The following is a 57,671-nucleotide window of genomic DNA, read 5'->3' as shown; positions in this document are numbered from 1 at the left end:
TACGCATATGTTTACGCCTCTTATGATTGAGGGGATTCCCGACACAGAGCGGAAAATGTTCGAACAACCGAAGGATGCAAATGAAATCAAAGCTTACGTAAGAAGTCAGCTGCTGCCTGTTAGTCAAGTTCAGGAAGCGGAGACGCTGCAACAAGCGGCGCGGGCAGTTCTTACCGGCAAAAACGCTCTACTTATTGAAGGAATGCCAGGAGCTCTTCTTGTTGGCTCAGCCAAGGGGAAAAGCCGCAGCCTTGAAGAGCCGGTATCGGAGGCACTTCTCCGCGGGCCAAGAATCGGTTTTACCGAGCGGTTAAGCGATAATACTGGACTATTGCGGCAATTCGGAGGCAACAATGCCCTGTTTATGACCAAGTATCAGGTGGGCGCCAGGGTGAAGAGGGATCTGGTTATTGCGTATATTGAGGACATTGCCAATGCCGACCTTGTTGCCGAGGTGGAAAAACGAGTCCAGAAGCTGGACATGGATATCATGCTGGAATCGGGTTATGTGGAACAACTGATTGAGGATGATGAACTGAGTCCCTTCCAACAGGTACAGAATACAGAGAGGCCCGACCGTGTAGTCAGTGGGTTGTTAGAGGGACGTGTAGCTATTTTACTGGATGGAACGCCATTTGCATTAATCGTACCGTCCACCTTCAGCATGCTGCTCCAATCTCCCGAAGATTATTACGAGCGCTGGATTCCGGGGACATTTCTGCGTATGCTTCGTTTCTTGGCGGCTACGATTGCCCTGCTGGGCCCCGCTTTATATATCTCCTTTATCTCGTTCCATCCGGGTCTTATTCCGACCAAGCTGGCTTTAACGATTATTCAAACCAGACAAGGTGTGCCTTTCCCCTCTATTATTGAGGCGTTGATTATGGAAACCTCGATTGAAATTTTGCGGGAAGCAGGCATTCGCCTGCCCAAGCCCATTGGACCAGCGATGGGCATCGTAGGCGGTCTGATTATTGGGGATGCCGCAGTACAGGCCGGAATTGTCAGTCCGTTTCTGGTTATTGTAGTGGCAGTTACTGCGATTTCTTCGTTCTCCATCCCTACATATAGTGCCGGAATAACACTGCGTATATTGCGCTTTGTAGGAATGTTCTGTGCGGCGATCTATGGATTGTTTGGAGTAGTCATGTTTTTCTTGTTGCTCTGCAGCCATCTGGTTCGGTTAAAGAGCTTTGGCGTACCTTATGTCACTCCGGCTGTGCCTTACAGCCTATCGGATTGGAAAGATTTCTTTATTCGGGCACCTTTAAGAATGATGAAGAAGCGTCCAAGTATGATGCATCCCAAAGACCCTGATCGCAAAAAGTAGGCATATCGGATATTCAGGAGGTGAAACATGAGTGGCAAAACAAGACCAACTGACGACAGTTCAAGTCGCAGCCTTTATCATCAATTACATGTTGGGTGCAGGAATCCTTACACTGCCTCGAACTACGGTGACCGCGGTCAAAACGCCTGATGTGTGGATTTCAATTATATTGTCAGGTCTGCTGGTGATGGTACTGGGTATAATCTTGGTAACCCTGTGCCGAAGATTTCCGGGGAAGACCGTTTTTCAATTCACCGAGGATATCACAGGAAAGTGGATTGCTTATGTTTTGGGAATGACGATCATACTGTATTTCCTTATTATCTCTGCCTTTGAGATCAGGGTGATGGCTGAAGTCACCGGATTGTATTTATTGGAGGGAACCCCTGTATGGGCTATTGTCATGGTGTTTATGTGGATCGGCTTCTATCTGGTCTCAGGTGGCATCATCTCCATGGCCCGCTTGTATGAGATCATTTTACCTATTACGCTTATTCTTTTTGTGCTGGCTATTTTCCTGAGCAGTGGTCTGTTTGAGATCAATAACTTGAGACCTGTGCTGGGAGAAGGTATTATGCCTGTTTTTAGAGGACTTAAACCTACGATACTAGCGTATACGGGTTATGAAATCATGTTTGTAGTTATGGCATTTATGAAAAATCCGGAGAAGGGTAAGAAAGCCATGGTCTGGGGAATTGTTATCCCTATGGTAATCTACCTCATCACATTGGTTATGGTCATTGGTAGTTTATCTATTGAAGGCATGAGAACTAGGACGTGGCCAACCCTTGATTTGATGCGTAGCTTTGAAATTGAGGGTCTGGTCTTTGAACGGTTCGAATCCCTGCTACTGGTTATTTGGATTATGCAAATTTTCTCTACCTCAACGATCACGCATTATGCCGCTTCCCTTGGTTGCTCGCAATTGTTCAAGAAAAAACTGCTACCCTTCTTGATCATTTTGCTTCCGATCATGTATATCATTGCTATGCTTCCACAGAATGTGGACGAGACGTTCAAGCTCGGAGACGCTCTTGGAAATGTCTCTATTTACCTGTTTGGTGTCATCCCACTATTACTTCTGTTGACGAGTATGATCCGAAAAAAAGGAGGGAAGCACAATTGAGCAGGTTCGGCAGGAAATCAACCATGTTGTTAACGTTGTTGCTGCTCTTGTTTACCTCAGGGTGCTGGAGCAGCAAAGAGATCGAGGATTTAAGTGTCTATGTGGGTCTGGGACTGGATGTGGCTGAGGAATCAAAATTTGAAAAAAGTATTAATAAACAAGGAGGTCATTATCCCAAAAACAACGTATTTACAGCTACCGTACAAATTGTCCCAAGGGTTGGGGGGAAACAGGAAAAGCAAAACAGTTCTACTAGTTCTTCCAGTGGTTCTTCCAGCGGGCAATCCTTTTTGAATGAACAGTTGACCGGAGATTCCCTAATTCAGATTTTTCGTCAGTTTGCTCTAAGAAGAGACCGTCCGCTCATTGGTCATCATTTAAAGGTTGTTATCGTTTCCCAGGAGTTGTCGAAGAAATATAGCCTGGAACAGCTACTTGATTTTATTTTGCGTGACAATGATATCCGGCCCAGTTCCCTTGTGCTGGTTAGCAAAGGAAGAGCTTTGGAAGCTCTTAGTTCCAATGAGCCGGGTGAAATTCCAGCCGTTTATTTAAAAGGCTTGGTGGATAACGCGTACCGTACCAATAAAATTATTCCTGGTGTAACTCTCGCGAAACTTGACGGCAAAATGCAGTCAGGATCAAGCTTTTTGCTGCAAAATGTCCTTACTGCTGATGGAGAGCATAAATTCTCAGGCGCAGGCATCTATAAAGGGAAAACGAAAAGATGGATCGGCACCTTAAATCAGACGGACCTGGAAGGATTGTCATGGATAACTGGGGAGGCTCAGGGTGGAGCCTTAAAAACGTATGCACCGAAAGATGGACATACGATAGTTTATGAAATTGGTTCAACCAAGAGCAAAATTACACCACAAGTTCACGGGGATGACATTTCTTTTCACGTAAAGGTAGAATCAGAAGGCCAGCTTATGGAAGATTGGAGTGTACCTGAAATTCCCGCCACGGAAAAGTACATTCAGGAATTGGAGGTTCAGTTCGCTGATACAGCCAAAGAACAAATGCATCAGGTCTTGAACAAAATGCAGAACACCTATCGGGTTGAGGTGGGCGGATTTGGAGAGCAGTTGCGGATGAAATATCCGAAGGTATGGAAAAAGGTCAAAAAAAATTGGGATGAGACATTTTGTCAGATTCCTGTGACCTATGATGTGAAAATGAAAATTAAAGATTATGGATCATCTACGGATTAAAGATGAGGAATAGAATGCCTGATTTTACAACGTGATGTGAATATTTAATTGTTGACACAACTATGATAGATCGCTATATTTATAAAAAATCATTTTCTTATCCAGAGAGGTGGAGGGACTGGCCCTTAGAAGCCTCAGCAACAGATCTGAAAGATACTGTGCTAATTCCAGCGGGTGAACAGCCTGATAGATAGGAGCGTTTGTTTTTATTTGTCAGTTACGGCGCACTCTTCGGAAAGAGTGGGTCTTTTTGTTGTTCTGGATGAAGAAGTTAGGGAGCAGGCATGAATAACAACAAAGATACAGGGCATTTTCAGCGCAAAATGCAGGCACGTCATGTAATCATGCTCTCACTTGGTGGAGTTATTGGTACAGGTTTATTTCTTAGCTCGGGTTATACCATCCAGCAGGCAGGACCGATCGGCACCATTTTGTCCTACTTGATCGGCGCGATTGTTGTCTATCTGGTCATGCTCTGTCTTGGTGAACTGTCGGTTCATATGCCGGAGACAGGGGCGTTTCATAGCTATGCGGCAAAATACATCGGACCAGCAACAGGGTACACGGTGGCCTGGTTGTATTGGCTAACCTGGACGGTTGCCCTCGGTTCCGAATTTACAGCGGCCGGGCTGCTGATGCAGCGCTGGTTCCCTTCCGTGAATGTATGGATCTGGAGTGGGCTGTTTGCGCTCATGATTTTCCTGTTCAATGCGCTGACGGTCAAACTTTTTGCCGAATCGGAGTTCTGGTTCTCTTTGGTTAAAGTCCTTACGATTGTGGTCTTTATTATTCTCGGTGCGGCAGCGATGTTCGGCATGATTCCCATGGCAGACTCGGCACCTGCACCGTATCTATCCAATATTACGGCGTCAGGCTGGTTCCCCCACGGAGCTACAGCGATATTGATGACGATGCTTGCTGTAAACTTTGCATTCTCGGGTACCGAGTTGATCGGAATTGCTGCCGGGGAGACGGAGAATCCGGAAAAGACGATTCCGAAAGCGATCCATACCACATTATGGCGCTTAATTATCTTTTTTATAGGAACCATTGTTATTCTATCTGCGCTATTGCCCATGTCGGATGCCAGTGTTCTCGAAAGTCCATTTGTAGCGGTGATGGAGCGAATTGGTGTCCCCTATGCGGCAGATATGATGAACTTTGTTATTCTGACGGCGATTCTCTCTGCTGCCAACTCGGGCCTGTATGCTTCTTCCCGGATGCTCTGGTCTCTGGCAGATAAAAAAACGATCTCTCCATGGTTTGCCAAATTGACGAAACGCGGTGTTCCGCTGAATGCCCTCATGATCAGCATGGTTGGTGGCGCTTTGGCTTTGCTGTCGAGCATCATTGCACCAGGTACCGTGTATATTACGCTGGTCTCCATCTCGGGTCTTGCCGTTGTTGCCGTGTGGATGAGCATCAGTGCTTCGCAGTATATGTTCCGCAGACAGTACCTTCGGGAAGGACATGCGGTTCAGGATCTGGTCTACCGAACGCCGCTGTACCCGGCAGTACCGATTATTTCATTTCTATTATGTCTGGCTTCATGCATAGGCATTGCTTTTGATCCGACACAGCGCATCGCGTTGTACTGCGGCATTCCTTTTATTGCATTATGTTACGCAATATATTATCTGACAGAACGTGTGAACAAGAAAAGAGGACTAGAACATGACACAACCAAAACGCAATAATCCCCTGGAACAGATCTTGAGGGAACATCCGGTTATGATTCTCGATGGGGCACTGGCAACCGAGCTGGAACAGCATGGGTGTGATCTGGATGATCCATTATGGTCAGCACGTGTTCTGCTGGAGAATCCGGAAGTTATCGTTCAGGTGCATGCAGATTATTTTCGGGCGGGAGCCGATTGTGCCATTACATCCAGTTATCAGGCAACGATGGACGGCTTCAGCAAGAAAGGCATTGATGCACAGGAGGCGCTGAGCCTGATTCGGAAGACGGTTGAGCTCGCTGCACGGGCGCGAGATGATGTCTGGACAGAAGTTCAAGATGGAGCGGCCAAGAATGTAACCGACAGTGAGTCAAACGGTGAAAAACAAATGGCAGTTGCCATGGGAAAAAGGGTATCGGTTCGTCCAAGGCCGATTGTTGCTGCATCCGTCGGACCTTACGGTGCTTATCTGGCTGATGGCTCAGAGTATGTCGGTCACTATGATGTTTCGGATGAGACACTGATCGCTTTCCATCGTCCGCGGATGACAGCACTGCTGGAAGCAGGAGCGGATATTTTGGCTTTTGAGACGATCCCCTCCCTACAGGAAGCTCAGGTGCTGGTTGCTTTATTAAAAGAGTTTCCTGATGCTTATGCATGGCTGTCTTTCTCGTTACAGGATGGCACCGCGATCAGTGAGGGTACGTCTCTGGAAGAGTGTGCACGACGATTCGGCTCCGAGCCGCAGATTGCGGCCATTGGATTGAACTGTGCTCCGATGGAAGTGGTGACGGAGGCGGTAGGTGTGCTGAGCCGTGCCAGCGACAAACCTGTCATTGTCTATCCGAACTCGGGGGAGATCTATGACGCAGAGACCAAAACGTGGAGTGGTCAGGGGTTATGTGGCAGCATGAGTGATGCTTCGGAAGAATGGGTCGCTGCGGGCGCTAAGCTGATTGGCGGCTGCTGCCGAACCACACCCCATCAGATTAGTGAATTGGCGAAGAAGTGGCGCAGTTAAAGCTGACTTTCTGAAATGGGACCTATAGTATGCAAAAGAAGAGCCCCTCTATCCGATAACGGGTGTGAGAGGGCTCTTTTTGCATTGCTTTTCAAATGTTCATGTATTATTCAACGACCAAAATACGTGGGGATGCATCTCGAATCACTCTTGAGGATACCCAGGAGCCAAGAGTTGCTGCCAGAATACTCAAGCAGGCAACTAATATGATTCCTCCCCAATTCAGGATAAGGGGGATCTGTACAATCCCGTATCCGGAAAGGACTTTTTCAAGCAGTCGTGGTAGTACATACACACCGACAACGACTCCAAGTACTGCGCCGATTACGGATAGAGCTGCAACGCCCAGGGCAACAGATAATCGAATTCTGCCGGAAGTCATGCCTATGGACTTGTAGATTCCGTAGGTTTTGCTTTCTTTGCGAATACTGATCCGGCAGGTACTGAAAATGATGATGAACGTAACGAGAATAAACAACAGACCGATGAGAGCCATGGGGTAAACGAGAATGCTTGCAGCCTCAGCATATACGGAATCAAGCAGGGTTTTCTGCGTGACGACCGAAGCAGAATCTTTAAATTGTTCGTTTAACTGCTGCGCAATGGTTTCTGCCTGTGCGGGATCATTGACATTGATAAAGGCTACATCAACATCCCCATAATTTGGGTTAACACTTCGCACAGCATCAACGGTAATACGTCCAGATACAGACATGTTGGAGATAGCCTGGTAGACTCCTGTGATCATGAACGTACGCTGTTCACCCTCGATATAAAGATCGATCAGGTCGCCCAAATCCTTGTTCAACCTGCGTGCAACACTTACACCAATCGAAATTTCATTTTCACGTTCAGGATTGGTACCTCTCAATGTTTCGAACCCAAGCTCTTTGTAATTCCCATCAAATACACTCAGGTAGAGACTGGTGGATTGGTCGGCCATTTTCGCTGATGACCCGGGACTGACGACCCCTGTGATGTTCCCTTGCCAGCCCACATTTTTAATCCTCAGGTCCTCTTCCAGCACCTGCTTTAACTCATCCTTGGGGAAGGTGGTTTTGTTCACAACGACGGCGGCAATGTTGGCATTATCGTAGCCCCATTTGGCAGCTGTCTGATAAATTCCGGTAATGCTGGTCAGTACAACATATCCAAGGACAAGCACAGAGGCAGCCATCGTGGTTAACAGCAGCATCAGAACAGAGCTCTTGGTATTCTTGATCAGATTCCGTATGCCAATGACGGCGGCTGCTGGCAGCCGGGCAAATCCAACCCGGTTTGCAAGCGGTGAGTTCATTCGGCGTGCCAAGCGGGTATTTTCCGTTTCCGACATACCATAGCGGATGGCTTGAACAGGTTCGATGCTGCGCGCCTTTTTGGCATATAACACAACGAATAAAATTACCAGTACAAACAGCAGTATGCCGACAAACATGGCTGCTCCGATGCCTTCCATCGGTATATCTCCATTGCCTGTTCGCAGAGAAGACACCGAGATGTTGATAATGAATTTGGATACAAACACGCTCAGCGCAAGTCCTGGAATAACGGCAATGATGGACAGCAAAGCATATTGAATTACATAGGTACCGATGGTTCTCCCGGAGGTCAATCCCAGTGATTTCAAGATCCCTATTGTTTTGTAGTTGGCCAGAATAGCATCCGAAATAGTAAATCCAATGGTGATGAGAGCGATAGCCATCATGACAGCACCCAGGAAAATCATAATGAATCCAATAATCTGATTGATGATCAGATAGAAGGAAGAGATACTCTCAAACTCCATCTTCGTTTCCAAAAACGGGACGTTGGTCTCACTGGTATAACGATCCCAATAGCTGGAGTTCATTCGATAATCATCAAAATGGATACCCATCATATCATTATCTTTTCCTGCGAGTGTCCGGAAGTCATTCTGGTAGTCTGTACTGTTCATCCAGACCCTTGCGGCATTGGTGAATGGTGCACCGTAAGGTACATCGACTACAATCGCGGATACCCGAAGATCAAGGGCGGTGGACCCTGTTTTGAAATTGACGGTATCTCCTACGGCTATATCATAGGCATTCGCCATTGAAGTAGGAATCCATACGCTCCCTAGTTCGGGAGCCGAACTCTGCGCACCACTCGAAAAGATCAGTTCATCGACGGCCCAAGGCGGCTGAGGGGTATTCATCATGTACAGATAAAGGTTGGGAATGTCCATGCCTTTGAAGGCTATGCCGGACAAGGTACGATATGTGAGCAAAGGTGAAACCTCAACTCCGTCCTGTTCAGCCCACCAGTCATAGACGGCTTTAGGGTCATTCAGTCCTCTATCAAAAGTCAATATTTGATGGGACCCGTTGGTCCGGGTATGCATTTCGTTGAACAGATTGCCTGTGTTGGCCAGAATAATAACCGCAGTGGATACCAGTAGTGTAGACAGCAAAATGAGCAGGGTGATAAACAGATTCTGTATTTTATTTTTGCTCAGGTAGGAGAGGCTCAGTTTCAACATAGCAGCCATAAATTACTCCTTTCCCGACACAAACGCGAAAACCATCGATTCCCGATCCTGAATCTGGTGTTCGTCATATTTGTCAAACTCGAGGATGCCTCCAACTTTGCCATCCCGGATAAAGATCAGACGATCCGCCCGGCAGGCTGCCTTGATATCATGCGTAACCATCACAACAGACTGTCCCTTTCGGTTGATATCGGTCAGGATATCCAGCACCGCTTTCCCGTGCTCATAATTGAGGCTTCCCGTGGGTTCATCTGCAAAGATGATCTCCGGTGAATTGATCAACGCACGTGCAATAGCTGCTCGTTGCTGCTGGCCACCCGAGGTTTGGGAGGGGAGACGGCTATTCTGTCCGTCGATATCCATTGCCTTCATAAGGTGGGTGGCACGTGCCTTGACCTCACTTTTTTTGCTTCCGGCAATGTAACCTGGCAAAGCGATGTTATCCTGGATGGAAAGATCGGGCACCAGATTGATACTTTGGTAGATGTAGCCGATTCTGCGGGTACGGAATTCGGACATTTCCCGCTCACTATAGGCGTCAATACGCTGATCCTGAAAATAAACCTCGCCTGCTGTCACTTGGTCCAGTCCGCTCAACAGATAGAGCAGAGTTGATTTGCCTGATCCGGAATTACCCATGATGACGGTGAAATCCCCTTCATAAATATCAAGATCAACATTGCGTATGGCATGATATTGTTCGCTTCCCGTATGATATGTCTTGCATAAGTTTTGAGCGTGGATAATGGATGTTTTGGTCACGCAGATCACTCCCCATGGCAGTTTACAATTCATTCTAATAGGGGGATGTTGAGAAAGACTTATCAAATTATGAATAAAATATTACAGCCCTTTTGGAAAATGGATGGGAAGTATACTTTACTGCTCAGCAGATTGGAAGCGTGAACTGAAACAGGGTGCCCTGACCCTCTTTGCTTGAAAAGGAAATATCTCCTCCGTGGGCTTCAATGATACTTTTACAGATGGACAAACCGAGACCGGTTCCCTCATGTATATTCCTTGCGGAAGGTGAGGAATGCCCCCTGAAATATCGTTCAAACACAAAAGGCATATCTGGGGCTCGGATTCCCTGCCCTGAATCGGAGATACTGACCCGCAATTTCCCCGAATTGAGTTCCGCGTTAATTCGAATAGAATCTCCTGGTACGGTATGTTTGAGTGCATTGGATACCAGATTGGACAGAACCTGTTCAATTCGTATGGGGTCCATTCGGATAAGAACATTGGGAATGTACTCCGGCTTTCCATAAATCAGACCGTTCATTCGTACGCTATGTCCAATGGGGTTCAACATCGTTTCAAATGCAGAACGGCTGTAGATCTCATGCAGCTCCACTGAGATCTGACCCAGTTCTTGCAGGGCATGGACAAGCAGATCTTCGACCAGATGGGCTGTCTTATCTGTATGGGTACGCATAATCTCCATATATTCCATCAGCGTCTCCTCATCAGAGCACAACCCCTCAAGAATGGCTTCTATGTATGCTTTTACCGTTGTAATCGGGGTTTTGAGTTCATGGGATATATTCGTAATCAGTTCTTTTTGTGCTTTTTCTTGTCTAATACGCTGCTCACTCAAATGCATGATTTCCATGCGCATCAAATCGAACATGGCGTAAAGTTCGCCCATCTCATCCATCCGGTTGTATTGAATCTGGTCATTATACTGCCCTTTGAGAATGGATTCCGCATGTTGTTTCAACTGATGGATGGGGGAAAGCATCCGTTTTCTGATCTTGCGTTTCATGAATATGAGGAGAAGCCCAAGAACGATAGAAATGATAAGCAGGGTTCCCAAGACGAAAAAAGTGAACGTGGAGGACTTCTGGACGATGACAAGTGATTGGGGAATCGTAAAAATGGCATTGCCAATCTGGTTGCCCTTCGGGCCATCCATCACAGGAAAGGCGATGTTCAGAGACTGGCTCCCGTCAATGGCTTCCAAAGCGTGATTCAGATCATAATGCAAGGCAGATCGCAGATTGATCTGCCTTCCTTCGGAGGAAGACGTGGAGGAAAGCACCACCATTCCGTCCAATCCGACATAGTCGAAGTCAAGGCCGCTTTTCTCAGCGATGAAGTGCAGTTGATCTCGAAGATCTGGCTCATTTAATCGTTCATGGTTTTGCTCCAGTTGAAGCAGAATGGGGTTAACCCTGAGACGAACCTGATTGATGGCCAGGTTTGTTTCACCTGATTGTCTTCCATAGAGCAAATCAAGAAAGAAGACAAGGCTGCATCCGATCAGAATAATCAGGAGAATCAATGAAGCTGTGAGCCAACGTTTGGTCCAGGTGGATAGTGTCATGCAGTGGTCTCCATTCTCGCTTATTCATAATTGAATTTGTATCCGACACCCCACACAGTTTTCAGAACAGTAGGATGGGAAGGGTCTGCCTCAATTTTCTCTCGCAATCTGCGTATATACACGGTAACGGTATTCTCATCGCCGTAGGCTGCATATCCCCAGATCGCATCAAGCAGCTGGGATTTGGAAAAAACTTGATTTTTGTGGCTTGCCAGATGAAACAGCAGCTCAAATTCCTTGGCGGAGAGAGAAACCTCATTCGCATCGAGGGTGACCTTATAGGCTTTCTTGTCAATTTGGAGGTTACCCAGACGCAGTATATGGGTGTGATCTTGTTCTGTGCCCATACGATCATATCGTCGGAAATGGGCATTGATGCGGGCCAGCAGCTCGCCCAGGGAGAAAGGTTTCGTCATATAGTCATCCGCCCCGAATCCAAGCCCGAGCACCTTATCCGTATCACTTCCCCTTGCACTCAGAATGAGAATGGGGATGTTATTCCGTCTCCGAATTTCGCGGCATACATCAATGCCATCCATATCCGGAAGCATAATGTCCAGAATGATATAATCCGGCTGCAGCATGTCCATCATCTGCAACCCGTCCTGACCATTATCGGCTGCTGCAGCTTCATACTGATTCTTCGTCAAATAGTCTCGCAGAATTCGGGAAATATCTTGTTCGTCTTCAATGATTAAGATTTTGCGTGGATTAGCGTGCATTATGTATCGCTCCAATACCATTAATGAAGTCCATTTGGCCTTATATGAATTTGTAAGAAAGTCGTTCTATATTAATTGTACAGATAAATGATGATAGAGTCATGGGGGAATTTGGAAAAAGAATTAGTCTGAGACTGAGGAAGGGATGCACGTAAAAACGCCGCATTACCAAAGAGCGTAAGTGCTACTCTTTGCAAGGCGGCGTTCGCTGGGGCGGACAGAAATACGTGTGCTGCTCTGTTTTTTTGTTTAATAGTTGCCTGTAAGGTGAGGGGCTTGCATGGAATTCTCACACATGCTCCAGATCAATAGATTGATGGGATTGGGATTTGAGATATTCAACGGGAGATACGCCGAAGTGTGCCCGAAACACCCGATGAAAATAAGAGTAGCTTGCAAAGCCGCATGTTTCGGAAATATGCTCAAGCGTCATATCGCTGTATTTCATACGCTCCAGTGCAGCGTTTAGACGTATTTCAATCGCATACTGAATCATCGTTTTGCCATAATGCTCCTTGAACAGACGAACCGCACGGGATAGACTAAGTCCCGCGTAACGTGCCGCTTCTTCGAGCTTAAAGGTCACTGTGGCATGCTCTTCAATGAACCGTTTCAGCTTCAGTGTGGAGGAAACCGACCGATCCGTCTGGATATTCTCCTTGATGGCCCGATCGATATACAGGCATAAACCGCGCAGCAATGCGTCACTCAGTTCTATATTTTCCTCCAGCGGTCCACGGCGTTTCTCCAGTAGCATATTACGCCACAGACTAATCAATTTGTCATCCAGGCCGATGCGACTTACAGTGGAACGCTGCTGCCGTTTCCACCAGTTCTCAATCCAAGTCCCTTCACAGAACACATAATAGTCTCCGCTCGACAACCTGCCCTCCTTGTGAGGTTCTTCGACCACGAGATGATAATCGTCTCCAGGCTTTAGCAGCAGCAGATCCCCGCCAGTCATTTTGAATTCTTCATCCTGTACATATACCTTGCAAGAGCCCTCGGTTTGCAGACGGAACAGATAAGTCTGCAACTCGCCCTTCATATTATGGTTAAACGCCTTGTAGTGATACGAGTAGTCGCAGATCAGTACTGAGGTTTCCAAAAGATGTATCCTCCATATTTAAAAAAATGATCAGATAGTTCATGTTCTGACGATATTGTATATGTTCATTCTAGCCTGTTTTGCGTTAGGATGATACCAGATAGAGCAATGAAAGCAAATTTGAGAGCAGAGGTGCATCTATTATGAAAAAACTTAATATTGGTTTGCAATTGTTTACGCTCCGTGATGAAACTGCAGCAGATTTCCGTGGAACGTTGCGCAAAGTAGCAGAGCTTGGTTATGAAGGTGTCGAATTTGCCGGATATGGTGACATTCCTGCCGAAGAAATGAAAGCGCTATTGGATGAGCTTGGGCTGAAAGGTTTCAGCAGCCACGTTTCATTGCATGCCATGCGTGAGGATTTGCAAAAACAAATTGATTACCTCAAAACAATTGGGGCTCAATATATGATCTGCCCTTACCTGATGCCTGAAGATCGCCCTGAGAATGCAGAAGGCTGGACCAAACTGTTCAACGAATTGCAACAATATGGTGCTGAAGCGACCAAACAAGGTCTGATCTTCGGTTATCATAACCATGATTTCGAATTCCACGGTCAGGTTGGCGACGATAATGCCTTTGATGCGATGTTTGCTCAAACGACACCTGAAGCGGTTCAAGTGGAAATGGACGTATGTTGGGTACAATTTGCTGGACAAAATCCGATTGAATATATTAATAAATATGCAGGCCGTCTGCCATTGCTTCACTTGAAAGACTTCAGCAAAGATGATCAAGGCCAGATGAAGACACTAGAACTGGGACAAGGTTCGGTTAATCTGCCAGCAGTCATTGAAGCTTCTACGAGTGCAGGTGTAGAGTGGTTGATCGTGGAACAGGACGTATGTCAGAATCCACCGCTTGAAAGCGTAGCCAACAGCTATAACTGGTTGAAAGAGAACTACCTGAACCAATTCTAATCTGAGCATTTTGCATCATTCCCATGAGCGATATGAGTCGAATGATGCAAAATGCAAATCTATTTATCAAAGGAGATATTTGTACATGAGTAAAATTAAAGTTGCTGTATTCGGCTGTGGAGCCATTGCCGAGCGCAGACATATTCCAGAGTATGCTGCTAATGAGAACGTGGAACTGGTGGCTTTTGCCGATCCGATTGTGGAGCGTGCGGAGAAGATGGCTGAAACTTACGGTGGTAAGGCTTATTCCAGCTATGAAGAATTACTTGCGAGCGAAGAAGTGGATGCAGTCAGCGTTTGTACGCCAAACTACCTGCATGCTTCGATGTCCATTGCTGCTGCTAATGCAGGCAAGCATGTGTTGGTTGAAAAGCCAATGGCCGTATCTACCGAAGAAGGCGAGCAAATGATCGAAGCTGCCAAGAAAAACGGTGTATATCTGATGGTTGGACACAACCAGCGTTTGATGCCTCCACACGTGAAAGCGAAAGAAATTCTCGACTCTGGCAAACTTGGCAAAGTTCTGAATTTCCGTACGTCCTTTGGCCATCCGGGTCCGGAAGGCTGGAGTGTAGACGGAGCAGAGAGCTGGTTCTTCCGCAAAGAAGAAGCAATTATGGGCGCCATGGGAGACCTGGGCGTGCACAAGTCGGACTTTATCCGTTATTTGCTGGATGATGAAGTGTCCGAAGTGGCTGGTTTCATCAGCACACTGCACAAGGAAAACACGAAGGTGGACGATAACGCGACTTGCCTGCTGCGCATGAAGAGCGGTGCGATCGGTACACTGGTAGCGAGCTGGACACAATACAGAGCAGGAGATAACAGTACGGTTCTGTGGTGTGAGAATGGTGTGATGAAGATCGGAACGGTAGAAGGCGACGAAGTGATCGTCGAGTTGACTAACGGTACGGTTGAAACCTACAAGGTTGGCGCCATGGCTACTAACGAGAAACAAGTACCGAGCGGTGTTATTGATGCTTTTGTAGAGTCGATTATGACCCAAACTCCACCAAGCATTTCCGGTGAAGAAGGTCTGCGTTCTTTGCAGGTGATTTTGGCAGCATTCGAATCCGAGAAGACAGGTCAAATCGTGAAGCTGTAATCCGCATAATGAATTATTAAATCTATAATCTTGGACGTGTTATTCTACATGATAAAGGGACTGACCACTTCGCTGAATCGCGGAATAGTCAGTCCCTTAGCACTTTAGGTAAGAAAGAAAGCGTAGATGTCCAGATTAGACACTGGGCTTCACATCACTGCCGAGGTCCAGCCATGCCACTTCCTCAGGAGATAGGATGATACGTGAGCCTTCGTCACAGGAGAGAAGCTCCGCCTGATTCTGGGCACCGATCAATGCACAGGTTGGGAACGGCTGATTCAATACATAAGCGAGCGCAATCTGGATCGGTGACGTCTTCTTCGACTCGGCCAGCTGTTCAGCCCGGTGCAATCGTTCCCAGTTGCCATCACTGTAGAATACACGAACCAGATCTTCATTGTCCCGCACTTCAGGTGTGAACCGTCCGGTAAAGAAGCCACGAGCTTGGGATGACCAGGACAGCAATGGCAGTTGTGTCTGCGCATGCCAAGCGAGTGTCTCGGCATCTGCGGATACACAGCCGGCCCAGAACGGTTCGTTCGCTTTGGCGAGACTGAGATTCGGACTGCTGAATGTGAAACCTTTCAGACCGTTAGCAGCTGCATATGCATTCGCTTCCTCCAGCCTCTGCCAAGTCCAGTTCGAAGCGCCAATCGCGCCGATTTTACCGGATTCGATATGTTCGTTCAGGGCTTCAAGAATAACACCAACAGGTATATTCGGATCATCCCGATGCAGGGCATACAGCTCTACATGTTCCGTTTGAAGCCGCTCCAGACTGGTAAGGAGGTCGCTGCGGATAGCATCAGCATGAACACGTGGGCCGTTTTGGTCATGATGCGCACCTTTGGTCAAAATAACGATCTCGTTACGGTTACCCCGTTCCTGCATATAACGTCCAAGCACTTCTTCACTCTGCCCACCACAATAAATATGCGCGGAATCAACGGTATTACCGCCAATAGCCAGGAATGCATCCATGTTCGCAGCTGCTTTCTCATAGGAATCATGGTAAAAATAATCGGTTCCTTTAATCAATCGGGAGATAGGTTTTCCTGCACCAGTAATATCAATGTATTCCATAATTCAGTTCATCCTCTCTTCTTATAGTGTAATACGTGTACGTTCTTCCGCCGAACGAAGACAAGCTTCGAGTACCTTCATATTGGCCACTGCATCGGAAGATGCGAACCGAAGGTCTTGACCCTGGAGCACAGCACGGGCCATATCGTCCCCTTGAAGAGAATAATGATTCACCTGTGGGACTTCAATCTCCTTCCGTTCGCCGCCAGCGGTTACGTAAAAGTTTGAACTGCGATCCAGATTGCTGATATATGCGGAAGGTACCTCGATAATGCCATCCGATCCAAGGATCTCGAGTGTGTTGCGGAAGGCTGCCCACATGCTGCTATCAAACGTTACGCCGACATGGTTATCGAATTCAAGCAGGCCGGAAGCCATCATATCCACCTGATCATGTTCAGGAGAGAACATGCCAATGACAGTTACTGCAGAAGGCTCTTGACCAAGCAGCAGCCGTGCTGCACTGATGGAATAACAACCGATGTCATAGAGGGCACCGCCGCCCCATTCACGACGGAAGCGGACATTGCCTGACGAACCCGAATTGTTGAACGAAAAGGTACTATGAATGCCGCGGATTTCACCAATTTCTCCGCTGGCAATAATATCCCGAATCTGGTTATAACGTGGATGATGTCGATACATAAAAGCTTCAGCGAGGTGTACGCCAGCCTCTTCACAGGCTTGCACCATTTCCCGAGCCTCCTGCTCAGTCAGTGCCAGTGGCTTTTCGCACAGAATATGTTTTCCAGCTTCCGCAGCGCGGAGCGTCCATTCGCGGTGCAGGTGGTTCGGAAGTGGAATGTAGACAGCATCAATGGAATCGTCTGCCAACAAAGCCTCATAGCTGCCGTAAGCTTGTGCAATCCCGAGCTGGTCAGCGGTTTGTTTTGCTTTTTCTTCATCCCGGCTGGCAATGGCGGTCACTTCATTCAATTCCGATTGCTGCAAGCCAGGGATAACGGAGCCTACAGCAATGCTAGCGCTACCAAGAATGCCCCAGCGCAATTTACGTTCTGTATTCATTGTTGTCTCCTCCTGTTTATAAATGTATATTGTGATTATAAGTAATAGATCAATGAATTAAAATGATAATATATTGAATTGAGTTAACACAATATTGTCTAGAAAGGAGGAATCTCTATGATGAGACAAACCGTATTGCTCACCTTGCAGGATATTCCTTATTTTTGTTACCCGGAGTCCGTTGGCCACTATATCGATCACCCTGAGCATATCGTATTACGAGAGACTGGCGCACTAAACAATTTCAATATCCACTACGTTGCTGCGGGCAAGGGATATGTGGAAGTAGATGGGGTGGTGCATGAGCTTCGCGCAGGTCAGGCGGTATTATATTTCCCCCAGCAGCGTCAGCATTACTATAGCAGTGAAGATGATCCATGGGATGTACGCTGGGTTCATTTTTACGGTGAACGATTGCATGATTATATGATCGAACGGGGGCTTCATCGCAATCTGTTGTGGACACTCCGCCAGCGGAATTCTTGGGAAGAAGCCCATATGGCGCTGTTGATGGAAGCCGAGCAGAACAGTATGCTTCGTCCAGCCCAGTTATCCACGCTGACCTATGCGGTATTGGCCGAGTTCGTCCAGCATGCCATTCCGCTGAAAAGTACACGCACAAGCAAGGCGGAGAGTCGTATTCTGGGACTGCTCCCACAGATGCAGCAGGAGGCCTGCCAGCCGTTTCTGCTCCAGGATTGGGCAGATATGGCGGGTGTCAGTTCATATTATTTCTGCAAGATGTTCAAAAGTGCAGTGGAAATGACGCCGATGGAATTTATAACACGTTCACGGTTGCAGATGGCGAAGCAATGGCTGCTGGAACGGCCAACAGCCAACATTGGACAGATTGCGGAGGAGGCAGGGTATCCCAATGCCAGTTATTTTAATCGCCAGTTTTTGGCCCATGAGGGCATGACACCTACGGATTATCGCGGGCTTTACCACGGCTAGAGGCTGCATGGCGGCAGTTCTTTTCCCTTGTCGGTATTCTTGAAGTTTGACAGAGGGTTCGATCAAGTCTATTATAGATAAATTAAATCCGTATATAATGAGGTGCCCTCATGAAATATTCGAAAGCGACAAATTACGCTCTGCATACGATGCTTTTTCTGGTTGCGACTGAACCGGAACAACTGGTTAGTGTACATCAACTAGCGGAGATGCAGAAAGTTTCTCCAACCTACTTGTCCAAAATATTAACCAAGCTGGTCAAAGCAGGCATGATCGAATCGACCTCTGGAGCCAATGGCGGTTACCGGCTTAGCCGCAAAAATCCCGATCCTTCCTTTCTGGAGATTATCCATGCCATTGAAGGTCAGGCTTCCCTGTTCGAATGCTCGCAGGACCACAACGAAGGTTGCCTGATTCAGCAGGTGATGGTTCGTGCCGAGGAAGAGATGGAGAGCTATTTGAACGATAAAAAAATGTCCGAGCTGGCTGCCCAGATGAAAGCTGCGCATTCTGTATAATCCGTATAGACCTTACAAGTCCAATGGATAATCTTTTCTTTCCCTCCACAGAGGGTGGGAAGCTTTCAGATGACGTGGTACATATCCGATTACATCTTAGATTTCTGGAGGGACACACATGAGCCAATCAACCATCACAGGACTGGAACAACTGCTTGCACTGGAAAACATCCGAAACACCAAAGCGCGCTATTGCCGTTATATTGATACGAAGCAGTGGGATACATTGGGCGACGTGTTCGCACCGGACGCCGTAGCTGATTTCAGTACAGAAGGCAATCCAATTCCGGTATTAACAGGCCGTGACACCATCGTTCAAGTATTCCGGGATTTGGTGGATGCTGCCGTAACAGTGCATCATGTACATAGCGCCGAAGTTGAATTTGTATCCGAGAATGAAGCCAAAGTCATCTCCCCAATGGAAGATTGGGTGACGTTCCCTGAAGGCAATGAGAATAAATCGTTTCACGGATTTGGACATTACCATGAGACGTATGTCAGAATCGACGGTCAATGGCTCATCCAGCATACCAGCCTGAAGCGTCTTCGTCTGGATCTGTTTGAATAGGGTTTGTATTCATATAAGAGTATTAAAACGATAATAACCAAAGCCCCAAGAGCGCTATAGCTGCGTCCTTGGGGCTTTGTTTTGTTCAAACTTTTACGTTCACTCGGGCTTGCATTCGAGGATCTGATTATAGTGAAAGTATCTGACGCTTCTCTTTTGAAAATTGTTGTGTGACAACAAGCATGCCTAACGACAGCAGCACGAGCAGCAGACATACCCAATAGGAATTTCGGTACCCCCACGCTCCAGCTGTCCATCCCCCGACCAGACTGCCAAATAATCTTCCCAACGTGGAGGCATTGGAATAGAGTGTTGACGCATAGCCGGGCATGGACGGAAGCAGATCCTGCATGTAACTGATGCCGATGGCCGAGATAACGGCGACGAAGAACGCGAGCAATAGTTGTCCGGCCAGCAAGTGCCACAGTTCCGTGGAGAACAGAACAATTACATAATAAGCGGCACCCATCAGGGAGCCCCATAACATGAGTAAGCGGTTGGGATACTTTGAGGCGAGCAGACCCAAGCCTAGCATAATGGGGATTTCAAGCCCTGCGCATAAACTGGAGATCCAGCCAACTTCGCGGGTTCCCTCGCCCAGATGGTGAATAATGAACAGTGATGCATTCAAATTATTCATCCAATGTGCCATATACAGGAGTGTAGTAATGAGAAAAGGCATATAAATTCTTGCATCCTGATGCAATTTCATGTGTATGCCGCCAGTAGATGCACGGAGGGTAGAAGGCTCGGGAGCCTTTTTTAACAGAAAGAAAAATAATAACGCATTGATCAGAAAAATAAAACAAGTTGAACTGAAAATGCCGGTGTACCCAATATACGCAATCAGTAAAGTTCCGAGTAAAGGTCCCGTAATAAACCCCAGTGAAAACGCGGAGCGCAAGGTTGAATTGGCCACAGCATGATCAACATCTGTTGCGGAATTAACCGCTTCTCTTGCAGCTGCGAACAACTGTGGCATGGCAGGAGATCCAAGCGCAGTCAGCACCGTCATGTAGATAAATAATAACGTGAAGTCGTGTATCCACAGATACCCGGCAAAAGCAAGAGCATTGCAAATCATGGCGGTCACCAGAATGATTTTACGAGCCCTGGGTTGATCCGATCGTCTGGCGATCCATGAACTGAATAGCACACCCGCCATTAAAGTTACTGCAGTGAATAATCCAAATGTAGCAATGGATACTTCAAGGCGGGTTGTAAAGTAGACTGCCAGAAAGGGAGCGCTGATTGAAATAGCCATGCCCTGCAACAACATACAAAAGAGAAACAGTCGGTATGTAGGGATACGAAATAGTGATTTAAACTTTTGAAGCTTCATGTGTGATTAGACATCCCCTTGGTTTTATCGTTTTCAAAAATACCTATACTATTTGGTTATAATATAAGAATAACAGAGATAAAGTAATACTTATTGATTTCTTTTAGTCTAATAACAGACAAAAAAGCCAGAGATAGAGACCCCATCGGTCTAATCCCTGGCTTTCTTATATGAAGACTCTACTATGAGATCTTTTTCAAACTGTTTAGTGTGAAGCAACGATTTTCTTCCTTGACTGCATTCTCAGATACACTTGGGAAAAAATAATGGATGCCAGAGCAACCACGGTCATGCCCCAGAAAATATTCGTGTACGCCGAGGATAATGGCAGTTCCTGCATGGCTGTCAACGCTACACCCGTTACCGCAACACTAAATGCACCGCTGAAGAACTGGCTAAGCTGGAACAGTCCCATACCTGCACCAACCTGATCCATCGTCAGATTGCTGGACAATTCATTGGATACACTCGTTGTCAGTGCCGAGAAACCTACGCTAAGCAGAATGTATACGGCCATAATGGCATAGATGCTGTCGTCTGCAAAGAGTGCGAACAATCCCGCAGCAGCGAGCAGTAGCCATGGTGCGAACTTGAGCAGCTGTGTATTGCCGTGCCGGTCAATCATGCGGCCGATCCGATTGGATAACAACATGGACACGATAGCACCCGGGAAGATAACAAGCCCGGACTGGGCCGGAGTCAGGCCATACAGATGTGCCAAAATTTGCGGCAGCAGAAACAGTGTCGAGAAGTTGTTAATATACGATACAATCCCCAGTGAGCTAAGCATCATGTATTTTTGGTTTTTGAACAGGGCCGGTTGAACGAAAGGATCAGCCGCACGGCGAATTCTAAGCCAAAACAGCACCAGTGCCACGACACCAACAACCAGGGTGACCCATTGCCGTGAAGTCAGGAATAACAGGATGCCGGTTGTTCCGATGGCGAGAAGCAGCGCGCCAAGGAAGTCAAATGAGCCTTTTTGCGGCATTTCACTTGGAAGCAGCTTGAAAAATACAGGGATCAAAAACAAGGTTAGTCCCGTAACGATAAACAGATCATGCCATCCGAGAAACTGTGTAATACTGCCGCCGATTACAGGTCCGAGTCCAAGTCCCAATGAGCTGGCGGACATGACAACTGCCATGGATTTACCTCGGCGATCGCTTGGAATATACCGCGTAATGAGAACGATGGCGAGCCCTGGTACAGAAGCTGCACCCGCCGCCTGGATCAGACGCGCAATGAGCAGAATGATAAAGTGATTACTGAAGAAACCAAGAATGGATGCAGCACCAAGTAGTGTAAGTCCGGTTGTAAACAGGGTGCGTATCGGTACAAAATCCGAGAGACGAGAGAACGTAATTGAGGAAATGGCAAATACGATGGAATATCCGGTTACAATCCAGGAAGAAGCGACAGATGAGAGCATAAACTCGGCTGCAATTTTGGGCAGGGCCAGATTGAACATCATTGTATTCATGACGACGAGTACAACCGTGAAGCCAAGCAAACTGACGATGAGCCCTTCCTGTATTCCGTTCGTTCGTTCCCCGGATGCTGCAGCTGCGGTGTTGTTCATAAAAACCTCCTAGAGTGATGTGTATTTCGCAACATTTCAGAAACGCTATGTAACATTTGCAAAATGCGATATGATGTAAATCCCATACCTGACAGCAGGGATACATAAACGAAATATAATTTATTAGTTCGATTGGTATCGAACATTAGAAATATATCATGGAACTGTGCTAAAATACAATGGATAGTCTGAAAAAAGGAGACTACAGCATGAAAATTTTACACCATCCCCAAGTGGAGGATATTGAACTTTCATCCGTATTATACGCTTTGAGTGACCCAATTCGTCTAGGGATTGTAGTGGAAGCATCCCGAAGCGGCGAGCAGCCATGCAGTCATTTTCGTGCACCTGTTGTGAAATCCACAAGGTCGCACCATATTCGGACCCTCCGGGAAGCCGGAGTCATTCGGGTGAGAGTACAGGGTACACAGCATTTCCTTACGCTGAGATCCGAAGATCTGGAAGCGCGGTTCCCCGGTCTTTTGCAGCCTTTGTTGCAAGCGGCAGCTCAGTCAAGCACCGATCATTCTTGAAACTTGTCCTTTCTTCAAGCCGAAGAGGGGACATTTTTTATTTTCAACGTATGCCATACTGCTATGACATTCTATGTCGTACCATACCCTCTATAATAACGGTGAACACACAAAACATATCGAAAAGAGGTTCACAAACGTTGGCAAAAACAAAAAGAGGACGCGTCCTGTGGAATCTACCATCCCGAGGAAGAGGAACATGCCCGGTGTGCAGCAGCACCCGAATTAAATTGTTATATTCGCAAACAAAAACAGATGGTACAACTCTGAAGGTATGCAAGAAATGCTTCAAAGCCGTGCAGTCCAGAGTGGACAAGGCAACCGTATAACACAACAGGCCTGTTCTTCGGAACGGGCCATGTCTTTTGGTATAATACAATATAGTAAATGATGGGATTAATAGGGGGCGGGAACATGAGCAATATGCATCGTATTCACTGGTTTGACGAGCAGATTCGGAGTGGACGTTTCCCGAACAGCGGCTGGCTTGCACGTGAATTTGAAATATCCCGTCGCCAGGCCCAGCGCGATATTGAATATATGGCGATTTCCCTGCGAGCCCCCTTGTTGTATATGGCCAAATATCGGGGGTACTGTTATGAGGACCAGACCTATCGGTTACCCCATTTATATATGACGGAAGAAGAACAACGGGTGCTTAAGTATCTGGCACATCGTTATCGGCACTACAATTACGAACAGTCGGATGCTGTGAATCGTGTTGCGCATCTGCTGGAGCGTTTTACGCCTGAGGAACAACAGACGGGGAATCGTCAGCTTCCTGTATTTATGGCGCATCCACAGCAGCTTCAGTTCTTTGAGATTTTGTCCCATGCGATTACTGAAACACGCAAAGTGCATATTCATTACAGGGATCATGCCGGAGAACGGCAATTCTCCTGGTGTCCCTTGAAGATGGTATCCCAGTTCAATGCTGATTATGTTATCGGTTATGAGGAGGATCCTGTTCAGCAAACGGCTATCCGGTTGGAGGGAATTGTTCATGTTTGGATCATGAATGAGACATTTGAGTATCAGGTGGACGGGGTGCTGAGTGGATGGGAAGAGGCGCTTCCTGTTCGTAAACCGTTTGTCGCTGAGATCAGACTGAAAGAAGTGCAGCAAACAGAGCTGTGGCAAGGCTATCGGATTCGGGCAAAGCAAGATCAGATTCACTGGATTGAATTTTATGACATGGATGCGTTTATGCAGCATTTGTTTATCAGTGATTGGGAGGAGCTGCTGTCTCCGGGATGGCTCAGACGCAAGCTTGAAAGTCGTGTGGGTGGCATGATTGGCAAGCTTGGGATGAAAGAATAAGTTTCTGAACAGGCATAAATGAGCGGAGAAAGGTTGTTAGTTTTCCATACAAAATACATAAGAAAATCACCATGGGGAGGAGACTATTTCTTGGCTGAAGTCGTATTAGATAACTTGAGAATGAAGCGGGAGTCCAAATCGTATGTGGATAGCCTACACGCTGTATTGACCCATGCGGGTCTGTTTCAGGGTTCTAAATATGCGCTCGCTGGATATACAGGGATGGCATTTAAGCTTTCGGTACACCGCAGACTGCTGCATATTTCGGTTACAGCCTACGGTCAATGGGGCGAATCCCATCGCCAAGGAATCGATAATTTGGGAATATTCACGATTAGTGATGGAGGACGCACACGTCATTCCACCTTCGAATATTATCAGCGGGATGCGGTAAATTGGGTGAAACGCAGTCTGGATGGGGGCGTAGGAGTAATCTACTGGATTCCGGAATTTGGAGTCATTCACGGGTATGATGACCATGATCGCATCTTTTATGTGCAAGACGGCTGGAGCAAGGAACCACAGATTTTGCTGTATGACAATTTCGGGTTGAACTTCACCGGGTTCTGGCATTGTCAGGTTTTTGGAGATCGGGTTCGTATCCCGGAACAGCAAATGCTGCTGGAATCACTGCGAATGGCAATTGAGGATTGGGATATTCCTTACCGTCTACTGCCTGATCGAAATATTGCTTCGGGCAGACTGGCGTATGATGTGTGGGTAGAGGCCCTTCGGGGTGGAGATTACGATGCATCGGGGACTGCGTATATTTTGGAATCCTATTGCCGGTCCCGAACTGAAATCCAGATGTATTTGCAGGATGCGCAGGGGATATGGACCGAACTGGACCAAGCCTATGCATGTTATGAACAGCTTGGAGCATTGATTATGCAGATGAAGGCATGCATGATTCAGGAACATAACAGATGGATTATACGGGCAGATGCAACAGAGGAGCTGGCACAGGTTTTATTGGAAGCGAAAGCATTGGAAGAGCAGGCTGTTGATTATTTTCGCCTGATATCCCTGAAGTTTCCTGATCGCAAACGATCCACTGTGCCACGTTGGGGAGCGCACTCGGCGAGATAGGAAAGGAAGGAGTAGAGGATGGGGAGCAAAATACTGCTGGATTTGATTGAATCTCCACAAACTCAAGATGGTGCGGAAGAACACATATCATGGAGTGGTGTGGGTTCATATATTGATGCAATGTACCGGGTTTTAATACATAAACAGTGGACGAATTTACCCCGTCACATGATTGCGGGCATGACCGCAAGTGTATTTCGACTGGTGGTAGATCGGCGTCTGACGACAGAATCGATCTCGGCCTACAACTGGATGGCGGAGAACTTTGTAGCTGCTGATTTCATTGGTGTGACAGCGAGTCAGTCAGCGGGGTTTTCGTTCGAGCCGACCTTTCCGCTCTATCAGAAGCAGGCTCTGCTGGATATCAAAGCTTCCATTGACCGCGGCACAGGTGCGATTGTCTGGCATGATCAATTTGTCATTTGTGCGGGGTATGATGATGGGGAGCAGGTACTATTTATCTGTGATAGTGAAGGGAATAAAGTCATTCGTCTGCCCTATGATTCTTTTGGTCGGAACACTACATCTTATTGGTATTATCAAGTGCTTGAATCTCATACAACCGTAGACGTATGGGAGGTTTGCAAGGAGTCGTTAATTCAGGCTGTGTACAAATGGGAGACCCATGATTATATGCTGCCACCCCAGGATTACGCCTGTGGACCCGCCGCATATGAGGCCATTGCCGCTGCCCTGCAATCTGGGGCATATGAAACCAACCAAGCTGCCACAGTCCTGCGCTATTATGCCCGATCGAGACAGGATATTGCCTCCTATGTTGCAGGGCTTGGGCACCTATCCGATCAGATGGCCCAAGTTATGCGGGAGTATGCGTTGTTGGCGGATCTGTATGCGCAGATGATGGAGCTGGTTGAGGAATCAACAGCATGGGATGCAAAGGAGCCAGGACATGTGCTAAGGGTGATTAATTTGATCGAGCAGGCGGGGGAAACGGAACAACGCGCCATTGATGGGATTAAACAGGTCTTCCCAGAGACGATTGGCAATCGTTTTGAGGATATCGGATTAAGATGATAGAGCAGTATACACCTATAGACTATAAATACCGGACAGGCCTACCAGCCTATCCGGTATTTTTTGTTGCATTTTGCATCACATTTAACCTCAAGGACTCCCTTATTCCATTCTTTACAAGAAAAAATATACAAATTTTAAATTTGGGGTAATCCGCAGCTCCCTTTGTTCCGAATATTATAATAGATGGTCTTTTTTGGATAGAGTATACTGAAGGACAACAGGGGGCGGGAGTATGGTGCATAATCCGGAAACCATTCAGGAATGTATTGAAAAGGCACGGCAAAGACTCTACCAGATTGCAAATGCACATAGTGAGCTCTGGCATCCAGAGGTCATTCGTCAATCGATGGTGCTGGATGAGCTCATTAATCAATATAACAACGCCATTCGCGGGAAATCATCCCGAAGCAAATAAATGCGTTATGAACCTCGGGATGAAATGATGCGAATGCATTCAGTATACGGGCTCTATTCTTTTACAGCCCCAAGCACAATACCTTTTACAAAGAATCGCTGCAAGAACGGATACACGAGCAGGATGGGCAGTGCTCCGATAAATATCTGGGCTGCGTTGACCGTACGCTGCGACATGTTCTGGAGCTGTGTAGCATCCACGTTCATGTTGGAGAAATCCTGCTGCACGATAATCGTTTGCATCAACGTAGCGAGCGGGTATTTGGCTGCGTCATTCATATAGATCAGTCCGTCGAACCAGGAATTCCACTGCCCCACCATCGTGAAAAGGGAGATCGTGGCAATGGCCGGCATGGATACGGGCAGATAGATGCGGAACAAAGTGGTGATATGGTTGGCACCGTCGATGAATGCCGCTTCTTCGAGCTCTTTGGGCACGTTACGGAAGAAGTTCATCATGAGAATCAGGTTCCAGACTGCCACAGCCCCAGGTAAAATCAGGGCCCACAGTGTATTGATCAGTCCCAGCTTTTGAATCAGGATATAGGAAGGGATCAGCCCCCCGCTAAACAGCATCGTGAAGATGAAAAACCACGCATACAGCGAACGTCCTTTGAAATTCAAACTTTCCTTGGATAAAGGATAGGCCGTCAGGATGACCAGCACCATACTGAGCAGCGTGCCAAACACGGTACGTTCTACCGAGATCCATAGTGCACTTAGGAAATTGCTGTTACCAAAGGTTTTGGTATAGGCATCCACAGTAAAGTCAATCGGCCAGAGTGTGACCAGATTGGCGGAAGCTGCCGCCTTACCGCTGAAGGAAACCGCCAAAATATGAATAAGCGGCAGCACACACAGCAGCGAGACGGCCGCGATGAAGAACAAGTTGAAGCCGTTAAATATACGGTATCCGGTCGTTTTGTGATACACCTTAATTCCTCCTTAAGCATTTTGCATAATTCGATTTGAACCGCTCACGTGTACAAGATATAGACGAACTGAACCATTTCGATCTATATCTTGCTGATTGAAAGTCGCTGTCTGGATGTATACAAAATGCCCCTTAGAAAATGCGGTAATTCGCGATTTTGTAAGCCATCCGGTAGGCGGTAATGACGAGGAACATGGCGACAAAGGATTTAAATAAACCAACCGCAGTCGCAAAGCTCATTTTGCCATTCAAGATACCCATTCGGTAAACAAATGTGTCAATAATATCGCCTTTATCATATACAAGTGGATTGTACAGGTTGAAAATCTGGTCAAATCCGGCATTAAGAATATTCCCCAGTGATAGCGTACCCACCACAATAATCATCGGCACGAGTGCAGGCAGTGTAATGTGCAGGGTCTGTTTAAGCCGTGTTGCCCCATCGACCTCGGAAGCTTCGTACAGAGCAGGGTTAATGCCTGCGAGGGCTGCAAGGAAGACAATGGTACCGAATCCAAATTCCTTCCATACATCACTGATGACTACGGTTACACGGAACCAGTCGCCATCTCCCAAAAAGAAGATTGGTTCAATGCCAACAGCCGCCAGCACCTGGTTCACCAATCCACCCTCGGGGGAAAGCATGTCCAGCAGGATGCCGCCAAGTACAACCCAAGACAGGAAGTGGGGCAGGTATACCAGCGTCTGTGAGAACCTTTTGAACGTGGAATTTCGTACTTCATTCAGCAAAATGGCAAACACAACCGGGGCCACGAGTCCGGCCACAATCTTCATGGCAGCGATCAGCACCGTGTTCCAGATAACCTGGACACTATCCGGATATTCGAACATGAATCGGAAGTTATCCCATCCGACCCATTTGGAGCCGGTGAAGCCCAGCCACGGTTTGAAATCCTGAAAAGCAATAATAATGCCGCCCATAGGCACATAGGCAAACAGCAATGTGAGCAGTACCGAAGGCAGCAGCATCAGATGCAGCGGCCATGTGCGTTTGAAATTCCAGCGGGTACGTTTGCGTGGATGGTGTGTTGCCTGCCGCACCGGCGTATTGGTCGTCGTTAGTGGTTGTTCCATAGCCATCAGGTCCCTCCTTTATATCGTCCAGCCTCTGCATAATGAGGCCAGTCAGCCTCTGCAAATAGTGGAGCAACTGAATTATAGCAACGGAAACGGGCCGGCTATAGAACAACATTTCAAGGCGGATGTTGAAATATTAACTTGTTGATGAAACGTCAAACAGGAGCACCTGACCCGAAAGTCCAATGCTCCTGTTTCACGATTCTGCTGGAATATTTAATTATTTGATAATCGAGCCATTATACTGCGTATCAACCGAACGAATCGCGGCCTGCACATCTTCAATGACACCTTCCCGCAGTGGAAACTCATCCACTAGAACAAACTGAATGGCAGACACACTGCCTGGTGTTAACGGCAAATTTTGAAGCTGCAGTTCAAACAGAAAGGATTCATCATAACCCATTCCATCCCGGTCATAGTAACAATACAGACTGGAGATGTCTTCATCCACAATCTGTAAAACCCCGTGTTCTGTCCATTGCATCATACAACCCCCTCACGAAATGTTAATGCACTCCCAGTATAAAAGGATTACGAGTCACAGGAAAGCAGCATCACATAAAATCAGTATGGATATGTAAGGGGTTTCAAGATAGAATAGGACTTCGATGTGTATCTTTACTTTAATCCGGGACAGGGTGAAGCAATGAAATTTACAGTATTCTCAAAAACAGTTATGCTGCTGGTCTGTTTGCTGGTACCGATTCTGCTGCTCTATACCTACGCGAATCAAGCGAATGTGGACATGATCGTGGAGGAGAAACAACAGTCCAGCTTGAATCAGTTCAACTATTTTAGTTCTCAGGTGGATAAAAATATTGAGCAGCTCTCGCTCTACGGGCTGACTTTACTACGCGATCCAAGCATTTTGCATTATCGTTACATGACGGAATCAACCAGCCAGTATGAGAAAAACAGCATCTATCTCGATATTCTCGACAAATTGTCGCTGTACCAGTCCACCAGCCGTTGGAAGAACGATATTACCATCGTGCTGCCTCAAGCAGAGTTGGTATTATCCACCAAGGCGAGTCGAACCGTCTACAATGAGAACATGTTGGAGTTTCCTCAGCCTGGACAGTGGCAATTGGATCAGGCGGAGTTCACTTATTTCTTCACGGATAATTATGAATGGAATGCTAAGCCGGTGAATGCGGGTGTTCGAACCGTAATGGAGATTAATTTTGACCCGATGAATATTGTAGCGATGCTGGACGACTTCAAGGAGGCGCAAGGGGGAGATCCCTTTCTATATGTGCCGGGTAATGAACCGTTATTAAACCGCAGTGCGGATCCTGAACTGATGCAGGCGATTATGGAGGACATGCCTTTAAACGGATTGGGCAGTGAGGGTAACCATCAGCTGGAGGTGGGGGGCAAGCAGTATTTGGTCAGTTATGTGCTCTCCAAACAGCTGAATGGAATCTATGTGAATCCGGTCGTGCTGGATGATCTGCTCACGCCGATGGACAAGAGCCGGAATATGTTTATTACTTCCATTTTGCTCTTGCTTGTACTCAGTATTGGCGCTGCTCTGCTGTTATACCGAAAGGTACAGGTGCCGATACAACGTTTGATGCGAGGGCTGCAGCAGATTCGCAAAGGACAGCTGTCTACAAGAATTCCGGTCGATCACTCCCGGGACGAATTCGCGTATCTGACCCAGAGCTTCAATCACATGGCCGAGCAGATTCAGGAATTGATTGAAAAAGTGTATGAAGAACGCATTCGTTCGCGGGAAGCGACGTTGAAACATTTGCAATCGCAGATCAATCCTCATTTCCTGTACAACTGCCTGTTTTATATTAAAAATATGACGCAGCTCGGCAACCGCGAAGCGGTTATTGCCATGTCGCTCAGTCTGGGAGATTACTATCGCTACATCACACGTGATGAGAACGATATGACGACCGTGGAAGAGGAAATTCGGCTGCTGGACAATTATTTGTCCATCCAACAGATGCGCACCAACCGTTTGTCGTATGAGATCGCCGTACCTCAAGAACTGATGCAGCAGCACATTCCAAGGCTGCTGATCCAGCCTATCGTGGAAAATGCAGTCATTCACGGCATTGAACCGATGGAGGGCAGCGGTCACATTATCGTTACAGGCATGGCAGCGCGAGAGCATATCGATGGAAGGGAATACACACGATACAGTCTGTTTGTCGATAACGACGGTGTTACTTTGACGCCGGAGGAGATTGCTAGTCTTGAGCGGGAAATCAATGAACCGATGGGGGAAGAGATTGGTACGGGTACCTGGAATGTACACCAGCGGCTCGTTACGCGATATGGTCATACTTCCGGGCTGCATTTTGGAGCGATCCCTTACGGGGGGCTCAGTGTGGAAATACGATGGTTTGAGGAGGAATATCCTAATGATGAATCTAATGGTCGTGGATGATGAACATTCAGCGGTAGAATCGATTGCAGCCTCTATACCGTGGAGGGAACATGGGATTGGACACGTATATAAGGCGTACTCGGTGAAAGAGGCATTGCAGCAAATGGCTGCACATCCGGTCCATATCATTATCACTGATATCCGCATGCCGGGCTTGTCCGGTCTGGATCTGGTGAGTCATATTCGGCAGAAGTGGGACCGGACCAAATGTATCATTTTATCCGGACATGCTTCCTTTGATTATGCGAAGCAGGCACTCCGTCATGGAACAGTGAGTTATCTGCTGAAGCCCGTGCGGGATGAGGAGCTGATTGAAGCTGTGCAGCAGGCCTCCGTCCAGATTCGGCTGGAGGGAGAGAAACAATTGATGCATCAGCGCGCCATGTATTCGGTGAGGGAGCATTTACCGGAGAAGCGGAAGGGATTAATGAAGGATGTACTGCTTGGGCATAAATTTGCGGAGAGTGAGCTTGTGGAGAAGCTGGAGCAGTTGGAGATTGGCTTTCGTCCTCAGGATAAAATGCAGTTGCTGCTCATCCGCTATGATGACCCGCAGCCAACGCACAAGGCATTCCAGTTAATGAAATACGCCATCTCCAACGTGGTGGAAGAGATCTTTGGCAGCAGCTATCATCTCTGCCATACGGACGATGCGTATGACGATCTCGTCTTCATGGCCAGTCCCAAACAGGCACAGTCTGAACCGGAATTATTGATGGGGCGGCTCGGAGAACGGCTGCTTCACAGTGTGAAGCAGTATTTAAACGCGACCATTTCGCTGTCAGTCAGCCGGATAGGCCGTTTCCCGGAGCAGGTTCCGCAGTTGTACCATCAGGCCGTAAGTGCCTTGCGCAAGCAGGCGGAGGCGGGCAAAGGACTGCATCTCAATGCGGCTGCCGGCTCCCATGGAGCAACTTTGAAATCACTTGCGGCGCTGTATGAGCCGCCCGGATTGACCGCACTGCTGGAAGCAGGACGGATGGACGATGCCAATCGCAAGATTGATTCGATTTTTGCCGAGCTTTCCGATAGTGTGTTCCCGGAACATGTCTATGTTGCTTTTCACTATCTCGCCGCTGCGTTCTCATACATGGCTCATCGGGAGGGCAGGCAGCTGTCCGATGTGCTTGGTGAGCAGTATCAGCAGCTGCTGAAAGACGGCTACGGCGTGTCACTTCGGAGTCTGGAAGCATGGACCCGGAGTGTGATGGAACAATGGGTTCAAAGCACAGCCAACACGGGACAGGAAAGCGGATCGAGCATGATCAGGCAGGTTCAGCAATGGATTGACCACCATCTGGGCGAGGATCTTTCCTTGCAGATCATTGCCGGGGAGGTGCATCTGCATCCGGTGTACTTGTCCAAAATGTATAAACAATCGACAGGTGAAGGCATCAGTGACTACATTATTCGTTCCCGAATGGAACGTGCTGTTCACTTGCTGAAGCACACGGCCATGAAGATTTATGAAGTCGGTCAGGAAGTGGGATATAACAATACCCCTTATTTCATTCAGGTATTCCGCAAACATTATGGACTGACCCCGCAGGATTTTCGGAGCGGTTAACAAATCAATATGAACATTGAAATTGTGATATATGTTTGCTTCCCCGGCTGCACTATCCTTTTCATGTAAGGGTATTCAAAGTGATTGAGGAGGGGTTTCATGTATAGAAAAATGATGACTGCATTGCTTGCACTAACGATGGTTGCCGTAACGGCATGCAGCTCGGGGGCAAAGGAAGAACCGTCCAAGGAAGCAGCTGCGCCACTTACGCTGCAAGACGGTAAGTACGAACCTGCGGTTCAGATGAGCTATCTGCGAGCCTGGAATGATGATACAAAGTTCAAGAACGGAGAGACGGCACAGAACAACGTGCATACCAAATGGGCCAAAGAACGTTTGGGCATCGACCTGACAACGCCTTGGGCTGTGTCCGTGACCAATGATGCCTTTTACACGAAGCTTCGCCTCTCCCTGTCGGCTAACGAAGAGCTGCCGGATATCGTCTCCATCCGTGGTGACTATAATCTGGTGCGTGAGCTGATTGAGTCGGGTAAATTCGCTGATGCGGGTGAACTATTCGACAAATATGCATCCGACACATGGAAAGGGGCTGCAGAATCCGCATCCGAAGAGTGGTACCCGTACTTGTATGAAGGCAAGCGGTATGGTATCCCGATCTTCGACTATGCTTATAACGGCGACCCGGTGATGTTCATCCGTGAAGACTGGCTGAAGAAGCTGGGACTCGAAGAACCCAAAACGATCGATGAGCTGGTGACGGTGATGGATGCATTTACGAACAAGGACCCGGATGGTAACGGTAAAAAGGATACGTACGGTCTGACGGTCGGCATGAAAAATGCCCTCAATACCTGGATGACCGAATCCGGCTGGATCTTCGGGATGTATAACACGATGCCGGGACAGTGGAATCTGAATGCAGAAGGAACACTGGAATACGGCTCGGTTCAACCGGGTGTGAAAGAAGGACTTGCAACGATGAAAGACTGGTTATCCAAAGGCTACCTGCCGAAGGAAGCCGGCGTATATGACGAGATCAAGGCAGCTGAACTGTTTACAGCAGGCAAAGCGGGAATCATTGTGGGACCACACTGGATGCCGAACTGGCCAATTGATGATGTGAAGAAAAATGTGGACGGCGCTACCTACAAAGCCATTGCCCTGCCAACCGGGCCGACTGGCGAGAGCCATCACCACGGTTCAGGTGCCAGCAACGGGGTCGTGTTGATCAACAAGGATATGGCGAACCCGGAAATCTTCTTCACCTACCAAAATTACTTGTTCGATAACTTTGCCAATCCGGAAGTGGGCGGAGAGTTTGAGCATGGCTTTGCCCAAGGATATGACTTTGATATTGTAGACGGTAAAGTACTTGGTGAAGCTGAAGTGAAAGATGGGGTATCCCCGTTGAAGTATACACTCACTTATGATGGTGCCCGTATTCCGAACCTGATGATGGATACACTGGCTGAGCTTGCTTCGGGCAAGGAGCCTGAAACCCCATTTGAGAAAAATACAAGTATTGCAAACAAACCGGAAGTGTTCGCTGCGGCACAAGTGGTAGTAGCTCATAAGGATGATGCAATCAAGGATAAATTCACGGGTGCACCTACGGACACCATGAAGATGAAGAAAGACGCACTTGACAAGCTGGAGAAAGATACGTTCAGCAAAATCATATATGGTCAGGTGGACCTCAATGAATTCGACGCATTCGTAACGAAGTGGAAGTCCATGGGCGGCGACCAAATCACAACGGAAGTCAACGAGTGGTTCAAAACCGTCAATTAAACCTGTGAATGATTCAGCAGATGAATCATACTAAAGTCATAAAAAGGGAAGCAGTGTTTCGTGAATACACCGGATTTAGGCGGGAAATCACCTGAGTCCGGTGTTTTTGTTATGGCGTGCGGGCTGCATAGACATGTTTAGAAGGGAGTATTCATTGTTCTCTCGACATATAACCGTGCGTAAGACTTATTGTTTCGCGGGTGCCTGAGAGAGTAAAATAACAGGTAATATACGAACGTAGATACGTATTTTTAGCATCAACAATGATTTGAGGAATGATCTGATTAGAGCAGGCGTTTGGGGAGAAGTCACTAATGGATATTAGATAAATGGGAAGGCGGTCGAAGCATGAGCACACTCTATGATCAGGCAGTGGAAGAGATGATTGCGGCAATTCATGAATGGTTTGATGAACAGTTAAAGCGAAAGGACCTGGAAAAGGCAGTGAAGCGAACAACGCTGCAAATGGGGATCTTTAATGATATATTGCTGGATTACAGACCCGGACGGACCACGGTAGACAGTGTGGATCTTGGATTGGATGATGGGTTGAAATCAAAGAATGCCGGCCCTTTTACCGAGGAACAGGTGCGGAATGAGATTCAGCCCAAGCTTGCAGCCGTTGTTCAGGGAAGATTGGACGAGCTGGCGAACACACCGTTGATTGACTATCGTTTCACCTTCCGCGGGAAATTCCCAACGACAGAAGGAAAGCTGCAAGTGACCATGCTCGAATATGTCAACGAAGAGAAAAGACAGCAGCTGCTTGAGCGCATTCATACATATGTAGATCAGAAGCTGATACATGGTTCATATCCAACCAAGCCGCTGGAATCCTTTTTTTTGACGCGCCACCTGCTTGATCCGAAATTATTCCCTGAACTGGACGCAGCGTGGACTATAGCGCAATATGACCGCATTCAGGACTTAAACAAAGGGCGCCAGGAAGCCCTGGCGGAGCATCGTGGTGATATTATCCGTGCGATAACATCATGGGCGGAGAATCAATTTTTGCCACATTACTATGATGTAGAGCCTTCGGCGTACAGCGACAATAAATATACACTTAAGCCAGGTGCTTCTTTGGAGGAGCAGCCTCAGAGTGAGTATGGAGAGCATGTGGCACAGCCCATCGATCTGCTGCTATATGCGGCCGTAATGATTCTTCGTTATGAGCCTAGTTACAGTAAACCGAAGGGGCTTGCCTTTCTGGAACTGGCGAAACAGCTTGGCAGTAATCGTGCAGCACGCATGATCAAGGAAGGCAGTGGAACCTATGCCAAGGAAGATATTCATATGAAAACGGAACAGGTGGAATGCAAGGCCAACGATGTTTTTTCCATCATGACTATCATCATTCGCAAGGAAGAAGCAGCTGCCTACGAACAGGCCCTCTCCTTTATCATCCGTTTGCTGAAGCAGGGCTTCCCGAAAAGTTACAAGATCAAGCTCAAATCCAGCGTGAAGCAGTATCTGCCTATTAAAGGGCTCGCGAAGTCGGATACCCACCGATTCTTCGCGAATGCACTGGGGTATGGGGAGCTGCATCCGCTGCTTGAAAATTATGCACGTGAGGCTATCGAAGAGTTCGAATTTTATGCAGATACAGAGGGTGAAAAGAACGGTATGCCAGGCAGTTATGCAACCTTTGGACTTGGACTGGCAGATGAGCGGTATTTCCCGTTGGTTGAATATTACATGGGTGAAGTGGATGATGAGCACCAGTTGGTACAGGATAAATTCACCGCTGCCTTTGCTGAGACACACGGCGTAACGGCCAGCTCTGTACCAGCTTTAGTTGCCTGTTTGCGTCGTTCTACGGATTACCTGAAGCTGAAGATTCAGCCGGAGCTGGAGAATGAGGAGAAGCTTGAACTTCTGGTCCAATCGTTGCAAGGACTGGCAACCTATGAAGTGGAGCGTGTGCTGTATCCGATCTGGGGCAAGGCAGAGAAGCTTGCAGCGCTGGCACGCAAGGCTGATGGCAGACGAAAAGAATTGCTATCGGAGCTGTTAAAGACCGCAGGGAAAGAAGGATATACCCGTTAGGACTTCAAGGGCAGTTTATGAGGCAAAAGTGAAAGGGGGGAAAGTGCGTGGAATCATTGAATCGGGATGCATGGGAGAGGCTGTCCGCTCCGGAAAAGGAGGAGCGGCTGAGTGGATTGGTCAGTCATTTCCCCACAGGTATGAAATATGAAGGATTGGAGACATTTGAACGATTCGGTCAGCAAATTGAGACAGGTGTATTTTCGTATGATGAGCAGAGATTTGTGTTTGTGCCTGGCGATCGGGTGACTCTCGGCTGGGATCGTTGGCAGAATGGGATGAATGAGGAGACTTCCGCAGATTTACTGGAGACGGTCAGTGAGTATGGTGTGGAAGATGTGGATTCTTTTTTAATTAGCCAGATGTCTCCGGTTAGGGAAGTACACATTGCACCCATGCTGGTGGAGTGCAGCAGCCATTCCCTTGGCTGGATTGAAGTGACGGAAGCAGAAGCGATGGCGCAGGAGAATGCCTATTTTGCAGAAGAGTTGGAGAAATTCAAGCTGTCCGATCTGAATCAGTATGAACTGCATCAAGAGTTCCGTTTGGTCCGACAAGGTGAGGCAGTACAGATATTTTGGTTCAATGAAGATTTGACGCTGGAGTATCTCGTCAAGGAAGAAGAAAAAGCGGGTTATGGTTTGCTTACTGAAGATGAATGGGAGTATCTGTATGGAGGGGGGTGCCGTACGTTATTTCCATGGGGAGACAGTTTTGACTACACGATGAAATTGAAGCATTTTGGCAGTCTCGAAGACCCGTCTTTATTGGAAAAGGATGACCGTCCATATGATCTGGAGCTGTCCAACTTTTTTGGTATCCAGTTTGCCGGAGATCCTTATACCTATGAGCTAACGCTTGATCCTTCTGATAATGGAACCATGATACTCAAAGGTGGTGACGGTGGCGCGATGATCTGTGGGGGTATGGGGCCATTAGTCGGTTTCCTGCCCGCTACAGCCGTATACTATCGTGACAGTAATGCAGGCGAACTGGACTGGGAGGATATGATCGATGATATGAACTATCGGAGAGTGATTCGTTTAACCGAATGGGCAAGGTGAATTTTATAGTGGACAACTTGGTAGGGGGACGGCGTCATTTGCTGTGCCTCTATGTATTTTTGGGTAAATATAATCAGGTTGATCACCCCAATATCAGGAGCGTGGGCGCATTGAGCGCAGTTGTATAACCTTTTACAATAAAATGATAGACTTTTCCATAACATGTTTAACCCTATACTAAGGAAAAGAGGGAATGACTTGCCTTCATATACATCGTTTGAATGTTCCGGCCGAGAGGCCCTGTTTCTGTTTCAATTGATGAATATTCCCGAAGCGGACCAGCTTATCAGGGATATGAATGATCCTTCATTGGAGGGTGAGCAGGCGGAGTACATGCATAAACAGGTTGTTAACCGTCTGGTTAACGATAGTGTCATCGAAGTAGAGGATGGACAAGTCACTATGGATCCGCAAGTACATAACCTGCTGATGGGGTGTAAGCTCAGTAGTGCAGTTACCCGACTGGATCTGCATATAGTGGATGGTGAATCGTCCGTGACTTATGGGTTTTTGTCAGGCATGCAAATTGTTGAATGGGTATGGATGCCTGCACGAGATCAGGCGTTACTGTCTTCTTTCGAAGAATTGCAGGATCTGTTCCAACTCATGGGAAACCGGATCGAGCTGCCCGATACGGAAGAGGAAATGTTGCGCACACCCATTCAGGCAGAAACGTTGCAGCAACTATCCGCGTTACCGATCGGATCAGACGTCAAGACCATTCAATCGATTTTACAGCAGGACCAACATCTCAATGAATCATTGATCAACGAGTTATCCCATGCTTTCGCGACGATCCAGAGACGGGGGCAATTTGACGTGTATACTCGTGGCACGGAGGGTAAGTCGCAAACCATTTATTTTTTGGGCAGTACCGATGGAAATTGGTTATTTATGGAAGGTGGAGGAACGGATCTGACCGCATTCAAGGTGACCGAAGAAGAGCTGGTGCAGAGTCTGTTTTTGCTAACAACACGTTCATTGTCTATGCTGCCTGCGTTCTAAACACATGGAATCATCTACGTAAGTCGAAGGAGGAAGTCCAGTTGACCAAAATTATCATGAAATCGGAGTACCTGAACTCTCTCGCACAGCAGATTGAACAGGTTACCGCACAGCTGCAGCAGGTAGACGGCGCTCTCCAACGTTCTATTCAGGGTGCAGCTTGGCAATCCGGGAATCGTCAAACCATCATTGGGTTATACCAGACACACCAGCAGCGGTTTCAGAACGCTGGAGAGAATATGCAGCAACTGGCGGCATTTGTGAAAACCACCCGTGAGCGAATGGAACAGGAGGATCAGTCAGGTGGTACATTTGGGTTGACCGGAATTAATCCACTCGCTCCATTCGATGGACCAGGAAGCACGGTAGGAACACTGACAGGAGCCGCAGCTGTTGCCAGGTTGGGATATCGTGTAAAAAACGGATTTATGGTCAAACCTCAGCTGGACCGGAATACACCACGTATTTTGGTTCGTGAAAGTTACGATTCGGTCAAAGATAACAAGATTGTGAACGGAAGACCAAGAGACTACAAAATTCATTATGTCCGTGACATTGAAGCCAAACTTTCCAATGGAACCGCTACCCCGCAGATCAAGGAAATAGCCTCTATGGTCAAGCCGGGTTATGCGGCCAAATCTGCATTAACGGACAAGCTGGGATGGGCAAGTGTTGGCATTGATGTTTTCACAGATACTCAGGAGAACATTAGCCAGAATGCATCTAGTGACAAAATCGCTGGCGATATCATCGGTAACGTTGTTGTCGGCGGGGCAACAACCGTTGGCGCAACACTCCTGACAGCGGCTATTCTGCCTGCAGCAGCACCTGTGTTGGCAGTAGGCGCAGTTGGTTTGGGCGTATCCGTAGGCCTGACTTATCTTGCGGAAGGAGTAACGATGAATATGGATCTGGATGGTGATGGGAAGGATGATTCTGTGAAGGATGTCGTTAAGCATGGTGCAAAGAAAGCCTGGTCTACAGTAGCGGGGTGGTTTAAATAAATGGCAAGCAAAAAACGTAAAAACTCAACGACCGGTCCCACGGTTTCTGCAATGGTTGAAGGAACCCCCTATCACCGGGAGGCGTTCGAAAACTATCTGGCAGTATATGCGGTAGATGGCATTCGGTTCAGTGCGGGTACGCTGGTACTTTTCTTTCTTAACATATTTCTGTTGATTCCCGTGTTCAGTGTTCCGTTCCAACCCGTATACGCCTATATTCTGCTGCCGCTGCTGTTGGTGATGAATGTGTGGGCCATCGCCCTGATCGTGACACCACGAAGGCTGCAGGTGAATTATGTCCTGTTTCGGGGTGTGTTTGGGATCGTCTGTTCTTTGGGTTTTATGGTCATTGTGCAAAAGTTCGCATATGGCATGTTGGGCCTCACAACGCCGTGGTACGCCATTGGATCGTTTGTCATATATGGATTTGCCTTATATCAGTATGCGAAGTTTCATTTGCGTAAACTGCAGCAGTCCCCTCACCGAAAAAAAGGGGACACGGGCGCCAGAATGCCTGTCGCTCTGTTAACGATGTTAACGGGAGCTGGGTATCTTCTGGCCAACATTTCACTGGCCTTTGTTACGCAGCAGACGGTAGCTGTTGTGCTCATGTGTGTGTACATTATGCTGGCTTTTGTCGTATTTCACTTTATTATGGATGTGCACCGATATTACTGGCTTCGCCAGGTGTTGGACAAGTCTGATGAAGTTCATGCCAATACAAACATAAAATAATAAAGGAGGAGGATCACTATGGAAAAAGAAATATCCACTTTACTACCCAATGGCTCCGTCATCCTTTTAAAAGAAGGCACCAAAAAGCTGGTCATTTATGGACGCAAGCAAATGTTGATGACGGAACCACCACGTCAGTTCGATTATATTGGCTGTTTGTACCCGGAGGGGTATATCAATGCGGATTATACGTATGTATTTAATCATGAAGATATCGAAGAGATCATTTTCAGGGGTTATGCAGATGAGGAAGAAGAGGCGTTTGCTGTAAGTTTGAGTGAATCATAGAAATTGCAAAAAGCCATGGCCTTGAAGGAATGATATATCATCTTCAGGTACATGGCTTTTTTTAATGCTATGTGATGTTGACATGCGTTTGCTTTATCGGGACTGATCCGCTTCACGAAAACGGGTCGCCGTCTGCTGAAGACTATTGCTTGTCTCCTGCAAACCCCGCAAATAATCGCTCACAGACGTCATGCTATCATTCATTCGTTGGAGAAACTCACGCTGACGCTCACCTTCCCACTGACCTTCAGATTGGTCAATCATCGTTTTGAGCCGCGTAAGGATATCATGCCCGTTCTGCGAGGCCTTGTTGAATTCACCTGCAAGCTGCTGCAGTTCCTCGGGGGATAGGTCGATCCGCTGGTCCATTATGTCCACTCCTTATTTTTTCTTCCGTTAAACGCAGTATACTTCATTATAACGTTATTCAAAATGAAATGAATCTGGACAAAAGCCTTGTTTTTAGAATCATAGAGATCATCTTGTATAGGACAAAACACACATCGAATCTGTCCCCGACACAGAAATAAACAGAATGATGTGTGTTTGTTATGTTGTATGACTTTGATTTCAGTGTAATTCTTTGATTTTAGCTTTGAAATTATTTCACTTTTTGCACAGATACAGCCATTTGCTCCAGCTGTGTGTGAGTCAATGCGTTATTTGCCGAGCTGAGTGTCACATAGCGATCGTCCAGTTTAAACGTCAGCATATCGGTTTGATCCGGTGTATACCACTTGGCAGTAACGCCATTGGGCAGTTTTACATTTTTGCCGTCATAGCTGAAGGAATAATCTTTAGGTGAAACAGTAACATTCATGTGATTAAAGACAAAGTTTACACCATCTCCACCAGCAGCCACACTTTTGAATGTATCCCCGGCAATCATATGTTGTGGTGCATAAGCCGTCTCGAATCCTTGGAATTTCGCAAATGCTTTGCGGATGGCAGCTGACTGTTCTTGGGTATATTTCACATCAGCGAAGCCGGTAACGCCCTGATCGTTGCCTTGAACCTTTTGCACAGATACAGCTACTTGCTGCAACTGGGCCTGAGACAGCTTATGGTCCGGTGAGCTTATTGTGACATAACGATCATCCAGTTTGAACGTGAGCATACCCGTTTGATCTGGTGTGTACCATTTGGCTGTGACACCATTGGACAGTTTGACGTCTTTACCATTGTAACCGTCCGAATAATCTCTTGGCGACACATCCACCTTCATATGATTGAACGTATAACTTACTCCATCGCCGCCAGCGCCTACGCTTTTGAACATATCGCCTGCAATCATTTGCTGAGGGGCGTAAGCCGTCTCGAAACCATCGAACTGTGCAAATGCCTTTTGAATGGCTTCTTTTTGCGCTGCGCTATAGGTTACATTGTTCAATGTGGAAGGTTTGCTTGTCGCTTCGCCGATAATGACCTGTCCTTTTTTACCGTCATACGATACAGGTACATGGAGCGCATCAGCAATGGCACGTACAGGCAGATAAGTTGAATTGTTGTAAGTGATCGGAGCCAATTTGTTGCCATTGCCATCCGTTGGGGTGTACGCGGCACCGTCTACATTGAAACTGATCCCATGGTTAAGATATGCCGAGATTTTCTCCAGTTGAGTACCCGCGAATACACCCGCTGCTCCTGTTAATGTCATGCCCAGTACCATCATCGTGGCTGCAGATTTCTTCAAGTTTTTCTTCATGTGTATAACTCTCCTTTAGTTTATATAAGTTGAATTGGGGGATTTACACCTTACCACTCCGAGTGCAGTACCAACTTCCGATCGCTCTTATCCCCAGATTTTCTTGAATCCTTTTATAAGGGGGAAATCCGGGGATAAAGGCGAACGCTGCGCTTCTTCAGATTGGTTCTGCCCTCTCCGTTATGGTGTAAAAGTCAGATTCAACTTATATATTTGTTATTTGTAATGGATAATTGCTGTCCTTATGGCTTTATATTAAACCTCGAACATATCCAGAATAATTCTGAATTATCTCCAACTTGTAAACATGTGTAAGGAGTTTGTTTGGAATTTGTTATTTACAGAAGAGAGCATTCACATTATTGATGTTGGAGAAGTAGGAGAGATTGCAGCTGACTTTGAGCAGGGACATATACAGGAAGGTAATTCTTTTAGTAGGAAAAGTCTTTATGAACAAATGCGTTTGTGGGTGATACGTGGACTCTTGGCCATCATAAGAGAGAGGGGAATGGTTCGCCAAACCATCCCATATGTACAACGAAACCTTGAATTACTCGAAAAGTTCAAACATGTACTTTGCTGAGAGTAAGGCTATTCAGTTGAATAAATACAGGACGAAACCTCCTATGCCCAGAACGATAGCACCAACGTATACATAGGTAAGTTTGCTCAGATTTTGCTTGGTCCTGCGATCATACTCAGGGTTGCTGGTCTGATTGGCTTTGGAATTCCCGATGATCATGGTAGCAATTCCGCCGAACAGGGCAATACCAACAATTAAAATATAGGGCAGCCATGTCATGCGATGACCTCCTTCATTGAAATCAATCGTTTTGTTCATTGTACTTCAAGTTCACCTTGGATGTAAGCTTTTATTGATAAATAAAGGGAAATAAAGTCTTTGAGAGCGAACCTGGATCACCTGTTATCCGGTGCAACGGCCTTTGTAAATAAAGATGGACGTACGCAAGTGCCACTGCGTTTCATCGCAGAGCTTCTTGGCTGGGATGTAAAATGGACTCAAAAAGATGGCTCCATCACACTGACTAAATCCATGTAATCGTAAGAGTCAAACAAGGGGGGGCAGGTATACGCAACCTAAAAAGCTGCCCATACGGCAGCTTTTTGGGTTGTTATCATAAGGAGGTGATTGTGTTGTGATACATAATTTTATTTACAGGGTGACGTACCGTTTGATGCCCATTTTTCGTACCTTTGCCGATGGCGATCAGCATGACATCCAAATATCTATCGGAAATATTCAGGCTGGCTTTTAATTGAGCGGAATCATAACCGGACATGGTAATGGTTTCGAAACCGGCTTCATTTGCGAGCAGAATAAATGACATCGATGCCAGACTTACATCTCGGGTTAACTCCAACTTTAGCTCTTCATCCGATTTATTTGCATAGTACTGGATGGCAGCATTCGCCAGATAATCTCTGAGCGATTCATCAAAAAAACCTGCCTGGAAGCCTTCTTCGTGGATTTGGATGATATTATTTTCTTCAAATGCCTGATAATCTCCCAACATAACCACCAAAGCTGAAGCATCTACGACCTGTTGTTGATTAAAAGCGATAGGCAGCAGTGCCCTTTGCAAGTCGGGTTCATTAATAATAAGGTATCGGGTGGCTTGAATATTGTTCCCATTCGGTGATTTGCTTGCAGATTCAATTAAGGAAGTTAGCACCTCTGGTCGTATTGTATAATTTGAATCAAAGTGCCGAACAGAACGTCTTTTTTCCAAAATGGTTTGTACACTCATTCGATCATCTCCATCGTTGTTATTTATGGCTCTTTTGAATTATAGTAGGCTATAACAAATGAGAAAATAACGCACAAAAAGGTGGTATAGCCACTTTAAAGTATCTATTGGGGAGTGACGGCACTTTGGTTAAATATAATACCGGAATAAATATTTTTATGGATATCGCAGGCGGAAAATGGAAGTGTCTTATCCTTTTCTTTCTGAGTCAACAATCGGTAAGAACCAAGGAATTCTACGAATTGATACCTGGAATTACACAAAAGGTGCTAACCGATCAATTGAAACAGTTGGAAGGCGATGGACTTGTCCGTAGGGAAATATTCAAAGAGGTGCCGCCAAAAGTGGAATATAGTTTGACTGATCTCGGACGGTCATTCGTTCCAGTATTAAACACAATGTGTGATTGGGGAAATACGTATGCAAGGGACAAAGGAATGAAACAAGATGAGCAAATCCAATGCGACCATAAATGAACCTAAAATATCAAATATTTGGTATAATCATCGTGTAACGCTTACATAACGGCTCGAATATCCCTTGGTATCATGAATGATGTATGATCATTTGGTATGAACAAAATGGCAGAGGAGGACAGATGAATGAGTACACCATCAGAACCAGAGCGTCCGGCGAGAAGTGTGGACACCCGGCTGTTTATCGCTTGGGCCGTATCGGTCATTGCGACTGGAGGCAGCCTTTATTTTAGTGAGATTAAGGGATATATTCCTTGTGATCTGTGCTGGTTTCAGCGTATTTTTATGTACCCTCTCACGATTTTACTGGGGATTGCCTATTTCAAGGATGATGTGGGCATTGCCAAATACGTTCTGCCGCTTAGCTTCATTGGAGGCGGGATCTCGTTGTACCATGTAACGATTCAGCGTATTTATTCAGCTACGGGTAATTCAGTGGCTTGTGGACAGATCCCGTGTTATACCGATTACTTGAACTGGTTTGGTTTTATTACCATTCCTTTGCTTGCACTGATCGCGTTTGTCATCATTATTGTTATGCTGTGGGGTATTGGCAAAACACCAAAATCTTCTTCATAAGAAAGGACAGATGATTGATGAGCGGACAAGTCCGTTGGTTCATGTCCTTAATCATTCTGGTCGTATTGACTGTGGCTTGCTCCAATCAGGAGCAGGCCCAGACGGGTGAGATGCCAGAGATGATTAAAGTTGAGCTCATGGTGCCGGACAAGGCTTCCCTCCATAAGCCTGTGTCATTGAAGGTAAAGCTTATGCAAGGAGGAAACCCGTTAATTCATGCGGATCACGTTCAATTCCAGATCTGGAACAACCTTGAAGACCCCCCGGAGGTGTCCCCCGAGCTGGGCATGATGACAGCAGAGAAGCTGGAGGAGCAGGGAGCCTTGAAGGCGAGTGAAACCGATGAGGGGATCTATCAGGTAGAGTACACATTTGAAGAGCCAGGCACCTATGTGGTTCAGGCTCATGTAACACATGGGGCGATGCACAGTATGCCTAGAGCGACAGTGGAAGCGAAATAGAGAGCACTTGGCGTGCTGTTGGTTGGGGAAAAAAGCAAACAAGTTTATACTATATAATGATATTAATCATTAAGAATGTTGTAGGAAAAGAGGTTGTTATGGCAACAATTCATGATGTTGCACTCAGAGCAGGGGTTTCCGTAACTACCGTATCTCGGGTATTGAATAACCGGGGGTACATCAGCCAGAAAACTCGGGATAAAGTGTACCAGACGATGAACGAATTGAATTATCGTCCCAATGAGATTGCACGTTCCCTCCTGCGCAAACAGTCAAACGTCATCGGTTTGATTATTCCTGATGTGTCGCATCCTTTTTTTGGCGAGCTGGCGAACTATATCGAGTATTATGCGTACCAGAATGGGTTCAAAATTATGCTATGCAACTCGCATATGGAGCCTTCAAAAGAGCGAGAGTATGTGGAGATGCTTAAGGGTAACCGGGTTGATGGAATTATTATGGGCAGCCATACACTTGAAGTGGATGAGTACATGAATCTGAATTCACCGATTGTGACCATTGACCGGCAGATTGGTGCAGACATTCCGTATATTTCTTCGGATAATTATCAGGGTGGTGTGATGGCAGCTGAGTTGCTGCTTGCCAAGGGAAGGAGGAAACTGGCACATATTTGCGGCAATCTTGAACTGCAGATGCTGTCCAATCGGAGGACAACAGGCTTTATGGACAAGCTGAAGGAACATGGTGTCGAGCCGGTAACGATGCATGAAACCGATCTGAATGTGTTCAGTCAGGAACAGTACACTGAACTGGTTGAACGACTTCTTATGGAGCACCCCGAAGTGGATGGCCTGTTCGTCACCAGTGATCTCATCGCGATTCATGCGTTGAAACAAATTGTCGCCCATGGTCGTAAAGTTCCTGAGGATATTGCGATCATTGGTTATGATGATATCCGGGCAGCAGGCTACGTGCTGCCAGGCATTACTACGATAAGACAACCCGTTCAGGAATTGGCTGAACTTGCGGTGGACCTAATCCGTCGTCAGATCGTGGAAAAAGGGATCGACATGGAGAATATTTTGCCTGTTGCACTGGTGGAGAGAGAGACGACCTGAACGAGGGTCGTTCTTTTATTTTTATTTATGTCAAACGATTGACATGTCAAACCTTTGACACTATAATCGATTTTGTAAGCGGTTTCTTTTATATTAACGAACGGGGGCAATGACAGATGAGAACAGAACGAAAAGGGATGAAATTATCGCTTTTATCCTTGGCTATGGTTGCTATTCTTACGGCGTGTGGAGGTGCAAAGTCAGGGACGGGAACAGAGGCTTCCACCACATCCGGTGATCAAGTCAAAATTACATTTCTTAACTCCAAATCAGAGATAAACAGTCAGTTGGAGCAAGCCGCGAAGGATTTCCAAACGGAAAACCCCGATATATCGCTGGAGATTATACCCGTAGGCAGCGGACAATCGCCATTCGAGAAAGCATCGGCATTGTATGCATCAGGCAATCCGACCACCATGATGATGCTCGATACGGGAGATGTTGAGAAATTCAAGGATCGTGTCCTGGATCTCACCTCCGAGAAATGGATGAAGGATGCCGTCGAGAATAGCACGACAGCTACAACATTTGATGGAAAAAATTACGCCTTCCCGTTTTCCATTGAAGGATATGGATTCATCTACAATCAACAGGTTCTGGATCAGGCTGTAGGCGGAACGTTTGATCCGAAGTCAGTTCAAACGACAGATCAGCTTGAAGATTTGTTCAAAAAGATTACAGCTACCGGTAAATCGCCATTAATTATATCGCCGATGGATTGGTCGCTTGGAGCTCACTATCTTGCACTTGCATATGGTGGACAGTCACCGGATCGTGCCAAAGTGGATCAATTTATTACCGATCTGAAGGCAGGCAAAGCGGATTTGGCCTCCAATGCTGTTTTTAACGGGCTGATGGATACGTTCGATCTGATGAAGACCTACAACATCGATAAAGCTTCCCCACTGTCCGGAACGTATGAACGCGGACCAGAAGTGCTTGGCAAGGGCGAGGTTGGTATCTGGTTTCAGGGCAACTGGGCATGGCCGCAGATTCACAGTTTTGATACGGCCAATGGACAGTACGGGTTCCTGCCTGTTCCGGTAAGTAATAACTCAGAAGATTTTGGCAATACACAGATCTCCGCAGCTGTGTCCAAGCGCATATTAATAGACAAGGAGAAAAGTACACCAGCACAGCAGGAAGCGGCGAAGAAATTCCTGGACTGGATGGTCTATCAGGATAAAGGTCAGGATTTCTTGGTGAATCAGGCCAGTGTTATTCCGGCATTCAGCAATATTACCCTTGAACCGGCTGATCCGCTTGGCAAGTCGATTGGTGAATACATCAAGGCCGGCAAAATGGAGGAATCAATGAGCACACTTCCAGCAGATCATTGGTCCAAATTGGGCGCTTCTATGCAAAAATATTTGGCTGACGTCATTGACCGCCAAGGTCTTGCCCAGGAAATTCAGGCATACTGGACTAACGTAAAATAAAAGGGGAGCAGCGACGTGGCATAGGGGAAGAACCATGAATACTATTCCTCCCTGTGCCAATCGGGCCCCTATGAATGAAATATAACCGTAGAGATAGCGGTATGCCCGATAAGATGAATAGGCCGGAGGTGTGCCTCCGTGCCTGCTTCGTCTTCGGACAAACGCTGTAGAAACCATTGGATAGAGTGGAGGAAGACAATGCTGACCGAAAAAGGATTATGGACGCGTTTGCGTACCCGGCTCATCTTCACTGGTCCGACGCTATTGGCGTTTGCGACAGTCATGATTATTCCGTTTTTGTACGGAATCTATCTGACGTTTACGGACTGGGATGGCATTGCCGTGACGCAAAACCTCGTGGGCTGGGACAATTATATTGGCGTTTTCAAGGATACCGTGTTCTGGAAATCATTCGGAATGACACTGGAATACGTATTTATTACCGTAGTTCTGACTAATGCGGTTGCATTTCTGCTTGCCTATGCGGTAACACGCGGTATGAAGGCGCAAGGCTGGTTCCGGGCTGGCTTTTTTCTGCCCAATCTGGTCGGCGGTATTGTGCTTGGCTTCATATGGCAATTTATTTTCAATCAAGTGCTGGTATTTGTCGGTCAAAAAATGAACATTCCATTGTTCGGAGCTTCATGGCTAGCGGACCCGGACAAAGCTTTCTGGGCACTTGTCGTGGTTACTGTCTGGCAATACGCAGGGTATATGATGGTGATCTATATTGCAGGACTGATGAATGTGCCTAAGGATGTGATGGAGGCGGCCAGTATTGACGGAGCAAGCAACCGCAGGATGCTGGGACGGATCGTGTTACCACTTATGGTACCGTCGTTTATCGTATGCATTTTTCTGTCCCTTCAACGGGGCTTTATGGTGTACGACCTCAATGTCTCCCTCACTAGCGGAGGACCGTTCAAAAGCACAGAAATGGTATCGATGCATGTGTATGAACAGGCTTTTCTTGCACGTGATTACGGGCTGGGCCAAGCGGAGGCATTTGTTCTATTTATCCTGGTTGCTACCATTACCTTGCTTCAGGTGTATTTCAGCAAGAAATTGGAGGTGGAAGCATGATGGCAGGACAATCTCGCATGCTGGGCTGGGCGAAGCTGGTCTCATTAATTGTAGCGATGATGCTGTTCATTTTTCCATTTCTGCTGCTCATCACGAATTCATTTAAGGTCAATCAGGCCATTACTTCCGATCCGCTGGGCCTCCCAGCTTCCGTTCAATGGGATAATTACGTTAGCGCTTTCGATAAAATGGGGTATATGTCTGCCTTCGGCAATTCATTGCTGATTACGGTGGCAGGTGTGCTGCTGATCGCGCTGCTTGCAGCGATGACGGCTCATTATTTTGTACGGCACAAAAGCAAACTAAACCAATATCTATTTTTCCTGATGGTTGCAGCAATGATTATTCCTTTTCAGGCCATCATGATTCCGCTCGTGAAAATATACGGCTCACTGGGGATGCTGGACAACAAATGGTCACTCATTTACATGTATATCGGCTTTGGCAGTCCACTTGCCGTATTTATCTATCATGGTTTTATCAAGAGTATCCCGTTGGAGCTGGAAGAAGCAGCACTGATGGACGGCTGCGGTCGAGTGCAGACCTTCTTTCGCATCGTATTGCCAGTGCTGCTGCCAACAAGTGTGACGATTACCGTGCTGAACGTTCTATGGATCTGGAATGACTTCTTGCTGCCTTCCCTGGTACTGACTTCATCCGAGCAGCGCACGCTGCCATTGTCCACCTTTTATTTCTATGGTACGTATACGGTGGATTATGGCCCGCTAATGGCAGGGCTTGTACTGACACTCTTGCCTGTACTGATCGTATATCTGTTCGCACAAAAGTATATTATTCAGGGTGTCATGCAAGGCTCCATTAAATAGATGAAGTTCATAGATAGAGAGACAGGAGTGAAATAAGATGGATAAAGGGCAGGCTGGAGAAAACGTGCAAGATGTTGTACATGCCACACCAGAAGTGAAGTATACGCGGAAAGGCGCAAATACCTACATTAAGAAACATCGGCATGAGGTCAATCCGGCATACAGGCTGGAATACCATCTAATGCCCGAGGTGGGCTGGATGAATGATCCCAACGGTTTCATCTATTATCAGGGAGCGTATCATCTCTTTTACCAGTACTATCCCTACGCTCCGGTCTGGGGACCGATGCATTGGGGACATGCCGTGAGCCATGATCTGGTAAAATGGGACCCGATGCCGGTAGCTCTTGCTCCGGATCAGAGTTATGACAGCGGGGGCTGTTTCTCGGGTAGTGCAGTCATCAAGGATGGAAAGCTCGTGCTGATGTATACCGGCCATGTGGTAACCGGACCAGACAAAGACCATGATTATCAGCAGACCCAAAATTTAGCTGAATCGAACAACGGCATCGATTTTGTCAAAAGCATACAGAACCCTGTCATTGACTTGAATCAGATTCCAGCGCACACCAGTGCGAAGGATTTCCGTGATCCCAAAGTTTTCGAACGAAACGGGATGTACTACACGGTCCTCGGATCGAATGATACAGCAGGAAAAGGAGTCGTGTTGCTGTACCGTTCAGCAGACTTGCAGCAATGGAGCTACGTAAACGTATTGGCCCAAAGTGATGGAACCCTTGGTGACAACTGGGAATGTCCGGATCTGTTTGTACTTGATGACCGGGACGTGCTTATCATGTCTCCACAACGTATGCCCGCGCAGGGGGATAACTACCGTAATCTGCATTCTACGGTCTACATGATGGGAACGCTGGACGAAGACCAGGGCGTATTGGAATATGACCAGTATTATCCGCTCGATTATGGTTTTGATTTCTATGCCCCTCAGACCATTGAGGATGCACAGGGGCGACGGATTATGGTGGCCTGGATGGAGACGTGGGAGACCGATATTCCGACACAATCATCTCATAAATGGGCTGGCGCCATGACATTGCCGCGTCAACTGCTCCGAAGAGGGGAACGTTTGATATTCCAGCCTCTTCCCGAGATCAAGCAGTATAGAATGGAAGGCATTCAGCGCAATTCTATTCGTATGGTCAACGGTGAATACGATCTGGGGATGAGCGGGGATTGTTATGAGCTGCATGCGATATTTGAAGCCGAAGAGGCAAGGCAATTCGGGTTGAAACTTCGCATCGGTGAAGGGGAAGAAACGGTTATCTCCTATGATGTGGAGCCGCGCCGACTGTGCCTGGATCGAGAGCACGCCGGGCAAGGACCCGGGGGCGAACGGGCTGCGGCAGTGGAACTTCATGATGGGAAGCTGGAACTTCATATTTTTGTCGATATCAGCTCGATTGAAGTGTTCATCCAGCAGGGAGAGCAGGTTATGACTGGTCGCATATACCCTGGGCCGAATTCAACTGGCATCAAGGCGTTTTCATCAGGAGTCTGTACACTGGTTGAACTTCACAAATGGGATTTGCGAGTCCAAAATTAAAATAAATACAACTTTGACCTTGAAGTATACTTCAAGGTTTATTCTGTGTTTATCACAGAAAAGGTTGAAGTTGAATGATGAGAATACTGGAATGGGATGTTGGTACTTGCAAGTTTGGCAATGGCGTTATTCATGTGGGTAGCCCCCAAAAACCGACGTCAACACAAGTATACGAAGATGCGTGGCAATCGGGCGGATTAATGCGAAGAAGAATGGAGGCGCAGGCATAGGAATTCATAATGTACCTTGTAACCAACCAATAAACACCTTCAAAGATCATCTCTGACACGTCTGGCGTGAGAGATATCCTTGAAGGTGTCTTTATGTTTCTGGCTATTCAAATAGAGGTTCAAAACAAGCCTGCTTCCCGCAGAAAGTGGTGAACAATTTCGGTCTGATATCGGATTCGGACAGAACGTTTCAGACTCCAGCAGGTTTCCACCGTGACCGAGCGGGAGTGAAGAAGCCTGGCTGCCGCTGTGCGTGCAGAACCGGGTAGTTCATGCTGCTTCAGGTTGAAGTGCCTGTCACGAATGGCAATGGACCGATTCATTCGCGCGATAACCCGTCTGCATACCGGAACAGCTCTGCTGCCTGGATTGGTGATCAGGGTTTGTCCCAGTACCCGTGAGCTGCGTTGGGATAATCCGTTGGCCTCATGCAGATCCAGCCACCAGTCGGGTCCATGTTGACTGGCAAGCTGAAAGACGGCGGAAGCAAGCGGGTGTTTGGCTTTACCGGAAATATGCCGCGGGAACGTGCGATTTAAATCCGGTTTTCCGCGTCTGTTGTTACGATAAGCCTTCTGATTCACCCGTGGAACAATAATGAGGAGTCCACGAACCACGTGTCGCCTTCCTGCCATGCAGTCGTTAGCGAGCTTCTGCGCAGCAGCCATACTTGCGGTTTCGTTCCCGTGAACCCCGGATGTAATGAACATCACCGGGCCCGGCATCATGCCACGTACGATGTAATAGGGAGTGGCATGCGGGCTGGACGCAGCGAGTGTGTGTTTGGTAACAAGCATGACGCTTCACCTCCGCTATTACAGTACGTCATGTCCTTCCCGCATGCAACGGCATTTGAACAGGCCCTCATCCAGATCTGAATAAAATAGGCTTCAGTCAATATACCCGATGAATAATATCCTCGAAATCGGGTTCTTTCATCTCGACATCCTCAATCTCGCCCCATTGCTCAAGCTGTTTCAGAATGTCCATGGTACCCCACTCTTTCCGGTTGACTTCGACAGTAATGATCTGGCCCTCTGCCGCTGTAATCTGAATGGCCGACGGTATGACATCCGGGATATGAAACGAGCCGCGATAGGTCACCCGGATAAGCGTTGGCAGGCCGATCGTGTCCCGCAGGGAGGGGATCGAGCCATCATATGTAAGCTGACCGTGATTGATCACCATTACACGGCTGCATAACTGCTCAATATCGTCCATATCATGGGTGGTCAGCAGTATCGTTTTGCCAAAATCCTCATTTAATGTGCGTAGAAATTGACGGATGTTTCGCTTTGCATTAACATCCAGGCCAATCGTTGGCTCATCCAGAAAAAGCAGTTCCGGATCATGCAGCATGGACGCTGCGAGATCGGCGCGCATCCGCTGTCCCAGTGAAAGCTTGCGGACAGGCGTGGCCCAGAACGATTCCAGATCCAGCAGCTCAGCGAACTGGGCCAGTCGTTTCGCTTTATCCTCGGCACGGACTCCGTACATCTCGGCCAAAATATCATACGAATCCTTCACGGGCAGATCCCACCAGAGCTGGCTGCGCTGTCCGAACACTACACCGAGGCGCCCAACCGTACGTCGCCTTTCCTGATGCGGGTTCATGCCACCGAGCAAGACTTCACCCGAGGTCGGATGAAGGATACCCGTCAGCATTTTAATCGTGGTGGATTTGCCAGCGCCATTTGGACCGATATAACCAACAAATTCCCCTTTGGCAATATCAAAGCTAATGTCTCGAACGGCTTCCTTGGACAGATACTCACGTGAAAACAAGGTGCGAAGCCCGGAGAACCGGCCCTCACGAACCACAGGGGTTTTGAATTCCTTTTGCAGATGCCGCGCTGTAATCATAGTCATGACGATATTCTCCTCCTTAGCTACCTGTACTTTGATATTTGGTTATGCCGAATTTCCAGAAACGCAGGCTCACGGTGAGACTCAGGGCGGCTACAACAACAATCGCAACAAGAACCCATGCACCTAATTGACCGCGAAGCAGGTAGAGGGATGGAACATAGTTGACGAAACCTACCGGGATCACAGTCAACAGAATGCCAGACATCCATTTGGGATATAACGTCAGTGGATATTGGGCAGCCGTACGCGCTGCATCCTCGGTGATGGTCTGCAGCTCCTCGATGCGTGTGGTCCAGAATCCAAGCGTTGCCGTGGCAAGCCCAATCGAAAAGAGAATGATAGCTCCAGTCACAATGACCAGCAGCGAAAAGGGAATGGCAGTCCAGCCGATCTGTCCGCTATGCATCATGCCTGCCAGGGACCAGCAGAGAATAAAACCGCCTTGTAACACTTCACCAGCCATAATGCGGAAGTTTTGTGGCAGCAGCGCCAGTAAAACGGGCATGGGCCTGGTTAACAGTTGATCAAGTTCGCCGTCGACCAGATATTTTTCCAAATGATGCACTTCATTGCCGAACGTCCGATACAGTGTCTTGGATAAGGTCATGATGGCGAAGAGATAACCAATCTCATGGAGAGACCAGCCCTTAATCGCTCCGAATTTGTGCAGCACGAGCGCAACCATCAGAAATTCGGAGATTTGAATCAATGCGGCCAGAACGGAGGCCATGATGAAATTGAACTTGTATTGCATCCGGCTGCGGATGCTTGTTCGAATGAGCATTTTATATAAGGTGAACCAGGAAGTGGCTTTCATCCGCCCTGCACCTCCACTTTACGGCGTAGTACCTGTGTGATTGCCAGACAGATTAAAGTCATGAGGACACACCAAAGCAAGGTTCCCCATAACAAGGAGCCATTTTCATAACCCAGATAGATGCGGGTAGGGACATAGAGCAGGAAAGGATATGGCGATAGCCAGGCAATTCGCTCAAGCCAGTTCGGCAGCCATTCCAGCGGGATGAAGAAACCGGCGAGCAGATTCATCAAGGCGTGATTGCCCCAATGCAGCCAGGAGGACTCCGTAGTCCACATCGCGGTGGCACCAATAATGTAATTCATACAGATGGATAAATAGGATGCGCCGGCAAGACCAAGTGCGGCAAATAGCAGGGTTGAAGCTTCTGTGGGCCATTGCAGAGAGAATACGATGGAGAATAGCAGGTAAATCGGAATGCTTTTGTACACGAACTGGTAGGCGATCTGCCCCCATTCACGTGCCATCAGGTGGGTAAACAGATGAACCGGTCTCATTAGATCAAGCGCGATCTGCCCTGTCCTGACCGTGAGTGGAATACCAAGTCCATTGGTGAGAAAACCCGAGATCCAGAGAGAGGATTGCGTAAACGCAATGTAACTGACCATCCCCTGTGTCCCGTATTCTCCGAGAGAGTGGTCGGCTCCGATGCCAATCCAGAGACAGGCATACATGTAACCGAACATGGCGCTTGCCAGGTTATGTACCATGTGGGCCCCGCGGTATTGCAGGTTCCGGGAGTAGGCTTTGGAAGCCAGAGTGAAATAAAGCATGTGACACCTCCGATAAGTTGGTTGAACGGCGGTCCCGTTCACTTCAGTCAAGGCGAAAAAGAGAGAAGGACAACAGCATACCAATTTATTCCTTCACAGGCAAGACATTTTTTTGGCATATACCGGAAGAAATACACCTGTTCAACAATGCGCCACAAGACAGTGGTTTGTCCGTTCCTTTATAATTAGGGAGAAGAACGCAAACGTTTACAATATGAACTATTCAAATTTTAAATAAACCGCCGGGCATGTGCCTGACGATTGGGGATACAGCTTCAACAATCCGGCAAGAGAGAAGGATGGAATGAGGAAAATTGCATGGGTCACAGACAGTACGAGCACACTCGATCCCCTATTTGCTGAGCAGAATCACGTTTACATCGTACCTTTGCGCATCGTATTTGGCGAGGAATGTTACCGGGAGACGGAAGACATCTCGTCTGAATTATTCTATGCGAAACTGAGTGAGGCTTCACGCGCAAGCAGTTCACAGCCGCCCATTGGGGAGTTTATTGAACTGTATGAGTCTTTGAAGGACCGGTACGATGAGATCATTGCCATTCATTGCTCCACGGCACTCAGCGGAACCCTGCACACTTCGATGCAGGCGGCAGAGATTGCAGGTGTGACGGTTACTGCCATTGATTCCAGAGCAGGTGCTTATCCGCTGCGGGAGATGATTTTGCAAGGGCTGGAGTGGCAGAAGCAAGGCCATAAAGCATCCGAAATCAAACTTCAGATTGAACAGATGATTGATAACATGTCCTTTTACCTCATTCCGGCCAGTCTCCAGCATCTTCATCGTAGTGGTCGTGTGTCGGGTACGCAGCTCATCCTTAGTCAATTGTTGAAAATTCATCTGCTCCTTCGATTTGAAGAGGGCAAAGTAGTTGTGAATGAGAAGATTCGTACGTTCAAACGAGCCAAACAGCGCATGCTGGATGTGCTCAAGTTGGATATGGGAAAAGTGAAGCATGTATGTATCATGCATGCGAACAACCAGGAAGAAGCTGTTACCATCAAACAACAGATTGCAAATCTGCTTCCCCGCCTGAAGACGGAAATTATGCCTTTTATCCCTGTGGTAGGAATTCATGCAGGTGCAGGGACGATCGGACTGTGCTGGATACGAAGCGAGACGGTATAAACGAATCATGAGACCCGGCAAGAGGGTTCACTTTATGACATAAAGTTGCCTTCCTGCCGGGTTTTTCGTATTTTATTGCCAATTCGAGCAAACTGTGAGGTAATAAAGAAAAAGCAATTTTGGAGGGAATCTCGTGTCAGGTTATCGCTTGCTGCTTGTGGAAGATGATCGTTCTATTAGTGAAATGGTTGGTCCTTATTTGGAAAAAGAGGGCTATGACGTCTCTTATGCATATGACGGACTGGAGGCGGAACGTCAATTCAGCCAATCACCGTCAGGCTATGATCTGGTTATTCTGGATCTGATGCTGCCGCACAAAAGCGGCATGGAAGTGCTTCAGACGATTCGGGCGATCAGTCTGGTGCCTGTGCTCATCCTGTCTGCAAAGGATGGAGAGGTGGACAAAGCCCTTGGCCTTGGATTCGGCGCAGATGATTACTTAAGCAAGCCGTTCTCGTTAATCGAGCTGACGGCGCGCATAAAAGCAGCCATCCGTCGTGCCAACTATACTGCACAGCCTGAGACTACCGCTGCTCCCCGTTCGCAGCGCATTCATATTGGGGGACTTGTAGTCGATATGGAGACGTATGAGGTAGAGCGTGATGGAATATCTGTGAGGCTGACTTCCAAGGAATTCGGCATTCTCAAGATGTTTGTTACCCATCCCGGTAAAGTATTTACGAAGGCTCAAATCTACGCTTCCGTCTGGAATGACCATTATTACGGAGACGAAAATATCATTAACGTTCATATGCGCCGTCTGCGCGAGAAATTGGAATTGGATCCGTCCAATCCCCAATATATCAAGACATTGTGGGGGATCGGTTACAAACTGGAGGTGGACCAGACGTGACGTTGATCTTCGCCACTGCTACCGTAATTTTGATTCTTGTGGTTGTTCTGCTCGGCATAAGGCTTCGTAAGCGCAGTAATCATCTAATCTACATACATGATAAGTTGACCTCTATTTTGGATAAAGGTACATATGAACGACTGCTCGTCTTTGACAGTGATCCCCAAATCAGCCAGCTCCTCAAGGACATGAACCAGCTGCTGGATCATGTACATCGGGCTGAGGCAGGTTATGCGAATCAGGAGAAGGAGATGCGCAACATGCTCTCCAACATCTCACATGACCTGAAGACGCCCCTTACAGTTGTACTCGGTTATAGTGAAGCGCTGCTGCACAGTGCTTCATTAACCGATCAGGAACGGGAGACCATGACTGGCAAAATCCAGGATAAGGCACAGGAAGTACTGCGTCTGGTTCATTCTTTTTTTGACCTGGCGAAGCTGGAGTCTGGAGATACCGAGCTTGCACTGACCAAGGTCAATGTAAGCGAATTATGCCGTTTGAAAATGCTCTCTTTCTATGAAATGTTAACAAAACTCGAACTGCAAGTAGAACTGTCCATTC

59 protein-coding genes and 1 riboswitch (2 of these 60 running past the window's edge) are annotated in these 57,671 nt (G+C 47.3%); of the genes, 39 read left to right on the top strand and 20 right to left on the bottom strand.

What is annotated here, in order from left to right; all coding sequences use genetic code 11:
• From PPA03S_RS21455 to mmuM, 5 genes are all read left to right on the top strand, one after another.
• On the top strand, nt 1–1,330 hold the 3' portion of the coding sequence (locus PPA03S_RS21455) for a spore germination protein (protein ID WP_062326009.1). It extends 365 nt beyond the left edge of the window; the window shows 1,330 of its 1,695 coding nt (coding positions 366–1,695); its start codon lies beyond the left edge, outside the window; it ends in the stop codon at nt 1,328–1,330.
• A 31-nt stretch (nt 1,331–1,361) separates the two neighbouring features.
• Complete coding sequence (locus tag PPA03S_RS21450) at nt 1,362–2,456, top strand: GerAB/ArcD/ProY family transporter (protein WP_062326008.1); 1,095 nt, start codon at nt 1,362–1,364, stop codon at nt 2,454–2,456.
• Nucleotides 2,453–3,670: a Ger(x)C family spore germination protein gene (locus PPA03S_RS21445; protein WP_062326007.1), complete on the top strand. Its 1,218-nt coding sequence runs from the start codon at nt 2,453–2,455 to the stop codon at nt 3,668–3,670. The genes PPA03S_RS21450 and PPA03S_RS21445 overlap by 4 nt, the downstream gene beginning before the upstream one ends.
• 94 nt (nt 3,671–3,764) lie before the next feature.
• A riboswitch (SAM riboswitch) is annotated at nt 3,765–3,867 on the top strand.
• A gap of 87 nt (nt 3,868–3,954) precedes the next feature.
• Nucleotides 3,955–5,367, top strand: coding sequence for an S-methylmethionine permease (gene mmuP / locus PPA03S_RS21440; RefSeq protein WP_062326006.1), 1,413 nt, complete (start codon nt 3,955–3,957; stop codon nt 5,365–5,367).
• The gene (mmuM, locus tag PPA03S_RS21435) at nt 5,345–6,370 is read left to right on the top strand and encodes a homocysteine S-methyltransferase (protein ID WP_062326005.1); all 1,026 of its coding nucleotides are present in this window, start codon (nt 5,345–5,347) and stop codon (nt 6,368–6,370) included. Before mmuP ends, mmuM begins: the two co-directional genes overlap by 23 nt.
• 106 nt (nt 6,371–6,476) lie before the next feature.
• Here the strand turns inward: mmuM and PPA03S_RS21430 are convergent, their stop codons facing one another.
• From PPA03S_RS21430 to PPA03S_RS21410, 5 genes are all read right to left on the bottom strand, one after another.
• Complete coding sequence (locus PPA03S_RS21430) at nt 6,477–8,879, bottom strand: ABC transporter permease (protein ID WP_062326004.1); 2,403 nt, start codon at nt 8,877–8,879, stop codon at nt 6,477–6,479.
• A gap of 3 nt (nt 8,880–8,882) precedes the next feature.
• On the bottom strand, nt 8,883–9,641 hold the full coding sequence (locus tag PPA03S_RS21425; RefSeq protein WP_174532149.1) for an ABC transporter ATP-binding protein: 759 nt from the start codon (nt 9,639–9,641) through the stop codon (nt 8,883–8,885).
• A 124-nt stretch (nt 9,642–9,765) separates the two neighbouring features.
• The gene (locus tag PPA03S_RS21420) at nt 9,766–11,208 is read right to left on the bottom strand and encodes a sensor histidine kinase (RefSeq protein WP_062326002.1); all 1,443 of its coding nucleotides are present in this window, start codon (nt 11,206–11,208) and stop codon (nt 9,766–9,768) included.
• A gap of 20 nt (nt 11,209–11,228) precedes the next feature.
• A complete protein-coding gene (locus PPA03S_RS21415) occupies nt 11,229–11,930 on the bottom strand; it encodes a response regulator transcription factor (RefSeq protein ID WP_062326001.1) in 702 nt (233 codons plus the stop codon).
• Between the two features lie 289 nt (nt 11,931–12,219).
• On the bottom strand, nt 12,220–13,038 hold the full coding sequence (locus PPA03S_RS21410; RefSeq protein WP_082704263.1) for an AraC family transcriptional regulator: 819 nt from the start codon (nt 13,036–13,038) through the stop codon (nt 12,220–12,222).
• Between the two features lie 143 nt (nt 13,039–13,181).
• Between PPA03S_RS21410 and PPA03S_RS21405 the strand changes: the two genes are divergently transcribed.
• On the top strand, nt 13,182–13,958 hold the full coding sequence (locus PPA03S_RS21405) for a sugar phosphate isomerase/epimerase family protein (RefSeq protein WP_062326000.1): 777 nt from the start codon (nt 13,182–13,184) through the stop codon (nt 13,956–13,958).
• Nucleotides 13,959–14,043: 85 nt separating this feature from the next.
• The gene (locus tag PPA03S_RS21400) at nt 14,044–15,063 is read left to right on the top strand and encodes a Gfo/Idh/MocA family protein (RefSeq protein ID WP_062325999.1); all 1,020 of its coding nucleotides are present in this window, start codon (nt 14,044–14,046) and stop codon (nt 15,061–15,063) included.
• Between the two features lie 135 nt (nt 15,064–15,198).
• Here the strand turns inward: PPA03S_RS21400 and PPA03S_RS21395 are convergent, their stop codons facing one another.
• Nucleotides 15,199–16,146, bottom strand: coding sequence for an aldo/keto reductase (locus PPA03S_RS21395; RefSeq protein ID WP_062325998.1), 948 nt, complete (start codon nt 16,144–16,146; stop codon nt 15,199–15,201).
• Nucleotides 16,147–16,167: 21 nt separating this feature from the next.
• Entirely contained in the window at nt 16,168–17,172 is a 1,005-nt protein-coding gene (locus PPA03S_RS21390) for a Gfo/Idh/MocA family protein (protein WP_062325997.1), read from the bottom strand.
• Nucleotides 17,173–17,289: 117 nt separating this feature from the next.
• Between PPA03S_RS21390 and PPA03S_RS21385 the strand changes: the two genes are divergently transcribed.
• The 3 genes from PPA03S_RS21385 (at nt 17,290) to PPA03S_RS21375 (ending at nt 19,212) form a co-directional block, all read left to right on the top strand.
• Nucleotides 17,290–18,126, top strand: coding sequence for an AraC family transcriptional regulator (locus tag PPA03S_RS21385; RefSeq protein ID WP_062325996.1), 837 nt, complete (start codon nt 17,290–17,292; stop codon nt 18,124–18,126).
• 110 nt (nt 18,127–18,236) lie between these two features.
• A complete protein-coding gene (locus tag PPA03S_RS21380; RefSeq protein ID WP_062325995.1) occupies nt 18,237–18,644 on the top strand; it encodes an Rrf2 family transcriptional regulator in 408 nt (135 codons plus the stop codon).
• A gap of 118 nt (nt 18,645–18,762) precedes the next feature.
• Nucleotides 18,763–19,212: a nuclear transport factor 2 family protein gene (locus tag PPA03S_RS21375; protein ID WP_062325994.1), complete on the top strand. Its 450-nt coding sequence runs from the start codon at nt 18,763–18,765 to the stop codon at nt 19,210–19,212.
• 127 nt (nt 19,213–19,339) lie between these two features.
• Here PPA03S_RS21375 and PPA03S_RS21370 read toward each other — a convergent pair whose 3' ends face one another.
• On the bottom strand, nt 19,340–20,554 hold the full coding sequence (locus tag PPA03S_RS21370; protein WP_062325993.1) for a sugar efflux transporter: 1,215 nt from the start codon (nt 20,552–20,554) through the stop codon (nt 19,340–19,342).
• Nucleotides 20,555–20,759: 205 nt separating this feature from the next.
• Entirely contained in the window at nt 20,760–22,136 is a 1,377-nt protein-coding gene (locus PPA03S_RS21365; protein ID WP_062325992.1) for an MFS transporter, read from the bottom strand.
• Between the two features lie 209 nt (nt 22,137–22,345).
• Between PPA03S_RS21365 and PPA03S_RS21360 the strand changes: the two genes are divergently transcribed.
• From PPA03S_RS21360 to PPA03S_RS21340, 6 genes are all read left to right on the top strand, one after another.
• A complete protein-coding gene (locus tag PPA03S_RS21360) occupies nt 22,346–22,669 on the top strand; it encodes an ArsR/SmtB family transcription factor (protein WP_062325991.1) in 324 nt (107 codons plus the stop codon).
• A gap of 140 nt (nt 22,670–22,809) precedes the next feature.
• Complete coding sequence (locus tag PPA03S_RS34040) at nt 22,810–22,998, top strand: hypothetical protein (RefSeq protein WP_082704262.1); 189 nt, start codon at nt 22,810–22,812, stop codon at nt 22,996–22,998.
• An 85-nt stretch (nt 22,999–23,083) separates the two neighbouring features.
• The gene (locus PPA03S_RS21355) at nt 23,084–23,989 is read left to right on the top strand and encodes a helix-turn-helix transcriptional regulator (protein ID WP_062325990.1); all 906 of its coding nucleotides are present in this window, start codon (nt 23,084–23,086) and stop codon (nt 23,987–23,989) included.
• 90 nt (nt 23,990–24,079) lie between these two features.
• Nucleotides 24,080–25,078, top strand: a complete 999-nt coding sequence (locus tag PPA03S_RS21350) for a cysteine peptidase family C39 domain-containing protein (RefSeq protein WP_245683697.1) — start codon at nt 24,080–24,082, stop codon at nt 25,076–25,078.
• An 18-nt stretch (nt 25,079–25,096) separates the two neighbouring features.
• Nucleotides 25,097–26,113: a hypothetical protein gene (locus tag PPA03S_RS21345; protein ID WP_062325989.1), complete on the top strand. Its 1,017-nt coding sequence runs from the start codon at nt 25,097–25,099 to the stop codon at nt 26,111–26,113.
• Nucleotides 26,114–26,348: 235 nt separating this feature from the next.
• Nucleotides 26,349–26,531: an aspartyl-phosphate phosphatase Spo0E family protein gene (locus tag PPA03S_RS21340; RefSeq protein ID WP_062325988.1), complete on the top strand. Its 183-nt coding sequence runs from the start codon at nt 26,349–26,351 to the stop codon at nt 26,529–26,531.
• Nucleotides 26,532–26,584: 53 nt separating this feature from the next.
• Here the strand turns inward: PPA03S_RS21340 and PPA03S_RS21335 are convergent, their stop codons facing one another.
• The 3 genes from PPA03S_RS21335 to PPA03S_RS21325 form a co-directional block, all read right to left on the bottom strand.
• Entirely contained in the window at nt 26,585–27,463 is an 879-nt protein-coding gene (locus PPA03S_RS21335; RefSeq protein ID WP_062325987.1) for a carbohydrate ABC transporter permease, read from the bottom strand.
• Between the two features lie 133 nt (nt 27,464–27,596).
• Nucleotides 27,597–28,454, bottom strand: a complete 858-nt coding sequence (locus PPA03S_RS21330; RefSeq protein ID WP_062326031.1) for an ABC transporter permease — start codon at nt 28,452–28,454, stop codon at nt 27,597–27,599.
• A gap of 328 nt (nt 28,455–28,782) precedes the next feature.
• Entirely contained in the window at nt 28,783–29,052 is a 270-nt protein-coding gene (locus PPA03S_RS21325; RefSeq protein WP_157284300.1) for a hypothetical protein, read from the bottom strand.
• Between the two features lie 159 nt (nt 29,053–29,211).
• Here PPA03S_RS21325 and PPA03S_RS21320 point away from each other — a divergent pair, with 159 nt between their 5' ends.
• The 9 genes from PPA03S_RS21320 to PPA03S_RS21280 all read left to right on the top strand — a co-directional run bounded on the left by PPA03S_RS21320 (nt 29,212) and on the right by PPA03S_RS21280 (nt 40,436).
• Complete coding sequence (locus tag PPA03S_RS21320) at nt 29,212–30,972, top strand: sensor histidine kinase (RefSeq protein WP_062325985.1); 1,761 nt, start codon at nt 29,212–29,214, stop codon at nt 30,970–30,972.
• Nucleotides 30,947–32,539 (top strand): response regulator transcription factor, encoded by a 1,593-nt coding sequence (locus tag PPA03S_RS21315; RefSeq protein ID WP_068964185.1) that lies wholly within the window; start codon nt 30,947–30,949, stop codon nt 32,537–32,539. Before PPA03S_RS21320 ends, PPA03S_RS21315 begins: the two co-directional genes overlap by 26 nt.
• A 99-nt stretch (nt 32,540–32,638) precedes the next feature.
• Complete coding sequence (locus PPA03S_RS21310) at nt 32,639–34,291, top strand: extracellular solute-binding protein (protein ID WP_062325984.1); 1,653 nt, start codon at nt 32,639–32,641, stop codon at nt 34,289–34,291.
• A gap of 348 nt (nt 34,292–34,639) precedes the next feature.
• On the top strand, nt 34,640–36,340 hold the full coding sequence (locus PPA03S_RS21305) for a DUF6138 family protein (RefSeq protein WP_062325983.1): 1,701 nt from the start codon (nt 34,640–34,642) through the stop codon (nt 36,338–36,340).
• 47 nt (nt 36,341–36,387) lie between these two features.
• On the top strand, nt 36,388–37,404 hold the full coding sequence (locus tag PPA03S_RS21300) for a hypothetical protein (RefSeq protein ID WP_062325982.1): 1,017 nt from the start codon (nt 36,388–36,390) through the stop codon (nt 37,402–37,404).
• 198 nt (nt 37,405–37,602) lie between these two features.
• Nucleotides 37,603–38,409: a hypothetical protein gene (locus PPA03S_RS21295; RefSeq protein WP_062325981.1), complete on the top strand. Its 807-nt coding sequence runs from the start codon at nt 37,603–37,605 to the stop codon at nt 38,407–38,409.
• 41 nt (nt 38,410–38,450) lie between these two features.
• Complete coding sequence (locus PPA03S_RS34035) at nt 38,451–39,413, top strand: hypothetical protein (RefSeq protein ID WP_245683696.1); 963 nt, start codon at nt 38,451–38,453, stop codon at nt 39,411–39,413.
• 51 nt (nt 39,414–39,464) lie between these two features.
• Nucleotides 39,465–40,148, top strand: a complete 684-nt coding sequence (locus tag PPA03S_RS21285) for a hypothetical protein (RefSeq protein WP_062326028.1) — start codon at nt 39,465–39,467, stop codon at nt 40,146–40,148.
• 18 nt (nt 40,149–40,166) lie between these two features.
• The gene (locus tag PPA03S_RS21280) at nt 40,167–40,436 is read left to right on the top strand and encodes a DUF4176 domain-containing protein (RefSeq protein ID WP_062325980.1); all 270 of its coding nucleotides are present in this window, start codon (nt 40,167–40,169) and stop codon (nt 40,434–40,436) included.
• 93 nt (nt 40,437–40,529) lie between these two features.
• On the opposite strand, the gene PPA03S_RS21275 is transcribed toward PPA03S_RS21280, so the two are convergent.
• Both PPA03S_RS21275 and PPA03S_RS21270 read right to left on the bottom strand, forming a co-directional pair.
• Nucleotides 40,530–40,805, bottom strand: coding sequence for a WXG100 family type VII secretion target (locus tag PPA03S_RS21275; protein WP_062325979.1), 276 nt, complete (start codon nt 40,803–40,805; stop codon nt 40,530–40,532).
• Between the two features lie 232 nt (nt 40,806–41,037).
• Complete coding sequence (locus tag PPA03S_RS21270; RefSeq protein ID WP_062325978.1) at nt 41,038–42,141, bottom strand: stalk domain-containing protein; 1,104 nt, start codon at nt 42,139–42,141, stop codon at nt 41,038–41,040.
• A gap of 331 nt (nt 42,142–42,472) precedes the next feature.
• On the opposite strand from PPA03S_RS21270, the gene PPA03S_RS21265 reads away from it, so the two are divergent.
• Nucleotides 42,473–42,724 carry a hypothetical protein gene (locus tag PPA03S_RS21265; RefSeq protein WP_062325977.1) on the top strand — a complete coding sequence of 84 codons (252 nt, stop codon included), beginning with the start codon at nt 42,473–42,475 and terminating at the stop codon, nt 42,722–42,724.
• A gap of 12 nt (nt 42,725–42,736) precedes the next feature.
• On the opposite strand, the gene PPA03S_RS21260 is transcribed toward PPA03S_RS21265, so the two are convergent.
• Nucleotides 42,737–42,982, bottom strand: coding sequence for a hypothetical protein (locus tag PPA03S_RS21260; protein WP_245683695.1), 246 nt, complete (start codon nt 42,980–42,982; stop codon nt 42,737–42,739).
• A gap of 60 nt (nt 42,983–43,042) precedes the next feature.
• Here PPA03S_RS21260 and PPA03S_RS32465 point away from each other — a divergent pair, with 60 nt between their 5' ends.
• On the top strand, nt 43,043–43,201 hold the full coding sequence (locus PPA03S_RS32465) for a stalk domain-containing protein (RefSeq protein WP_245683694.1): 159 nt from the start codon (nt 43,043–43,045) through the stop codon (nt 43,199–43,201).
• Between the two features lie 76 nt (nt 43,202–43,277).
• Here the strand turns inward: PPA03S_RS32465 and PPA03S_RS21255 are convergent, their stop codons facing one another.
• A complete protein-coding gene (locus PPA03S_RS21255; protein ID WP_245683693.1) occupies nt 43,278–43,892 on the bottom strand; it encodes a nitroreductase family protein in 615 nt (204 codons plus the stop codon).
• Between the two features lie 143 nt (nt 43,893–44,035).
• Between PPA03S_RS21255 and PPA03S_RS21250 the strand changes: the two genes are divergently transcribed.
• The 9 genes from PPA03S_RS21250 (at nt 44,036) to PPA03S_RS33005 (ending at nt 51,648) form a co-directional block, all read left to right on the top strand.
• A complete protein-coding gene (locus tag PPA03S_RS21250; RefSeq protein WP_062325975.1) occupies nt 44,036–44,386 on the top strand; it encodes a winged helix-turn-helix transcriptional regulator in 351 nt (116 codons plus the stop codon).
• 126 nt (nt 44,387–44,512) lie between these two features.
• Entirely contained in the window at nt 44,513–44,965 is a 453-nt protein-coding gene (locus PPA03S_RS21245) for a disulfide oxidoreductase (protein ID WP_062325974.1), read from the top strand.
• A gap of 17 nt (nt 44,966–44,982) precedes the next feature.
• A complete protein-coding gene (locus PPA03S_RS21240) occupies nt 44,983–45,426 on the top strand; it encodes a FixH family protein (protein ID WP_062325973.1) in 444 nt (147 codons plus the stop codon).
• A 98-nt stretch (nt 45,427–45,524) separates the two neighbouring features.
• Complete coding sequence (locus PPA03S_RS21235; protein ID WP_062325972.1) at nt 45,525–46,505, top strand: LacI family DNA-binding transcriptional regulator; 981 nt, start codon at nt 45,525–45,527, stop codon at nt 46,503–46,505.
• Between the two features lie 116 nt (nt 46,506–46,621).
• Nucleotides 46,622–47,944 (top strand): ABC transporter substrate-binding protein, encoded by a 1,323-nt coding sequence (locus PPA03S_RS21230; RefSeq protein WP_062325971.1) that lies wholly within the window; start codon nt 46,622–46,624, stop codon nt 47,942–47,944.
• 198 nt (nt 47,945–48,142) lie between these two features.
• Nucleotides 48,143–49,027, top strand: a complete 885-nt coding sequence (locus tag PPA03S_RS21225; RefSeq protein WP_062325970.1) for a carbohydrate ABC transporter permease — start codon at nt 48,143–48,145, stop codon at nt 49,025–49,027.
• Nucleotides 49,027–49,854: a carbohydrate ABC transporter permease gene (locus PPA03S_RS21220; RefSeq protein ID WP_062326026.1), complete on the top strand. Its 828-nt coding sequence runs from the start codon at nt 49,027–49,029 to the stop codon at nt 49,852–49,854. The genes PPA03S_RS21225 and PPA03S_RS21220 overlap by 1 nt, the downstream gene beginning before the upstream one ends.
• Before the next feature lie 37 nt (nt 49,855–49,891).
• Nucleotides 49,892–51,418 carry a glycoside hydrolase family 32 protein gene (locus PPA03S_RS21215; protein ID WP_082704258.1) on the top strand — a complete coding sequence of 509 codons (1,527 nt, stop codon included), beginning with the start codon at nt 49,892–49,894 and terminating at the stop codon, nt 51,416–51,418.
• A gap of 74 nt (nt 51,419–51,492) precedes the next feature.
• Nucleotides 51,493–51,648 (top strand): hypothetical protein, encoded by a 156-nt coding sequence (locus PPA03S_RS33005; protein WP_157284296.1) that lies wholly within the window; start codon nt 51,493–51,495, stop codon nt 51,646–51,648.
• Between the two features lie 119 nt (nt 51,649–51,767).
• On the opposite strand, the gene PPA03S_RS21210 is transcribed toward PPA03S_RS33005, so the two are convergent.
• From PPA03S_RS21210 to PPA03S_RS21195, 4 genes are all read right to left on the bottom strand, one after another.
• Nucleotides 51,768–52,445: a M14 family metallopeptidase gene (locus PPA03S_RS21210; protein WP_062325969.1), complete on the bottom strand. Its 678-nt coding sequence runs from the start codon at nt 52,443–52,445 to the stop codon at nt 51,768–51,770.
• A gap of 97 nt (nt 52,446–52,542) precedes the next feature.
• Nucleotides 52,543–53,511 (bottom strand): ABC transporter ATP-binding protein, encoded by a 969-nt coding sequence (locus tag PPA03S_RS21205; protein ID WP_062326024.1) that lies wholly within the window; start codon nt 53,509–53,511, stop codon nt 52,543–52,545.
• Nucleotides 53,512–53,533: 22 nt separating this feature from the next.
• On the bottom strand, nt 53,534–54,334 hold the full coding sequence (locus PPA03S_RS21200) for an ABC transporter permease (protein ID WP_062325968.1): 801 nt from the start codon (nt 54,332–54,334) through the stop codon (nt 53,534–53,536).
• Complete coding sequence (locus PPA03S_RS21195; RefSeq protein WP_062325967.1) at nt 54,331–55,107, bottom strand: ABC transporter permease; 777 nt, start codon at nt 55,105–55,107, stop codon at nt 54,331–54,333. Before PPA03S_RS21195 ends, PPA03S_RS21200 begins: the two co-directional genes overlap by 4 nt.
• A 250-nt stretch (nt 55,108–55,357) precedes the next feature.
• Here PPA03S_RS21195 and PPA03S_RS21190 point away from each other — a divergent pair, with 250 nt between their 5' ends.
• From PPA03S_RS21190 to PPA03S_RS21180, 3 genes are all read left to right on the top strand, one after another.
• Complete coding sequence (locus PPA03S_RS21190; RefSeq protein WP_326099929.1) at nt 55,358–56,254, top strand: DegV family protein; 897 nt, start codon at nt 55,358–55,360, stop codon at nt 56,252–56,254.
• Nucleotides 56,255–56,387: 133 nt separating this feature from the next.
• Nucleotides 56,388–57,107 (top strand): response regulator transcription factor, encoded by a 720-nt coding sequence (locus tag PPA03S_RS21185; protein WP_082704257.1) that lies wholly within the window; start codon nt 56,388–56,390, stop codon nt 57,105–57,107.
• A protein-coding gene (locus PPA03S_RS21180; protein WP_062325965.1) for a sensor histidine kinase crosses the window boundary here: on the top strand, nt 57,104–57,671 show its 5' portion. 368 nt of this gene lie beyond the right edge of the window; 568 of the gene's 936 nt are visible here — the first part of the coding sequence; the start codon lies at nt 57,104–57,106; its stop codon lies beyond the right edge, outside the window. Before PPA03S_RS21185 ends, PPA03S_RS21180 begins: the two co-directional genes overlap by 4 nt.

Source organism: Paenibacillus pabuli NBRC 13638, assembly GCF_001514495.1.
Lineage (GTDB): Bacteria > Bacillota > Bacilli > Paenibacillales > Paenibacillaceae > Paenibacillus > Paenibacillus pabuli.
Note: the sequence above shows the minus strand (reverse complement) of the source record. Positions and strands in the feature narration are given on the sequence as shown.

Coding starts and splice junctions, on each gene's coding strand:
- PPA03S_RS21220 (WP_062326026.1), top strand. CDS start 49,027: ATGGCAGGACAATCTCGCATGCTGGGCTGGGCGAAGCTGGTCTCATTA.
- PPA03S_RS21365 (WP_062325992.1), bottom strand. CDS start 22,136: ATGAACAACACCGCAGCTGCAGCATCCGGGGAACGAACGAACGGAATA.
- PPA03S_RS21205 (WP_062326024.1), bottom strand. CDS start 53,511: ATGATTACAGCGCGGCATCTGCAAAAGGAATTCAAAACCCCTGTGGTT.
- PPA03S_RS21200 (WP_062325968.1), bottom strand. CDS start 54,334: ATGAAAGCCACTTCCTGGTTCACCTTATATAAAATGCTCATTCGAACA.
- PPA03S_RS21210 (WP_062325969.1), bottom strand. CDS start 52,445: ATGCTTGTTACCAAACACACACTCGCTGCGTCCAGCCCGCATGCCACT.
- PPA03S_RS21195 (WP_062325967.1), bottom strand. CDS start 55,107: ATGCTTTATTTCACTCTGGCTTCCAAAGCCTACTCCCGGAACCTGCAA.
- PPA03S_RS21240 (WP_062325973.1), top strand. CDS start 44,983: ATGAGCGGACAAGTCCGTTGGTTCATGTCCTTAATCATTCTGGTCGTA.
- PPA03S_RS21225 (WP_062325970.1), top strand. CDS start 48,143: ATGCTGACCGAAAAAGGATTATGGACGCGTTTGCGTACCCGGCTCATC.
- PPA03S_RS21340 (WP_062325988.1), top strand. CDS start 26,349: ATGGTGCATAATCCGGAAACCATTCAGGAATGTATTGAAAAGGCACGG.
- PPA03S_RS21230 (WP_062325971.1), top strand. CDS start 46,622: ATGAGAACAGAACGAAAAGGGATGAAATTATCGCTTTTATCCTTGGCT.
- PPA03S_RS21260 (WP_245683695.1), bottom strand. CDS start 42,982: ATGAACAAAACGATTGATTTCAATGAAGGAGGTCATCGCATGACATGG.
- mmuM (WP_062326005.1), top strand. CDS start 5,345: ATGACACAACCAAAACGCAATAATCCCCTGGAACAGATCTTGAGGGAA.
- PPA03S_RS21315 (WP_068964185.1), top strand. CDS start 30,947: ATGATGAATCTAATGGTCGTGGATGATGAACATTCAGCGGTAGAATCG.
- PPA03S_RS21380 (WP_062325995.1), top strand. CDS start 18,237: ATGAAATATTCGAAAGCGACAAATTACGCTCTGCATACGATGCTTTTT.
- PPA03S_RS21275 (WP_062325979.1), bottom strand. CDS start 40,805: ATGGACCAGCGGATCGACCTATCCCCCGAGGAACTGCAGCAGCTTGCA.
- PPA03S_RS21415 (WP_062326001.1), bottom strand. CDS start 11,930: ATGCACGCTAATCCACGCAAAATCTTAATCATTGAAGACGAACAAGAT.
- PPA03S_RS21360 (WP_062325991.1), top strand. CDS start 22,346: ATGAAAATTTTACACCATCCCCAAGTGGAGGATATTGAACTTTCATCC.
- PPA03S_RS21430 (WP_062326004.1), bottom strand. CDS start 8,879: ATGGCTGCTATGTTGAAACTGAGCCTCTCCTACCTGAGCAAAAATAAA.
- mmuP (WP_062326006.1), top strand. CDS start 3,955: ATGAATAACAACAAAGATACAGGGCATTTTCAGCGCAAAATGCAGGCA.
- PPA03S_RS21375 (WP_062325994.1), top strand. CDS start 18,763: ATGAGCCAATCAACCATCACAGGACTGGAACAACTGCTTGCACTGGAA.
- PPA03S_RS21420 (WP_062326002.1), bottom strand. CDS start 11,208: ATGACACTATCCACCTGGACCAAACGTTGGCTCACAGCTTCATTGATT.
- PPA03S_RS21405 (WP_062326000.1), top strand. CDS start 13,182: ATGAAAAAACTTAATATTGGTTTGCAATTGTTTACGCTCCGTGATGAA.
- PPA03S_RS21235 (WP_062325972.1), top strand. CDS start 45,525: ATGGCAACAATTCATGATGTTGCACTCAGAGCAGGGGTTTCCGTAACT.
- PPA03S_RS21280 (WP_062325980.1), top strand. CDS start 40,167: ATGGAAAAAGAAATATCCACTTTACTACCCAATGGCTCCGTCATCCTT.
- PPA03S_RS21245 (WP_062325974.1), top strand. CDS start 44,513: ATGAGTACACCATCAGAACCAGAGCGTCCGGCGAGAAGTGTGGACACC.
- PPA03S_RS21325 (WP_157284300.1), bottom strand. CDS start 29,052: ATGATGCAATGGACAGAACACGGGGTTTTACAGATTGTGGATGAAGAC.
- PPA03S_RS21400 (WP_062325999.1), top strand. CDS start 14,044: ATGAGTAAAATTAAAGTTGCTGTATTCGGCTGTGGAGCCATTGCCGAG.
- PPA03S_RS21330 (WP_062326031.1), bottom strand. CDS start 28,454: ATGCTGCTGCCTTCGGTACTGCTCACATTGCTGTTTGCCTATGTGCCT.
- PPA03S_RS33005 (WP_157284296.1), top strand. CDS start 51,493: ATGATGAGAATACTGGAATGGGATGTTGGTACTTGCAAGTTTGGCAAT.
- PPA03S_RS21370 (WP_062325993.1), bottom strand. CDS start 20,554: ATGAAGCTTCAAAAGTTTAAATCACTATTTCGTATCCCTACATACCGA.
- PPA03S_RS21395 (WP_062325998.1), bottom strand. CDS start 16,146: ATGGAATACATTGATATTACTGGTGCAGGAAAACCTATCTCCCGATTG.
- PPA03S_RS21320 (WP_062325985.1), top strand. CDS start 29,212: ATGAAATTTACAGTATTCTCAAAAACAGTTATGCTGCTGGTCTGTTTG.
- PPA03S_RS21390 (WP_062325997.1), bottom strand. CDS start 17,172: ATGAATACAGAACGTAAATTGCGCTGGGGCATTCTTGGTAGCGCTAGC.
- PPA03S_RS21270 (WP_062325978.1), bottom strand. CDS start 42,141: ATGAAGAAAAACTTGAAGAAATCTGCAGCCACGATGATGGTACTGGGC.
- PPA03S_RS21215 (WP_082704258.1), top strand. CDS start 49,892: ATGGATAAAGGGCAGGCTGGAGAAAACGTGCAAGATGTTGTACATGCC.
- PPA03S_RS21355 (WP_062325990.1), top strand. CDS start 23,084: ATGAGCAATATGCATCGTATTCACTGGTTTGACGAGCAGATTCGGAGT.
- PPA03S_RS21345 (WP_062325989.1), top strand. CDS start 25,097: ATGGGGAGCAAAATACTGCTGGATTTGATTGAATCTCCACAAACTCAA.
- PPA03S_RS21305 (WP_062325983.1), top strand. CDS start 34,640: ATGAGCACACTCTATGATCAGGCAGTGGAAGAGATGATTGCGGCAATT.
- PPA03S_RS21385 (WP_062325996.1), top strand. CDS start 17,290: ATGATGAGACAAACCGTATTGCTCACCTTGCAGGATATTCCTTATTTT.
- PPA03S_RS21285 (WP_062326028.1), top strand. CDS start 39,465: ATGGTTGAAGGAACCCCCTATCACCGGGAGGCGTTCGAAAACTATCTG.
- PPA03S_RS21310 (WP_062325984.1), top strand. CDS start 32,639: ATGTATAGAAAAATGATGACTGCATTGCTTGCACTAACGATGGTTGCC.